Raw genomic sequence first — 57,671 nt, forward strand, 5'->3', positions numbered from 1 at the left:
GCTTTTCTGTTACCCGGCCCCGCACCGATGTTACTGGCTGCACAGATGCATGCTGACTTTGGCTGGATGATTCTGCTGGGGTTAGGGGCAGCGATTCCCAGTATGCTAATTGCCGGTCCTCTGTTCGGTAACTTTATTAGCCGGTATGTTGAGTTTTCCATACCGGAAGAGACCTCGCAGCCTGATATCGACAACGCCAAAATGCCCTCTTTTGGTTTTAGCCTGTCGTTGATCCTGTTCCCACTGGTGCAGGTGGGGATGAAAACCATTGGCGCCCGCTTCACTCCTGAAGGTTCGGAACTGTATCAATGGCTGGAATTTATCGGCCATCCGTTTACCGCGATTCTGCTGGCATGTCTGGTCGCCATTTATGGCCTGGGCTGGCGGCAGGGCATGGATAAAGAGAAAGTGATGGCGATCTGCGGCAGTGCACTGCAACCTGCAGGCATTATTCTATTGGTGATTGGCGCTGGCGGCGTATTTAAACAGGTGCTGGTTGATTCGGGCGTGGGGCCAGCGCTCGGTCACGCGCTAATCGGCGCGGGATTACCGATTGCACTGGCGTGCTTTATTCTCTCCGCAGCGGTACGTGTAATTCAGGGATCGGCAACGGTTGCCTGCCTGACTACTGTCGGTCTGGTAATGCCCGTGATTGAGTCGTTGCACTATTCAGGTGCGCAGATGGCCGCGTTGTCGATCTGTATTGCTGGCGGCTCTATCGTGTTGAGCCACGTTAATGATGCTGGCTTCTGGCTGTTTGGTCGTTTCACGGGGGCGACTGAGGCGCAAACGTTAAAAACCTGGACGCTGATGGAGACGCTGCTGGGCACTGTGGGTGCGCTGGTGGGGATGGGGGCATTTACGCTGCTGTCGTGATTTTTATCTATCGTGGCCTCACTGACGTGAGGCCACGTTTTACGTTTAAGTACCACTGACGGCAAGGCTTGCCCTCTTTATCACTTTCGCGCTGAGGCGGGACTAAATCTTCAAATAGGCGCGGATACCATCCAGGAACATCTGGGTGGCCAGCATAATTAAAATCAGCCCCATCAGGCGCTCCAGTGCATTAACACCTTTATCTCCCAGTAGTCGCAGGAAAAGGCCAGATAGCAGCAGTATAATAACCGTTGCACCCCAGGCAATGAGCAGTGCGCCAACCAAATGCCCCATTTGCTGTGGATGCTGATGCGAGAGCAGCATCAGTGTTGCCAGCAGTGAGGGACCGGCAACCAGCGGGATAGCCAGTGGTACCAGAAACGGTTCTTCGCCGGCAGATAATCCGGTGCTATTACTCTCTTGCGAAGGGAAAATCATCTTGATGGCAATCAGGAACAGGATGATACCGCCAGAGATGGAAACTGTCTCCGTACGCAGGTTGAGGAACGCCAGAATCCTTTCGCCAGCGAACAGAAACAGCAGCATGATAACCAGCGCGATCAACATCTCACGCATGAGCACCACTCGCCGACGTCTGGGCTCAAGGTGTTTTAGAACCGACATAAAAATCGGTAAGTTGCCCAGTGGATCCATAATTAACAGCAATAATACTGTTGCCGAGATCATTTCAGTCATCGTTGGCGTTCTCTTCTTCTTTCCCGTGTGCTTCCCGCAGTTCGAACGTTGCCGCCGTGCTGCAATTCGTATTCTTTAAGGTATATAAGTGAGACTGCTAAAAAGTTACTCACTATTGATTTAATTCACTTGCCAGTTTTGCTGCATTTTGTAATGTGGTAGCACCAGGTAAATCTAATCGTAATCTTTATAACCTGCATCCTTGAGGTTGCATCTGCGTTGGTGACGCTCATTTATCCGAATCACTTACCTTACAGGTAAGCTTGACGGAATGGACACCCTCGCCACTCAATAGTGCAGTTCTGGTTGGTCGAAGTCGGGTCGAGCCCGGTTCGGGTGTCTCTTTTGTTGAAGGACGGACGCTATTGCCACCGCCAGTTTGTTATCAGCCATTCGAAGCAACGGAGCGTACTGAAATACGTGAAGATTGCAAGCACTGTGCGCGGTCAAACTGGCAAGTAAAATAGCCCGTAACATAGGTTGAAAATGAAATCTGTAGGACTGGTTGGCTGGCGTGGCATGGTCGGGTCAGTATTAATGCAGCGCATGAGCGAAGAGCGCGATTTTGATGCCATTCGCCCGGTATTTTTCTCGACATCTCAGCACGGCCAGGCCGGGCCAGCGTTTGGCGGCCAGTCTGCCGGCACGCTGCAGGACGCTTCGGATATTGACGCATTAAAAGCGCTGGACATCATCATTACCTGCCAGGGCGGGGATTACACGCAAGAAATTTATCCGAAATTGCGCGCAAGTGGCTGGCAGGGATACTGGATCGACGCCGCCTCTTCATTGCGTATGGAAGAGGACGCCATCATCATCCTCGACCCGGTAAACCAGCATGTGATCCGTCAGGGGCTAGATAAAGGCATCAAAACCTTTGTCGGCGGCAACTGTACCGTGAGCCTGATGTTAATGTCACTGGGCGGTTTGTTTGCCAATAACCTGGTTGAATGGGCGTCAGTGGCGACGTATCAGGCGGCTTCTGGCGGTGGTGCGCGCCATATGCGTGAGCTGTTGATCCAGATGGGAATGTTGCACGATAACGTGGCGACCGCGTTGCAAAACCCGGCGTCAGCCATTCTGGATATTGAACGTAAAGTCACGGAAATGAGTCGTTCAGGCGTGTTGCCGACCGATAACTTTGGTGTGCCGCTGGCGGGCAGTTTAATTCCGTGGATCGATAAACAGCTGGATAACGGCCAGAGTCGTGAAGAGTGGAAAGGCCAGGCTGAAACGAACAAAATTCTGCAAACGTCCCGGACAATACCGGTGGATGGATTATGCGTTCGTGTGGGAGCGCTACGCTGCCACAGCCAGGCATTCACGCTGAAGTTGAAACAGGATGTGCCACTGACAGAAATTGAGCAGATGCTTGCCTCCCATAATGAATGGGTGAGAGTGGTGCCGAACGATCGCGAGCTGACAATGCGTGAGCTGACGCCTGCCGCGGTAACAGGTACATTGAACACGCCAGTTGGGCGTTTGCGTAAGCTCAACATGGGACCTGAGTATCTCTCTGCCTTTACCGTGGGCGATCAGCTGTTATGGGGGGCCGCAGAGCCGCTGCGTCGCATGCTGCGTTTGCTGATAGATTAATCAGCGATTTCTGATGATGAATGAGCCAGCGTTAACGCTGGCTTTATTCTGAAAAGATGAGGCAATGAGTTCAATCGCATTCGCGTGCGATAAGCGGGCAGATAATGGCGCATGTCGCTGCCTTCCTGTGATTAATACATCTTACCCCTCATCAACGAGCCTCGGACCGGTATCAAACCGCACATTATCCACTGCAGCCGGTGTCGCCTCTTGCCTGTGTTTCAGGTGAAATATCTTCCATTTTGAGCCCATAGACAGATATTTTCATTTTTTGTCCCGGCTTATGCCTTGCTTTAGCTATGCTTAAAACGACCCGTGATACTTCGGGCTGCGGGTTGGTTGGCTGCGTACTTATCTGTCCTGGCCACTGGCTCTTGTCCGTTCCCGGAGATATCCAGGCTTGCTGCTGCCCCGTAACCTGGAGTATTCGGGCTTATTTCTATTTTCCGAACTGAATGTTGCTGTGCGCGGCAAAGATATTCTGTTCCAGGATGAACGCCCTCCTTGTCCGTGTGCGAATGGCTCAATAAAAAGCAGCGCACTTCTGGTATGCACGTGTCGTCGTGCATCCCGTTTTCGCCTGCCTCAGGTCACAGGAAGAACGTCATGTCAGAGCTACCCGATCGCCAGGCGATCAATGCGGTTATTGCCGGTCATTATGCCGATCCCTTTGCGCTTCTCGGTATGCATCAAACTGAACACGGTTTAGTGGTCCGTGCGCTGTTGCCTGATGCGTCTGATGTCTGGGTGATTGAAACCCGCACTGGTCGTCAATGTGCTCAACTGAGCTGCCATGATTCACGCGGTTTTTTTAGCGGCGTTATTCCTCGTCGTAAAAATCCCTTTCGTTATCAGCTTGCTGTGACCTGGCACGGTGAGCAAAACCTGATTGATGATGCCTACCGATTTGGTCCGCTGCTGGCCGAACTGGATAGTTGGTTACTGGCTGAAGGGACACATTTGCGCCCGTACGAAACGATGGGCGCACACGCGGATGTGTTGGATGGGGTGATTGGAACCCGCTTTTCTCTGTGGGCACCGAATGCACAGCGTGTGTCGGTGGTCGGCGAGTTTAATTATTGGGATGGGCGCCGTCATCCGATGCGCTTTCGACGTGAAAGCGGTGTATGGGAACTGTTTGTGCCTGCTGCGCGCCATGGCCAGCTCTATAAATTTGAAATCATTGATGCATTTGGACAATTGCGGCTTAAAGCCGATCCCTATGCCTTTGAAGCGCAGATGCGACCTGAAACCGCCTCGATGATTTGCGGCATCCCTGAAAAAGTGGAGATGGCGGCGGAGCGTAAAGCGGCAAATGCCTTTGATGCACCCATTTCAATCTATGAAGTTCACTTGGGCTCCTGGCGCCGCCATACCGATGATAACTATTGGCTCAGCTATCACGAACTGGCGGAGCAACTGATCCCCTACGTTAAAGAGATGGGTTTTACGCATATCGAACTGCTGCCGATTAATGAGCATCCTTTTGACGGTAGCTGGGGTTATCAGCCATTGGGGATGTATGCGCCAACGCGTCGTTTTGGACCGCGTGATGATTTTCGCCAGTTTATTGCGGTTGCCCATGCTGCCGGGATCAACGTTCTGCTGGACTGGGTCCCCGGACATTTCCCTGCAGATGACTTCGGCCTGGCAACGTTCGATGGGACCGAACTGTACGAGCACGGCGACCCGCGTGAAGGTTTTCATCAGGACTGGAATACCCTGATCTATAACTATGGCCGCCGTGAAGTGAGTAATTATCTGGCTGGTAATGCGCTTTACTGGATGGAGCGCTTTGGTATCGATGGGTTGCGCGTCGATGCGGTGGCGTCAATGATCTACCGTGACTACAGCCGTAAAGAGGGAGAATGGATCCCCAATTCTTACGGTGGGCGGGAAAATCTTGAGGCGATTTCATTCCTGCAATATACCAACCGCACCCTGGGGCGTGCTGCTGCGGGCAGCATTACCGTTGCAGAGGAGTCCACTGATTATCCTGGCGTCACACGTCCTCCGGAAACGGGCGGGCTGGGCTTCTGGTTTAAATGGAACCTCGGCTGGATGCATGACACGCTCGACTACATGGCGCTCGATCCGGTGCACCGGAAATACCATCATAATCTGCTTACCTTTGGCATGTTGTATAACTATACCGAGAATTTTGTGCTGCCGCTGTCACACGATGAGGTGGTACATGGCAAGCGGTCAATCCTCGATCGTATGCCGGGCGATGCCTGGCAGAAGTTTGCAAATTTACGCGCTTATTACGGTTGGATGTGGGCATTTCCCGGCAAAAAGTTGCTATTTATGGGCAATGAGTTTGCGCAGGGAAAAGAGTGGAATCACGATATCAGCCTCGACTGGCACCTGCTGGAGGGTGAGGATAACTGGCATCATGGCGTACAACGGCTGGTGCGCGATCTCAATCTCACCTACCGCCATTATGCGCCTATGCATCAGCTTGATTTCGATCCCGCCGGTTTTGAATGGCTGGTGGTGGATGATAGCGAGAATTCAGTTTTTGTTTTTGTAAGACGCGATTGTGACGGTAACGAAATTATCGTTGCGACCAATTTTACCCCGGTTCCTCGACATGATTACCGTTTCGGCATTAACCAGCCCGGCGGCTGGCGCGAAATTTTAAATACCGATGCGGGGCATTATCACGGCAGCAATCTGACTAATGACGGGACCGTTTACAGCCAGCCGATTACCCGCCACCAGCGCGAGCACTCAATCAGTCTGACCTTGCCGCCGTTAGCGACGATCTGGTTATGCAAGGAGGCGCAATGAGCCGATTGCAACCCGGGCAGCCATTCCCGCTGGGTGCCTCTTATGACGGTAAAGGGGTCAATTTTACGCTGTTTTCGCAGCATGCTGAACGCATAGAACTTTGCCTGTTTGATAAACAGGGAAATGAGACACGGCTGGAGGTGCCTGCGCGAACGGATAATATCTGGCATGGCTACCTGCCTGCGGCAAAGCCAGGACAGCATTATGGTTATCGCGTTCACGGGCCGTGGCAGCCGCAGGTGGGGCACTATTTTAACCCGCATAAATTATTAGTTGATCCCTGCGCGCGTCACGTGGTTGGCGATATCGCTGACGACCCGCGTTATCAATGTGGCATGGCGCAAATGAACCCCGAAGATAATGCCGCGATTGCACCAAAATCCGTGGTGATTACCGATGAATTTGACTGGGAAGAGGATGTGGCACCGCGGACGCCGTGGGGTTTAACGGTGATTTACGAAGCGCATGTTCGGGGCCTAACCCAGTTACATCCGGATATCCCCAAAAATATTCGTGGCAGTTACGCTGCGCTCGGTCATCCGGTCATGATCGACTACTTCAGGCGGCTAGGAATCTCTGCGCTTGAGCTGTTGCCCGTCGCCAGTTTCGCCAGCGAACCCCGACTACAGCGGCTGGGACTGAGTAACTATTGGGGATATAACCCATTGGCGCCTTATGCGTTGCACAGTGGTTATGCTTCAGGAAGCACCTCCTCGGCGTTAAATGAGTTCCGGCAGTCGGTCAAGGCGCTGCATCGGGCGGGCATTGAAGTCATTCTGGACGTGGTGTTTAACCATACGGCGGAGCTGGAAGAAAGCGGCCCAACGTTGTCGCTACGTGGTATTGATAATCAAAGCTACTACTGGCTGAGCGAACAGGGCGAATACCAAAACTGGACCGGCTGTGGCAACACGCTCAATCTCAGTCATCCGGATGTGATGCATTGGGTGCTGGACTGCCTGCGTTATTGGGTCGACGTGTGCCATGTTGATGGTTTTCGTTTTGACCTTGCCACGGTACTTGGCCGTACTCCTGACTTCCAATCCAATGCCGCACTATTTGCGGCGATAGCGGGCGATCCGCTGCTCTCTCAGGTCAAAATGATTGCTGAGCCTTGGGATGTCGGTCCCGGAGGTTATCAGGTAGGACATTTCCCCGCGCCTTTTGCCGAATGGAACGACCATTTTCGTGATGCAGCCCGCCGCTACTGGCTGCATGGCGATCTCTCCAATGGCGATTTTGCCCGCCGCTTTGCCGGTTCAAGTGATGTTTTCCAGCGTGACGGACGTTTACCTTCGGCCAGTATCAATCTGGTGACGGCCCACGATGGTTTTACGCTTTGTGATGTCGTGAGTTTCAACCATAAACACAATGAAGCCAACGGTGAGGATAACCGCGACGGTAACAGCAATAACTTCAGCCATAACCACGGAGCCGAAGGCTTACACGCCGCACTACCGGTACTTGAAGGCCGCCGATGCAGCATACATGCGCTGCTCACCACGCTGCTGCTGGCGCAGGGAACACCGATGCTGCTGGCCGGTGATGAACACGGCCATAGTCAACATGGCAATAACAATGCCTATTGCCAGGACAATGCCCTGACCTGGCTTAACTGGCAACAGCAGGATACGGGGCTGATAAGTTTTACTGCCGCGCTTATCCATCTACGTCGCCGCATCCCGGCGCTCACCCGGGATGCCTGGTGGCAGGAGGGCGATGGTAACGTGCAATGGCTCAACGCTGGCGGCCAGCCGCTGACGCATGGTGAGTGGGAACAGGGCATACATCGATGGCAAATCCTGCTGTCGGCGCGTTGGTTAATCACGATAAACGCGACGGAAGAAGTAGGCGACATCACCTTACCCGACGGGGAGTGGCACGCCATTCCTCCTTTTGCCGGCGAGGATAATCCCATCCGGTCAATGGTCTGGCACGGTCCCGCGCATGGCGTGAGCGTATTCCAGAAGCAGATATAAGGAGTCAGAGATGGTCAAAATTGAAAGAGCCGATCGCCTGATGTTGGCACGCCAACTTCCTGCACAAACCGTTGCTCTGATCCTTGCTGGTGGACGTGGCTCACGACTTCAGGATCTCACGGCGAAACGAGCGAAACCCGCCGTACACTTTGGCGGTAAGTTCCGCATCATCGATTTTGCGCTGTCGAATTGCCTTAACTCTGGTATTCGGCGCGTTGGCGTTATCACGCAATATCAGTCGCACACGCTGGTACAGCATATCCAGCGTGGCTGGTCTTTTTTTAATGAAGAGATGAACGAGTTTGTTGATTTACTCCCTGCACAACAGCGCTTTTCGACCGAAAGCTGGTACCGCGGCACGGCGGATGCGGTGACGCAAAACCTCGATATCATTCGACGTTATAACGCGCAGTACATCGTGATCCTGGCTGGCGATCATATCTACAAGATGGATTACTCGCGTATGTTGCTTGATCACGTCTCGAACAACGCGAAATGTACCATTGCCTGTCTGCCGGTGCCGGTTGCCGAGGCGTTTGCCTTTGGTGTGATGGCGGTGGATAACGACAACCGTGTGATCGATTTTGTTGAGAAGCCCGCTAACCCTCCCACCATGCCCGGTGACGATAGCCAGGCATTGGCCAGTATGGGTATTTATATTTTCAACGCGGATTATCTTTATCAACTGTTGGAGGAGGATTTGCAGCAGCCGAACTCACAACATGATTTCGGTAAGGATCTGCTGCCGAAAATCGTCGCTAGCCAGGAGGCCTGGGCACACTCCTTTAATCTTTCCTGCGTACAAAGTGACGATACGGCCCCCCCTTACTGGCGCGATGTGGGTACGCTGGAAGCTTACTGGCGCGCTAACCTTGATTTAGCTTCGGTGACACCCGAGTTGGATATGTACGACCATGAATGGCCAATCCGTACCCATATGGAACAGTTGCCTCCTGCCAAATTTGTACAGGACCGTTCCGGTAGCCATGGCATGACGATGAACTCGCTGGTTTCCGGCGGCTGCATTATCTCCGGTTCAGTGGTGGTGCACTCGGTGCTGTTTCCGCGCGTTCGTGTTAATTCATTCTGCAATATCGATTCTTCCGTACTGCTGCCGGATGTGGTGATTGGACGTTCATGTCGTCTGCGCCGCTGCGTCATCGATCGTGCCTGTAACATTCCCGAAGGAATGGTGATTGGCGAAAACCCTGATGAAGACAGCCGTCGGTTCCATCGTTCAGAAGAGGGGATCGTACTGGTTACGCGCGCGATGCTGGCCAGGCTGGCCAGCATCGCAGGCTGACAGGCGAAAATAATATTGATACCGCAATCGACGCAGAGGAATGCGTTCGAGCCCAGTAAAGGAGCCGAGAATGCAGGTTTTACATGTCTGTTCAGAATTTTTTCCGCTGCTTAAAACCGGTGGGTTAGCTGATGTCGTTGGTGCGTTGCCGGCTGCACAAATTGCAGAAGGCACCGATGCGCGAGTGCTGTTACCGATGTTTCCCGATCTGCGCAAAGGGATTAGCAATACGGAAGTGGTCGCCGAGGTCATGACTTTTGCCGGCTTTGTCCGGCTGCATTTTGGCCAATTTAACGGTGTGGGTATTTATCTTATTGAAGCGGCAGGCCTGTACGATAGGCCCGGCAGCCCGTATCACGACGAAGCGCAATTTGCCTGGACGGATAATCATCTGCGCTTTGCGCTGCTGGGGTGGATGGGTTGTGAATTGGCGTGTGGATTAGATAGCTACTGGCGCCCGGATGTTGTGCATGCACATGACTGGCATGCCGGCTTAGCCTGCGCCTACCTGGCAGCGCGTGGCCGACCGGCAAAATCGGTATTTACCGTACATAATCTGGCTTATCAAGGGCTTTTTTCTGCCCATCATATGGAGCAGATACAGTTGCCGTGGTCATTCTTCGACATGCACGGGCTGGAGTTTTTTGGTCAAATTTCGTATCTGAAAGCCGGTCTGTATTACGCCGATCATATTACTGCGGTAAGCCCAACTTATGCACATGAGATTACCTCCCCGGAATATGGTTACGGCATGGAGGCACTGCTGGAGCAACGACTGCGCGAAGGGCGGCTGAGCGGCATCCTTAATGGCGTCGATCCGGCAATTTGGGATCCGTCCCAGGATTTATTACTGAATGCACGCTATAACCGTGATGTACTCGATGCCAAAGCGGAGAATAAGCGCCAGTTGCAGACAGCGATGGGGCTGAAAGTGGATGACAAAGTACCGGTTTTTGCCGTAGTCAGCCGTTTGACTCGTCAGAAAGGCTTGGATCTGGTGCTGGAAGCACTGCCGGGGCTACTGGAGCAGGGGGGGCAACTGGTGCTGCTGGGCGCGGGCGATGCGGTTTTACAGCAGGGATTTCTGGCGGCAGCGGCGGAGTATCCGGGCCAGGTTGGTGTACAAATCGGTTATCACGAAGCATTTTCACACCGAATTATTGGTGGAGCCGACGTCATTATGGTCCCCAGCCGTTTTGAGCCGTGCGGCCTGACGCAATTATATGGCCTGAAGTACGGGACCTTACCACTGGTGCGTCGCACGGGGGGGTTGGCGGATACGGTAAATGACAGTTCGCTGGAGAACCTCGCCGATGGCGTTGCCAGTGGGTTTACCTTTGAGGACAGTAACGCCTGGTCGCTGCTTCGCGCGATTCGGCGAGCTTTCGTATTGTGGTCCCGTCCTTCGCTATGGCGTTACGTACAGCGCCAGGCGATGGGTATGGACTTTAGCTGGCAGGTAGCTGCACAGGCCTACCGCGATCTTTATCAACGTTTGCTGTAACCAATCATTGGGATACTTGATATGAACGCACCTTTTACCTACGCCTCACCCACGCTCAGCGTTGAAGCATTGAAAAATTCGATTGCCTATAAGCTGATGTTTACGCTTGGTAAAGATCCGTCCGTTGCCAATAAACATGAGTGGTTAAATGCGACGCTACTGGCGGTACGCGATCGTATGGTTGAGCGCTGGCTGCGCTCCAATCGTGCGCAACTCTCACAGGATGTCCGGCAGGTTTACTATTTATCCATGGAGTTTCTGGTCGGGCGTACGCTCTCAAATGCGTTACTGGCGGTGGGTATTTATGATGATATCAATAGCGCGCTGGAAGAGATGGGATTGGATCTGGCTGAGTTAGTGGAGGAGGAGAGCGATCCGGGTTTGGGAAACGGTGGATTAGGTCGTTTGGCTGCTTGTTTTCTTGATTCACTGGCGACGCTTGGTTTGCCGGGGCGCGGTTATGGTATTCGTTACGATTACGGTATGTTTAAGCAAAATATTATCGACGGACGCCAGGCTGAATCGCCTGATTATTGGCTTGAATACGGAAACCCCTGGGAGTTCCAGCGCTTTAATACGCGTCATAAAGTACGTTTTGGCGGGCGTATACAGCATGAAGGCAACCGGGTACGCTGGGTAGAAACTGAAGAAGTACTGGCAACAGCCTTCGATCAAATTATTCCCGGTTACGATACCGATGCGACCAATACGCTCAGGTTATGGGGCGCACAGGCGAGTAATGAGATCAACCTGGGGAAATTTAATCAGGGCGACTATTTTGCCGCGGTTGAAGATAAAAACCATTCCGAAAATGTGTCCCGCGTGCTCTATCCCGATGATTCAACCTATTCAGGTCGTGAGCTGCGCCTGCGGCAGGAGTATTTCCTGGTGTCTGCGACGGTGCAGGATATTCTGAATCGCCACTGGAGCATGCATCAAACGTTCGAGAACCTTGCGGATAAAATTGCGATTCATCTCAATGATACGCATCCGGTGTTAGCCATCCCCGAACTGATGCGATTATTAATTGATGAGCATAAGTACGGTTGGGACGATGCTTTTGAAGTGACCTGCCAGGTATTCTCGTATACCAACCATACGCTGATGAGCGAAGCGCTGGAAACCTGGCCGGTGGATATGATTGGTAAAATTCTGCCCCGCCATCTGCAAATTATTTTTGATATTAATGATTACTTCCTGAAAACGATTCAGGATTACTACCCGGATGACTGGGAACTGCTGTCGCGTATTTCCATTATTGATGAAAATAACGGCCGGCAGGTGCGTATGGCCTGGCTGGCGGTGGTGGTGAGCCATAAAGTCAATGGCGTTTCGGAGTTACATTCGACGTTGATGGTGCAGTCGTTGTTTGCGGATTTTGCCGAATTGTTCCCGGGGCGCTTTTGTAATAAAACCAACGGTGTAACGCCGCGGCGGTGGCTGGCGTTGGCCAACCGCCCGTTGTCTACTGTGCTTGATGAGGTCATTGGACGTACCTGGCGTACCGATCTCAGCCAGCTCAGTGATATCAAACCCCATATCGATTACCCGACGTTTATTGAACAGATTGCCGAGGCTAAGCTGGAAAATAAGAAGCGGCTGGCACAGTGGGTGGCGAAAAATCTTGATGTGGTACTCGATCCTAATGCGTTATTTGATGTGCAGATTAAGCGCATTCATGAATATAAGCGTCAGTTGTTAAACGTACTGCATATTATTACGCGTTATAACCGCATCAAGGCGGATCCTGACGCTAACTGGGTACCCCGAGTGAGTATTTTCGCAGGTAAAGCCGCATCGGCCTATTATATGGCGAAACACATTATTCATTTGATCAATGACGTGGCGAAACTGATCAATAACGATCCGCAGGTGAAGAATAAGCTGAAAGTGGTGTTTATTCCCAATTATGGTGTGAGCCTGGCGCAGATCATCATTCCGGCGGCTGATCTTTCCGAGCAAATTTCCCTGGCCGGTACTGAAGCGTCCGGGACCAGCAATATGAAGTTTGCGCTTAATGGTGCCTTAACGATTGGTACGCTCGATGGCGCGAACGTTGAAATGCAGGAGCACGTCGGGAAAGAGAATATCTTTATCTTCGGGAATACGACACCGCAGGTTGAGGCCCTCAGGCGTAACGGCTACAACGCGCATCAGTATTATGAAGAAGATATGGAGTTACGGCAGGCACTCACCCAGATTGCCACCGGTATGTTCAGCCCACAGGAGCCTGGACGCTATCGTAACCTGTTTGATTCACTGGTAAACCTCGGCGATCACTATCAACTGCTGGCGGATTATCGCAGTTACGTGGATACCCAGGATAAGGTGGACGATCTTTATCGCCAGCCGGAAGAGTGGCAGCGCCGTGCGGCGCACAATATTGCCAATATGGGGTATTTCTCCTCCGATCGCACTATTCAGGAATATGCCGATGAGATATGGCATATTTCACCGGTACGACTGTAAAGGGGACAAGTTGATTACGTGGGCGCTTGGCCCTGCCCGAGCAGAAATAAGAAAAACCGCCATCCTGTGGCGGTTTTCGGTTTTTCTTGCGGATTGGCGCAATTACGATGCCAGCGAAAGCGTAGATTTTTTAACGTTAGCGGCCAGCCATTCGCGGACGCGCGTTTGTTGTTTTTCATCCAGCCACATACCTTGTTTGGTACGGCGCCAGATCGCATCATCCAGTTCACATACCCATTCGTGCTCAACCAGATAACGCAACTCGGCCTCGTAGAAGTCGTGCCCGAAATTTTCACCTAAATCTTCGAGGCTTTTCGCATCTTTAAGAATTGCCTCGCTCCGGCTACCGTAAGTGCGCGCGTAATGGCGTGCCATTTCCTCAGTGATAAAGGCATAACGGCGACGCAGGCTGTTGGCGTAGTCCTCACGCGAAGTGGCAATATCACCGCCCGTCAGCACACAGTTTTTGGTCCATGCCGGGCCAATATTGTCGTAATATTTGGTTAGCTTTTCCATCGCATGCTCAGCCAGCTTACGATAGGTCGTCAGCTTACCGCCGAACACGGAGAGTAACGGGGCTTTACCCTGATCGTCATGTACATCAAGGGTATAGTCGCGGGTAATTGCCTGAGGCGAATCTGATTCATCATCGCACAATGGACGTACGCCGGAGTAGGTCCAGACGATATCCTCACGCGCCAGGCTCTTTTTGAAGTGTTCATTGAACACGTTCAGCAGATAGTCGATTTCGCTATCTTCAATCGCGACTTTTTTCGGATCGCCGTTATATTCCACGTCGGTGGTCCCGATAATGGAAAACTCATCCATCCAGGGAATAACGAAGACGATACGGTGATCCTCGTTTTGCAGAATATAGGCTTGCTTCTGTGTATGTACGCGAGGGACAACGATATGGCTACCTTTAATCAGGCGAATGCCATAAGGGGATTTTAGCTTTAATTCTTCATCGAATATCTGTTTGACCCAGGGGCCACCCGCATTGACCAGGCCTTTAGCGCGCCAGGTCGTCGTTTTACCGCTATCAATATCTTCGGCTTCCACTATCCACAGGCCATCTTCGCGCCAGGCACGAGTGACGCGGGTACGGGTACGCACGTCGCCGCTATGTTTTATCACTTCCTGGGCATTCAGCACGACCAGTCGGGCATCATCTACCCAGCAGTCAGAATATTCGAAACCGCGCACGATTTCAGGTTTTAGTACCGAATCTGCGCCAAATCGCAATCCTTTACTCGCTGGCAGGCTGGTCCGTTTTCCCAGATGATCGTACATAAACAGACCGGTACGGATCATCCAGGCCGGGCGAAGGTGAGGACGATGCGGCAGGCGAAAGCGCATCGGAAAGGCGATATGTGGCGCCATTCTAAGCAGAACTTCACGCTCGGCTAGTGCTTCACTAACCAGACGGAACTCATAGTGTTCAAGATAGCGCAACCCGCCATGAATCAGTTTAGAACTGGCGGAAGAGGTTGCGCAGGCCAAGTCTTGTGCTTCCAGCATCAGCACAGACAGTCCGCGTCCTGCGGCATCGGCCGCAATACCGGCACCGTTGATGCCGCCGCCGATTACGATCAAGTCTTTGGTTTCCACGTCATCTCCTCCGATGTTCGGAATCGTTCATTTATGTTCGTTTTCGAGCATTATACTAATCGTAAACCAACATTGATGCCAGCGTTAACCAAACAAAAACATTTATGCGTGATGCAGATAACATTATTAACGTAAGAAATGCGGTGCAACATCGCTTTTCGCGGTGATCGCGACGGCGCCCCTGGGGGGAAAAAGAAAGCAAGCATGGTGCCGCTCTTTCCGGGGTAACACCCGACAATCCGGGTTATTTCACCTATAGCCTCTGGGTTTGTCTGGTTATTGCAGCCTGACTTCAGGTTACAATAGCGGCAAGTTCGTTTCGTTATTGACTGGAAAACACCATGGAACAATTTGAATGTATCAGCGTTCATCAGGCGCAAGAGCAATTATTACAGGGCACTGGGCGGCTGGTAGATATCCGCGACCCGCAAAGTTTTGAAGCGGCTCATGCCAGTGGCGCTTTTCACCTGACTAATGGTTCGCTTAATGCTTTTATTGAGCAAGCTGACTTTGATACGCCGGTTCTGGTGATGTGTTATCACGGTAATAGCAGTAAGGGCGCAGCCCAGTATTTACTGACTCAGGGCTTTGATCGGGTATATAGCATTGACGGTGGTTTTGAAGCCTGGCGTGCGGCTTTCCCGCAGCAGGTTGAAGCGGACGTTCGCTGATGTGGCAATATTCAAAGGGACAAGGGCGGATATCAATATGAGACGTGTTGCTCATTTTACCAACCCACGACAGGCTCAGGCGTTTGTTGATTATATGGCCACGCGCGGCGTGACGCTACGCATTGAGTACGATGAGACTTATTATCTGCTTCTTGAGGATGAAGCGAATGAGGATGTGGTCGAAAACGAACTTGAGCTGTTTGTCCGCGATCCCCTTAACCCGCGTTATCAGGCGGCGAGCTGGGCCTCAGGAAATACCTCAAGTGGTTTAAGCTATCAGCGCTCTTCTCTGCTGGTGAATATTCGTCAGCGGGCGGGTCCGTTGACAATGGCGGTGATGTTGGTCTGTATTGCCATTTTTATTCTGATGCAAATTATTGGCGATCGCAGCGTAATGGCCTGGCTTGCCTGGCCATCTGGTCAGGAACAATATTTCCAGCTGTGGCGCTGGTTCAGTCATGCTCTGTTGCATTTCTCCCTGTTACACATCCTGTTTAACCTGATGTGGTGGTGGTACTTAGGAGGCGTGGTAGAGAAACGGCTAGGCAGCGGTAAGCTGGTGGTGATTACCTTAATTTCGGCACTTCTTAGCGGCTGGATGCAGGCTAAATTTAGCGGCGTGTGGTTTGGCGGGCTTTCGGGCGTGGTCTATGCACTCATGGGATATGTATGGCTACGGGGAGAGCGCGATCCCGAAAGTGGGATTTTCCTGGAGCGTGGTCTGATGGCTTTCGCTATTCTGTGGCTGGTTATTGGCTACTTTGGCGCGTTTGGGTTATCCATCGCTAACGCCGCACATGTCATGGGGCTGATTGTTGGACTGGTGATGGCGTTTGTCGACACAAGACATCGCCATAAATAACGTTCGGAGATTTACGTGAAGCAGACGCAACGACACGACGCCATTATCGATCTGGTACGTCGTCAGGGTTATGTCAGTACCGAAGAGCTGGTTGAGCACTTTACCGTCAGCCCGCAAACGATTCGTCGCGATCTCAACGATCTTGCCGAACAGAATAAAATCCAGCGTCATCACGGTGGTGCGGCGTTGCCTTCCAGTTCAGAAAACTCCGCCTGGCAGGATCGTAAAATGATGTGGTCGGCAGAGAAGGCGCGTATCGCGCAACGCGTTGCCAGCCAGATCCCGGATGGCGCTACGCTGTTTATTGATATCGGCACTACGCCGGAAGCGGTCGCGCATGCGTTGATGAATCACAGCAATCTGCGCATTGTGACTAACAACCTCAATGTGGCGATGCTATTAATGTCAAAGCCTGATTTCCGTTTGATTCTGGCGGGAGGAGAGGTGCGCACGCGGGATGGCGGCATAATGGGTGAGGCGACGCTCGACTTCATCTCACAATTTCGCCTTGATTACGGAATTCTCGGCATCAGCGGCATTGATATGGACGGTTCACTGCTGGAGTTTGATTACCACGAAGTACGCACTAAGCGCGCAATTATCGAGAACTCGCGCTGTGTCATGCTGGTGACAGATCACTCAAAATTTGGCCGGAATGCGATGGTGAATTTGGGCAACATGGGATTAATTGATTACCTGTTTACTAATGAAGCGCCGCCGCCGAGCGTCATGCAGGTGATTGAACAGCATGAGGTACATTTAGAGCTGTGCTAAGTGACGGCACTGCGCCTTCCGGCAAAGAAGGTGCCAGTGCCTGAACCATCCCTTATGCGACGCTCATCCCCATCAGATGCAGCAGCTGTTGCGCCTGTTGTACCGCTTCCTGGCGATGAACCACGCCCAGTTTCTGGTAGAGGTTACGAATATGGGTTTTGATGGTGGTCGCGGCCACATCCAGTTCACCCGCGATCTGATCGTTACTGTAACCCGAATAAATCAGCCCCAGAACCTGCCATTCACGCTGGGTTAGCGGGCTGGTCCTGATCAGTTCCGGTACCTGTGGGTGCGTGAGCAGGCGGCTGACAAAGGTTTCATCAAAGTGAGCAAATTTATGGCGATGGTGCTGGTTAATATCACGCAGGATCCGCTGAGCGCGATGTTGCTCCAGTTCCGGTAGCGTATTCAGCTGCAATAGCTGCCGGAGTTGCTGGGCCATGGCTTCGCCTTCAATGACAAAATGACTGACAAAACCCGTTCGGTTCGCCAGTGAAAGGGCTTCAATAAGCGCTTTCTGTGCCTCACTTTTACGATCGGTTTGCCAGTAAAGCGAATTCATTAACAGTAGATTACGATTAAGATCGCTGACCAGACGCAGACGACGGGCATTATCATTCAACTCATCCAGCACCACTTCCGCTTCGTCATATTGGCCTAAGAGAATTTGTGCCCGGGCGATATTGCGCCACTGTCCCTGCAGAAAGTGGTTACCGGCATCGTCCGGCTTCGCCGTCAGACGTAACCAGTTGGAGGCGGAGACTTTATCATTGGTCATTTGCCAGTAAAGTACTCGCGGCTTATCGGTATTGGTGACCCAGTCGCTGTGATACTGACCGTTGCTGAGCAAGTTTTCGCAGCGGGTAAGATGGCGTCGCGCGTTATCCATATCTCCTCGCGCCAGCGCGCATTTGGCTAACATAGCTAAACACTGTAACTGCTGCTGTGGCTGGAAATTGGCCAGGACCTCAAGACCTTTACGTGCCGCTGCTTCGGCATCGTCGAGATGGGACCAGGACCACAGTAGCTGTGCACGAATACGTAGTAAAAATTCGTGCATCGGAAGCTGCTGCAGTCCCTCATCATTAATGAGCGCGAACGCTTTCTCCTGTATATCGAAGGCGGTTTGCAAAAAGCCTTGCGCGATCAGGATCTCGCTCTGTTGCAGCAGCGCCCACAGCGTGTAATGACAGCTATTATGGTGCCGGGCCATGCTATCCGTTTGCTGCATCATTGCCAGTGCCAGATTGAGCTCGCCCTGGCAATGCAGCACTTCGCCTTTTACCGAAGTGGCAACAATTCGGCTGTAGTAGTTTGCCAGCGGCAACACATTAAGTGCCTGAGTCGCGAGACGCTCCGCCTCTTCAGGCTTATTGGCATTGATGGCGACTTGGGCACGTAACGCATCAAACTCTGCGCTCAGGACTTCGTCGGTCGCGAAATGTTGCATGGCCATCTCCTGCTCGGCACGTGCCAGCAGAAGATTGACCTCACTGTAACGGTGTTGGCTTTGGGCCAGCCACGCCTGTAGCAGGATAAGACTCGGGTTTTCAACCAGTAACTGCCAGGGCAGCGCTTTCAATCCTTCTTCCAGCAAGGCCAGTTCGCTGTGATTAAACAGCGCCCAGCCGTGCTGCAACAGGATATCACGCAGCAGGAGAGTATCCTGTGCGGCCAATGCGTGGTGAATGGCTTCACCGGCATACCCTTGCGCCATCCAGCCTTCGGCGGCGGCACGGTGTAACTGATGCTGATCGCTTCCTAATTCCCACTGACAGCGCTGGCGAAGAAAACTGGCAAACAGTGGATGGAAGTTAAACCATTCACCGCTATCATCCATGCGTTGCAGAAAAAGGCCCTGCCGTTCGGTTTCTTCCAGACGCAGTTGACCATTTTCTTCGCCGGTTATCCGCGAAATCAGCACATCATTCATCGAACGCAGCACCGAACAGCGTAATAAAAAGTTACGCGTGGGGGCATCAACGCAATCAAGAACCTCATCGACCAGATAATCAGAAAGATGGCTGGCGTTGATACCCGCTAAACGTTGTGCCGACTGATGCGTCGGCGTATTGGACTGACGTTCCGTTAGCGCAATAAGCTGCAGCGCGGTAGCCCAGCCAGCGACTTCGTCACATAGGCGCTGGGAGTGGCAGGCATCAATCGGTCGCTGTAAACGGCAATCAAAGAAGGCTTTCGCCTCACCATGGGTAAACGCCAGCGACTGGCTGTTAATCTCCAGTAGCTGCTCTCGTACCCGCAGATTAGCAATACCCAGTGTGGGTAGGTTACGCGACAGGATAACCAACGTCAGATTATCGGGCTGGTGGCGTATAAAAAAACGCATTGCCTGATGGATGGCGTCATTGGTCAGCAGATGGTAATCATCAATAACCAAATACAGCGGAGAATGCCATTCAGAAAGTTCAACGAAAAGCTGGGCAAAGAGCGCGCTCAAATTGGCATATTGACGCTTCTGCGCCATTGCCTCGCTCCGAACACAGTGGCCGCTGGTCGCCTGCTGGATCGCTGCCATAAAGTAGGTCGCGAAGCGTTCGGGATAGTTGTCGCTTTCATCAAGTGAATACCAGCCCAGATCGTTTTTTTCCGCCGCCCATTGAGCAACCAGCGTCGTTTTACCGTAGCCAGCTGGACTATTGACCAGCGCCAATCGGTAATGGCTGATATTCGCGAGCCTTGCAAGCAAACGCTCCCGAACAATAGTGTTCTGAAGCCGCAGAGGACGGCTGAGTTTCGATGGAATTAGCATAATCCTGGCATCACTGTGTGACATAGAAAGACACAAACGGAATTATTTCGCGCTGCGTAATTAAGTACATTCTGCCAGTCCGCAGGCTAATGCAAGGTACGTGACAGACGGAAATTCATTAAGTTGCACCCCATCACACTTCCTCACGCAATTTTTAATTTTTGCTATCGAAAAAGTCGTCATATTAAGAGGTAGCAGGCACGGAAATGTACATGAGATAACGAGAAATAGTGAGCGATATTGTCGTAAATGTTATCTCGACTAAGTATCGGTCATGTCCTTTCATACTTTTTTTTGCTCATTTTCTTTAATGGGGGCGCTTTTTTGAGCATTGGCGTCTTAACTTTAAGGTGCGGGAGATCACAGTTTTTGCTACGCCCCGAGGCTCATCCCCACCAGGATCTTAAACAGGATGATGCCGGGCTCTGGGGCAGAGGTCAGCATGTGTGCATCAATTTTTCGCGAAACCATTCACTTACCTGAAGAGATTAGTATGTCGCAGCCAAAATTCAACAAAGCTCACTTTGAAGCCGCGCTCACGCGCCAGTGGCAGCATTTAGGTTTCAGCGCCGCACAAGAGATGAATCCGCATCAATGGTGGCAAGCCGTAAGTGGCGCTCTGGCCGAACTGCTGGCTGCACAACCTATAGTGAAAGCGCCTAAAAAACAGCGGCACGTAAATTATATTTCCATGGAGTTTTTAGTCGGGCGCCTGACCGGCAATAACTTACTTAATCTGGGTTGGTATCAGGGGGTGAGCGATCTGCTGGCAGATTACCAGATAAACCTGAGCGAACTGCTGGAGGAAGAGGTTGATCCTGCTTTAGGTAATGGTGGCTTGGGAAGGCTTGCTGCCTGTTTCCTGGATTCAATGGCGACGGTAGGCCAGTCAGCAATGGGCTACGGACTCAATTATCAGTATGGTCTGTTTCGTCAGTCATTCAATGACGGACATCAGCATGAAGCGCCTGACGATTGGCACCGCGCAAGCTATCCATGGTTCCGTCATAATGCCGCGCTGGACGTGGACGTTGCTATTGGCGGTAAGGTAATCAAAGACGACCAGGGTCAGCCCCACTGGCAGCCAGAATTTGTGATGCGCGGAGAGGCCTGGGATCTGCCTGTTATTGGTTATCAGAACGGCGTAGTTCAACCGCTGCGTCTCTGGCAGGCTACGCATGTGCATCCTTTCGATTTTGAACTGTTTAACGAAGGACAGTTCTTGCAGGCCGAACAGCAAGGTATTGATGCAGCCAAACTGACGAAGGTCCTCTATCCAAATGATAACCATCAGCAAGGTAAACGTCTGCGCCTGATGCAGCAATATTTCCAGTGCGCCTGTTCAGTGGGCGATATTCTACGCCGCCACCATCAAGCGGGACGGAAAATCACCGAGCTGGCTGATTATGAGGTTATTCAGCTTAATGACACCCACCCGACCATCGCGATCCCCGAGATGTTACGTATTCTGCTGGATGAACATCAATTATCGTGGAAGGAAGCCTGGGCGATCACCAGTCATGTATTTGCCTATACCAACCATACGCTGATGCCAGAGGCGCTGGAGCGTTGGGATGAGAAGCTGGTACGTGGCCTGCTACCGCGCCACTTTATGATTATCAAAGAGATTAACCGTCGCTTCAAAAAGCAGGTGGATAAACAGTGGCCAGGTGACGAAGCAGTCTGGAATAAGTTGGCTATTGTGCATGACAAGCAGGTACGGATGGCTAACCTCTGCGTGGTAAGTGGCTTCGCGGTTAATGGCGTCGCGGCTCTACACTCCGAACTGGTGGTTAAAGATCTCTTTCCTGAATATCACCTGTTGTGGCCAAACAAATTCCACAATGTCACCAATGGTATTACGCCACGTCGTTGGTTGAAGCAATGCAATCCGGCGCTAGCGTCGTTGATTGATGAGACGCTAAACGTTGAATGGGTCAATAATCTTGATGCCCTGAAAGGATTAGAAGCTTTTGCGGATGATCAGGCATTCCGCCAGCGCTATCGCCAGATTAAGCATGATAATAAACAGCGGTTGGCGAACTGGATTAAGCAACATACGGGTATTGCGGTTAATCCGGAAGCGATGTTTGATATTCAAATTAAACGCTTACATGAATATAAGCGCCAGCATCTGGGGCTACTGCACGTACTGCACTGCTATCGCCAGCTGCGTGATAATCCGCAGCAGGAAACGGTGCCGCGCGTATTTCTGTTTGGCGCGAAAGCTGCTCCGGGTTACTACCTTGCGAAAAACATTATCTACGCGATCAATAAAGTGGCGGAGAAGATCAACAACGATCCGCTGGTGGGCGATCGCTTGAAGGTGGTGTTTATTCCGGATTACCGCATCACCGCAGCAGAGATGATGATCCCTGCTGCCGATCTCTCCGAGCAGATTTCCACGGCGGGTTATGAAGCGTCAGGTACCGGCAACATGAAACTGGCACTTAACGGCGCACTCACCATCGGTACGCTGGATGGTGCCAATGTTGAAATCGCCGAGCAGGTCGGCGAGGAGAATATCTTTATATTCGGTAAGACCGTTGATGAAGTTAAGGCTCTGAAGGCGAAAGGCTACGATCCCGTTAAGCTTCGCAAAAAGGATAAGCATTTAGATACGCTGTTAAAAGAGATGGAAAAGGGCTTTTTTAGCGATGGTGATAAACATGCCTTTGACCTGTTGCTCAATAGTCTGACAAAGGGGGGCGATCCCTGGTTGGTATTAGCTGATTTTGCTGACTATTGCGCAGCACAAAAACGAGTGGAAGCACTCTGGCTGGATAAAGAGGCGTGGACCCGTGCAGCAATTCTGAATACTGCACGCACCGGAATGTTTAGTTCGGATAGGTCTATTCGGGATTATCAAAGCCGTATCTGGCAGGCAAAACGCTGAGGCCAGAGCAGGCTAAAACGCTTTCGTTATCGCTGGATTTTTTGTTAAAGAAGCCGCGTGAAGGGTGACGGGATTATCAGGATATTCAATGGATCTACATCAACTTGATAAGGCCGCGACGGCGGCCGGTATTGCCTCCAGCTATATTAATGCGGAGGGAGAGCAGCAGGCGATTGAGGAAACCACCAGACGCCGGCTGCTTGCCGCGATGGGAAAACCCACACTGGTGAGTGCCTCGCCGCTTCCGGCAGCGAAAGTATTCAGCGGCACGCGCAAGCGTCAGTTGCTGATCGGAGGAAAAGGTTGTTATCGCTGGCACCTACAAACTGAACACGGTAAACAGCATGAAGGTGAAGTTCAGGCAGGAGAAACCCTTAGTCTGCCATCAAGGCTGGCGGACGGTTATCATCAGTTAACCCTGACCCAGGGGAAGCAGCAGTGGCCATGCCGCATTATCGTAGCACCGACGCGTTGCTTCGAGCCTGCACCACTGCGTGAAGGGAAAAAACTTTGGGGCACCTGTGTACAGCTCTATACCTTGCGCTCAGAAAATAACTGGGGGATAGGTGATTTCGGCGACCTCCATACGATGCTGGATAATATCGCCGATCGTGGTGGTGCTTTTATTGGTCTGAATCCCATCCATTCGCTCTATCCTGCGAATCCGGAAAGTGCCAGCCCCTATAGCCCTTCATCACGTAGATGGCTTAACGTTATTTATATTGATGTCAGCCGCGTTCCAGATTTTCAGCAGAGCGAGGCGGCTCAACGTTGGTGGCAGCAAGACACGACGCAGCAGACACTCGCGCAAGTACGGCAGAGTGAGTGGGTTGATTACACTACCGTCAGTGAACTGAAAATGACCGCATTACGGCTGGCGTGGCAGCAGTTCTCCACGCGAGCGGAGAACGATACGACGCGCGCGCTTTTTAAGCGCTTTATTACCTTAGGCGGCGGTAGTCTGTTTTATCAGGCGGCGTATGACGCGATGCATCAGGCGATGCTAAAACAGGATCCGCAGTTCTGGGGCTGGCCGGTATGGCCGGAAGCTTATCAGCATGCCCATAACGATGCCGTACAGAAGTTTTGTCAGCAAAATCAGGATGAAGTCAATTTTTGGCTGTGGCTACAGTGGTTGGCCAACCTTCAGTTTGATGCGTGCTGGCAGCAGAGTCAGCGGCGCAATATGCCTATTGGCTTATACCGCGATCTTGCTGTCGGCGTAGCAGAGGGCGGATCCGAAGCCTGGAGCGACCGTGAGCTATACTGCCTGAAGGCTTCGATAGGCGCGCCACCAGATATATTGGGACCGCTCGGGCAGAACTGGGGGCTACCCCCGATGGACCCGCACGTTATGGCCGCTCGAGGCTATCAGCCCTTTATTGATTTACTGCGTGCCAATATGGCCAGCTGTGGCGCATTACGCATCGATCATGTGATGTCAATGTTACGGTTGTGGTGGATCCCTTACGGTGAAACGGCCGATCATGGCGCTTATGTTTATTATCCTGTAGACGATTTAATGGCGATCCTGGCACTGGAAAGTCAGCGGAATCAGTGCATGGTGATTGGTGAGGATCTGGGAACCGTACCGGTAGAGATCATTGGTAAGTTGCGTGATAGTGGCGTCTATTCATGGAAGGTGCTCTATTTCGAACAGGAGAGCGCCGATCGCTATCGTGCGCCTGATGCCTGGCAGACGCAATCAATGGCCAGTGCCACAACGCATGATTTACCAACGCTACGTGGGTTCTGGGCTTCTGGCGATTTGGCGTTGGGTGAAACCTTGGGGTTGTATCCGGATGAGGTGATATTACGCGGCCTGTACGAGAATCGCGATCGACAAAAGCAGGCTCTGTTGAATGCATTGCATCAATACCATTTCGTCCCGAAGCGCTTTGGTAAGCGGGCATCGCACTTATCCATGTCACCTCAACTAAACCGGGGAATGCATCGCTTCATTGCCGATAGCGGTTGCGCGCTTTTAGGTCTGCAGCCCGAAGACTGGCTGGACATGGCGATGCCGGTCAATATTCCGGGCACCACCGATCAGTATCCTAACTGGCGTCGTAAGCTGAGTCACACGCTGGAAGCCATGTTTGCTGATGACGGTGTAAATCGGTTGATTCGGGATATCGATCGTCGCAGAAAGAAAGCGTAAAAAAACGAAGGGCGACCTGAAGGTCGCCCGGAGTATTTAATAGTAAGAGTGCTCGCCGCGCTGATGCTCGGTCAAATCGCGCACGCCTTTCAGCTCGGGAAATGTCTGCAACAGTTCTTTCTCGATGCCTTCTTTCAGTGTCACATCCACCATAGAGCAACCGTTACAGCCGCCGCCAAATTGCAGAATAGCGTACCCTTCTTCGGTGATCTCCATCAGCGAGACTTTACCGCCGTGGCCAGCCAGTTGTGGGTTAATCTGCGACTGAAGTTGATATTCGACACGCTCAATCAGTGGCGCATCATCAGAAACTTTACGCATTTTAGCGTTAGGTGCTTTCAGCGTCAGCTGTGAACCGAGATTATCGGTAACGAAGTCGATTTCCGCGTCTTCAAGGTAAGGTGCACTCAGTTCATCAACATACGCCGAGAGTTTATCGAACTCCAGTTTAGTGTCTGTTGCTTCAACCGCGTCCGGCGGGCAGTAAGAGACGCCACATTCAGCGCCAGGCGTACCCGGGTTAATTACGAATACGCGAATTTGGGTGCCATCTTCCTGGTTTGACAGCAGTTTTGCGAAGTGTTCTTGCGCAGAGTCAGAAATACGGATCATGGCTATTGCTCAATAGTTGACTAATCTGGTTGGTTATAATACGCCCATCACTGGCGCTCTACAAGGTTCGGCACAGGCACCAAACCTGGATGCTGGCGGCCCCTTCGGCCATTAACAGGCGACTGATTTCATCGACCGTACTGCCTGTGGTGACGACATCATCGATTAATGCGATATGGCGCCCACGTAACGCGATTTCAACCCTGAAAGCGTCGTGCAAATTCTTACGTCGTGCCCGTGCGGTTAGCTGATGCTGAATGCGTGAGGGGCGAACGCGAACGAGTCCGGCAGGACGGTACTCACATCCGATCCAGTGCGACAATTTACGCGCCAGCATATCGGTTTGGTTAAACCCGCGTTGCCATGCACGACGCTGATGTAACGGCACAGCAAGAATAAGGTCGGGCCTGGGCAACTGCCGCGTACGGCGTGCATGCAACCAGCTTAGCAAAATTAGCCGCGCCAGCATCACAGAGAGTGCGGTAATACGATTAAATTTAAATCGTAGCACCAGTGGGCTCAACGGCGGTTGATAGTTGCTGACGTAAACTAATGTGTGCCACGGCGGGGGGCGGAGCAAACAGCGGCCACATTCAATATGTGATTGCCCCGCAGGTAACCCACAGCGCGGGCAACTGATTGGGCGCTGAGGTAAATGGCGATAACAGAGGCTACATATACCATGTTGATAGAGCATTAGCGGTATCTGGCATAGCCAACAACGGCCCGGCATTGGTAGCATAACAACCTCCAAATAAAAACAGGACAATAACCGATGTCGCAGCTTTACTGGCAGACTGAAGGGACAGGAAATACCGATCTTGTGCTGCTGCACGGATGGGGACTGAACGCAGAAGTATGGCATTGCATTATCGATCGGCTTCGCTCGCATTTTCGTCTCCATCTGGTGGATTTACCCGGTTATGGCCGTAGCAATGGCTGGACGGCGATGTCGTTAGATCGGATGGTAGAGGTCATTGAAGCGCACATGCCGGAACGGGCTATCTGTCTTGGGTGGTCGCTGGGCGGCTTGGTTGCCAGCCAGATGGCGCTTCGTTACCCGTCGCGCGTGCAGGGAATTATTAATGTTGCTACTTCCCCTTGTTTTACCGCACGAGAAGCATGGCCGGGTATTAAACCAGAGACGTTACTTAGCTTTCAGCGCGAGTTAAGCGGTGATTTTCAGCGTACCGTTGAGCGGTTTCTTGCTTTGCAAACGCTGGGAACCGAACGTGCACGTCAGGACGCCCGCATCTTAAAAAATGTGGTGTTGTCACTGCCTATGCCTTCGGTAGAAGTGTTGGATGGAGGGCTGGAGATTTTACGTACTGTGGATTTGCGTGAGCCGATGACGGCGTTAACGCTGCCGCATTTGCGCATTTATGGCTACCTGGACGGTTTGGTACCGCGGAAAGTCGCGACACTTCTGGATAAACAGTGGCCGGAAAGCCAATCGGTAGTGTTAGAAAAAGCTGCACATGCGCCCTTTATTTCGCATCCTGAACTGTTCTGTGAACAGTTAATTGAATTTAAAAAATATTTTCAGTGACAGGCCGTTGTCTTCTGCTGCCGCCATCGATATGGCGGTGTTATTAACATCCTGAAATAGAATTGGAGATTTTGAAAATCTCAGTAATACTTGATGGCGTGAGCAAGGCCGCTTATATCCTGAATAACTTGAGTTGCAGAGTGACCAGTACACCTGCGACCTGAAGTATAGCGGGGCGATTCTCGTTATTTTAATGCCCAGGGAGCATGGGTAGATTTCTTTCTCTCGGCACCTTCTCTGGTTTGCGGCTGCACACATCCAACACAATCCTAAGGAGAGATATTGTATGAATGTTTTGAAAACAGTTGCTGCAACGTTAGTCGTGGGTTCTGTTTCTTTTGGTGCGCTGGCTGCGGAAGAGGTTACCAAAGAACAGGTTGATACTATGAAACTGGAGAAGGTCGCGACCGTGACTACCACGGCTGAAACGACGTCACCGATGGATGCGAAGCAAAAGCTCTCTCAACTGGCTGATGAAAAAGGCGGGAAATACTTCCTGGTCATCGCGGGTCGCGAGCATGGAAGAATCAGCGCAACGGCTGATGTTTATAAAGATCCTGCCCAGTAACACGAGTGATATATATGCTGTATTGTCATCCGTCGACCAGTGCAGGAGCACAGCGAGGATAGCACAGTAGCAGGCATGCCAGAGCAGGCGTGCCTGTGTTCAATGTTGCCCCTTCTATGCACCGTATGGCGGGATAGCGTCAGTATGCCTTACGCACGTGTGAATATGGGCGTCCGTTAACCGTGATTACATTGTTTCGAACACCCCTTACACTGCCCCTCTGAAAGGGTATTTATCGGGATGAGCATCGGTTTTACTTTGATTTTTCTTAACGTCCCGACCACCACAATATTGAAGATGATCACCAGTGAGATCGCGATAAGACTGGTTTTGGGATGTTGCTGGAAGGTCGCTGCTTGGTAAAACAGTGTCGCCAGTGAGTAGGCCAGGTTAAGTCCCCACAGAATGGAAAAAAGCATCCACCGCCGGCTACTTTCACGGGCGATAGCGCCCATCACCGAGACGCAAGGAACATACAACAGGACAAATAGCAGATAGCTGAAGGCCGCGGCGTCATTGGCAAATTTTCGACTCATCATCCCCATTGCCCCCGAAGCCATCTCACCGTCGCCCTTACTGGCTTCAATCGGATTTGCTAACACGCTGAGACTGAATGTCGCCTTCAGGCCTTGCCATGTTTCATCCAGCGCATCGACTAATTCACCACGCAGACTGAACTGACTGGCATCAAACGCGTTATCGTTAATGGCTTCAGCGGTATAGAGCGTATTTAACGTCCCAACCACCACCTCTTTCGCCATTGCCCCGGTAACGAGTCCCACGGTGGCCTGCCAGTTATCATTATGCACGCCAAAAGGTGCAAGCAGCGGTGTGATTGCCCGGCTGACGGTCGCCAGCGCCGAGTCATTAATATGGCTGACGGGCTGGCCACTAAATGAAAAACTGTTCAGGGCGCCAATGAGCATGCTGGCGATAACGATCACTTTACCGGCGCGCAGTACAAAACCCTTCAGGCGTTGCCAGGTTTGCAATAGCAGGCTTTTCAGATGCGGTACGTGATACACCGGCAGTTCCATCACAAAGGGGCTGGCTTCACCACGCATCAGTGTATGCTTCAGCAGCAATCCGGTCAGAATTGCCATAACAATGCCAATGATATAAAGGCTGAACACCACCAGTGCGCCTTTTTGTCCAAAGAACGCAGCGGCAAAGACGGCAAAAATCGCCAGGCGTGCACCGCAGGACATAAAGGGCGCCATCATTACGGTAATCAGGCGTTCACGCGGTGCGTCCAGCGTACGTGCGCCCATTACGGAGGGCACATTACAGCCAAAGCCAACAATCAGTGGTACAAAGGATTTTCCGGGTAGTCCCAGCGCCTGCATGAGCCTGTCCATGACAAACGCCGCACGCGCCATATAACCGGAGTCTTCCATAAAGGAGAGAAACAGGTACATCATACCGATCTGGGGGACCAGCGGCAGTACGGTATTAATACCGCCGCCGATCCCTTGAGCCAGAAACACCGTTAGCCACTCAGGGAAATGCAGCGCCCAGCCCACCCATTGCAGACCGTGAATAAACAGTGCGGCGGAACCGATATCAAACAGCGGCTGTAGTGCACCGCCAATATTGATCGCCAGCAGAAACATCAGGTACATCATCAGCAGAAAGATAGGCAAGCCCAGCCAGCGATTGAGAATGATGCGATCGAGGCGTTGCGATAGACGATTCGGTGTAGCCAACTTGCAGTTGCTTACCGCCGCGCTAATTTCTTCAATTACGTGGTAGCGTGCAGCAACAATTGTTAGTGCCGCCTCTTGCGTTAGCTGCTGTTGCAGTGGGAGCAATAGATCCCGCGCGATATGACCGGCCTGTGAAGCACTATAGATATCACCTTCCAGCATCTGCAATGCGAGCCAGCGCCGTTGCGCCGCTGAACGCTGTGCTGGCATAGCGTCAGCCAACACGGTAGTCGATTGTATAATCTCCGGTGGATAGGGAATGCTCAATGCGGGCGCAGCGAGCGTGAAGCTATCGATGGCCTGTTTAAGCGCCTCAATACCCTGGCCACGGGTTGAGACCAGCGGAATAACCGGGCAGCCGAGCTGCAGTGCCAGCGCATCCACATCAATCTCTATTTGCTGGCTTTCAGCAATATCCAGCATGTTTAGCGCCACGATACAGGGGACGCCAAACTCCCGCAGTTGCAGGGTAAGGTAGAGATTCCGCTCCAGATTGCTGGCATCCACCACGTTAATCAGCAAATCTGCATCGTTGCTGAGAATATAGTGACAGGCAATCTGTTCATCTAATGAGCCGTGCTGAGAAAGGGTGATAAGCGAATAGGTTCCGGGCAGATCAACCAGCCGTACGCGGTACTCGCGAGTAGTGAACTGGCCCTCTTTACGCTCAACGGTGACGCCTGCCCAGTTACCAACGCGTTGACGGGCCCCCGTCAACTGATTAAACAGTGTGGTTTTACCTGCGTTTGGGTTGCCAATCAGGCCAATGGAACAGTTTTTCATGCTTTCTCCTGCTCACCCAACGGTTCGAGCTGCAGCAGCGCTAAATCTTTTTTACGTAGCATCAAACTGACGCGGCGTGTTTCGATTTGCAACGGATCGCCGAGTGGCGCAATGCGCACGACATTAAAGACCGAACCTGGTAGCAGGCCGAGTGAAAGGAGTTTTTGCCGATAGGCTGCACCGACGGAAGCAGTAAACCCAATGATTTTATAGCGCTGTTTGGCAAGAAGTTGCATGAGTGAGCACCTCGTAAAACGATACCGCAATTTTAATGAGAATTATTATCGTTAACTTTGACATAAAACAATAACCGGAAGGATAGCCGGTGAGGACCTTATCGGGCAGTTAGCAAAGGTTACCGTTATGCGAGAGGTTCACGAGATATATCGCTGCAATTTCAGGAAAAGGCTTACTGTCTTCAGATTTTATCTCTGTTATATCCCTCATGCTTGCCGGTGCGCTGTAGCACCCGTCGTGATAAGCATCGCGCTAACAAAAACAGAAAAAACGTACTGGCTAAGTCACCCTCTCCGTTGCAAAAATGTTTGACAGACAAGGAATGCCGACGCTATGAACACAATGACACACCAACTCCCTCAAGGGATTGCGCTGACTCTTCATCAACCTGACCACCAGACGGCAGCCCTGCCGGTTATCGTGTTATGTCACGGTTTTTGTGGTATTCAGGATATTTTATTGCCCGCTTTCGCGCGCCATTTTACCGGTGCCGGTTTCTGCACCGTCACGTTTGATTACCGGGGATTCGGCGCCAGTGAGGGCGAGAGAGGCCGCCTGGTGCCCGCGATGCAGATCGAGGATATTCTCACCGTAGTCGATTGGGTTAAAGCTCGGCCGGAAGTGGATAAAAAACGTATAGGGCTATGGGGAACTTCATTTGGTGGTTGTCATGTTTTTGGTGCGGCGGCAAAAAGCGCGGATATAAAATGTATCGTCAGCCAGTTGGCCTTTGCTGACGGTGAAGAAATTGTCACCGGGAAGATGTCTGATGAAGAAAAAAGTGGCTTTCTGCTTACACTGGACAAAATGGCCGCAAAGCAGCAGACAACGGGCAAGGAGATGTTTGTCAGCGTGACTCGCGTATTAAGCGATGAGGAGTCAAAGGCCTTCTTCGAAGAGAACCGGGTTCGCTATCCGGCGATGGATAGTAAAATTCCATTCCTGACGGTGAGAGAAACCTTGCAGTACAAACCTGCAGAGAATGCCCGCCAGGTCAGTTGTCCAACGCTGGTCGTGGTGGCTGGTGACGATAAGGTTAATCCGCCCGAGCAGGGTGTGGCGTTATTCGATGCCGTCAAAGCGAATGATAAACATCTGCACATAGAGAAGGGCGCTCACCACTATGAGATGTACAGCGGCGAACATTTTGAGCGTGTAGTAAAAATCCAGACGGAGTGGTTTACACGCCATCTGTAATCGGCGCGCCATAACGGGGAGAACGTTCTCCCCGTCAGGCTTTAAAGCGCATGCGTTGCGTTAGCGCTTTTTACCGAAGGCCGCGGCCAGCGCATCGCCCATTGCACTGTTACCCGCGTTTGATGCGGCAGGACGTGGACGTGCTTTACCCTGGGCCGGGCGTTCAGTATGACGAACTGCTGCCGGCTTACCGCCTCCGCTGCGTGACGCATTCTCACCCGGATTTTCATCCAGCCGCATGGTCAGCGCGATGCGCTTACGCTGCAAGTCAACTTCCATCACCTTCACTTTGACGATATCGCCTGCCTTGACCACTTTATGTGGGTCATCGACGAATTTGTCTGACAGTGATGAGATGTGAACCAGGCCATCCTGATGGACGCCAATATCGACAAAAGCGCCAAAGTTGGTGACGTTGGTGACAGAGCCTTCCAGTATCATGCCCGGCAGCAGGTCGTTCATGGTATCAATGCCGTCGGCAAACTGTGCCGTTTTGAACTCAGGACGCGGATCGCGGCCCGGTTTCTCCAGCTCTTTAATGATATCGGTCACAGTCGGCACGCCAAAACGTTCATCGGTGAAGTCGACCGCTTTCAGGTTGCGCAGTTCGGATGGATTTCCCATCAGATCGCTTAGCGCCTGCCGCGTCGCGGAGAGAATACGCTCGACAACCGGGTAGGCTTCCGGGTGCACGGTTGAGGCATCCAGGGGGTTATTGCCGTGGTTGATACGCAAGAAGCCAGCACACTGTTCGAAGGCTTTCGGACCCAGGCGGCTCACTTTCAGCAGCTGCTGTCGGTCCTGAAAGCGGCCATTCTCATCGCGCCAACTGACAATATTTTGCGCCATCATCTTAGTCAAACCAGCGACGCGCATCAGCAATGCCACAGAGGCGGTATTCAGATCCACGCCAACGCCGTTTACGCAATCCTCGACGACCGCATCCAGCTTTTTCGCCAGCTGATTTTGGCTGACGTCGTGCTGATACTGGCCAACCCCGATAGATTTTGGATCGATCTTCACCAGTTCGGCCAGCGGATCCTGCAGGCGACGAGCGATAGAGACTGCACCGCGCAGTGAAACATCAAGATCGGGGAACTCCAGCGCAGCCAGTTCTGACGCCGAATAGACAGATGCCCCTGCCTCGCTGACGATCACTTTCTGGCCCTGAACTTGCGGGAACTGTTTCTGCACCTCAAGGTAAAAACGCTCGGTTTCACGTGAGGCGGTGCCATTGCCGATAGCAACCAGTTCGACCTGATGTTTAGTGCAGAGTGCAGCGACCGCTGCGGCGGCTTTTGCTGCCTGGCCGGTATGCGGGTAAATCGTATCAGTAGCCACCAGTTTACCGGTGGCATCCACCACGGCGACTTTGACACCGGTACGCAAGCCAGGATCAAGCCCCATAGTGGCACGCATCCCCGCAGGTGCGGCCATCAGCAGATCGTGCAGGTTACGGGCGAAAACGTTGATCGCCTCATCTTCTGCGCGTTCACGCACGCTGCCCATTAATTCCGTTTCGAGGTGCAGCAGCACCTTAATACGCCAGGTCCAGCTCACCACCGCTTTACGCCAGCTATCTGCCGGAGCATTGTTCAGGCGCAATTGCAGATGATCGATGATGATCTGCTCGCCGTGACTTTCACGCGGCGGCTCATCAAATTGGGGATCGGCGTTCAGCGCCAGTTGCAGCACGCCTTCATTGCGGCCCCGGAACATCGCCAGGGCACGGTGTGAGGGAACGGTTGCCAGGGCTTCATGATGATCGAAGTAATCGCGGAACTTCGCGCCTTCTTCCTCTTTCCCTTCAATGACACGGGACACCAGATGCGCGTTTTTCCACAGGTAATCGCGTACCTTCGCCAGCAGCGCGGCATCTTCGGCAAAACGTTCCATCAGGATGTAGCGGGCGCCATCGAGCGCGGCTTTCACATCCGCAACGCCTTTGTCAGCGTCAACGTATCCGGCTGCCAGGGTTTCGGGATCGTGTGAGGGCTGTTGCCACAACGTGTCTGCCAGCGGCTCCAGGCCGGCTTCGATAGCGATCTGGCCGCGCGTGCGGCGCTTAGGTTTATAGGGGAGATAGAGATCTTCAAGTTCGGTTTTACTCATCGTACCGTTAATGGCGGCAGCGAGTTCATCGGTGAGTTTCCCCTGTTCGCCAATGGATTTCAGAATCGATTGACGTCGTTCTTCCAGCTCACGCAGGTAGCCAAGGCGTGTTTCCAGCAGGCGTAGCTGCGTGTCATCCAAACCCCCGGTCACTTCCTTACGATAACGTGCGATAAACGGCACGGTATTTCCTTCATCCAACAGACGGACGGCGGCTTCAACTTGTTCGGCCCGCGCCTGAAGTTCACTCGCAATAATGCGGCTCAGCGAATCATTCATCATCGGTTCACTATCTTGCTATGCAGGGTTGAGAAATAGGGGATAGTTATACGGATTGAGGGGATAAATTGCCAGCGGAGCTGGGCGCTTTGAGGGATATTCCGAAAGTGTCGCTGTCCTGGGTCAAGAATATTGAGGCTCCAGTTGAGGATTTTATACCCGACAGGCCTGCAATGACGCGAAACAGGGCTTGGTATCCTGCGCGCTTAGCATAAAAGCTTCGTCATGAGCACTCTTTTATTGATGTTCACGCTGCTACCGGCAGTGTAAGTAAAGTGCCAGAAATCGGCATCTGCTGATAATTTAAAACGTTACTTATATGCAGGACTAGATTTTCCATTTTTTTATCTTAGCCAACAGAGACGAATCCTGTTTTAGCATCTGTGATATCGCTGGATTTTTATAGTGTTTAGCTACATCTCGCGCGGTCTCGCCTTGTCGATTCTTTATATTCAAATTGATATCGGGATGCCTGAGCAGCAGTTCAATGCCCTTGCTGTTACCTGATTTGGCACAGATGTGTAGTGCAGTATTTCCTTTGTGATTATCCTGCAAATTGACGTCAATGTTTGGATATTTCAGTAGCATTTCCATCGCTTTCATATCCGGCTGATATACCGTGACTTGATGCTGATTATGAACGAAGGGCATGGGGCGATATCGGCTGGTCATATGTAAGGGTGATAGCCCTTCTGCGTTCTTAAGATTAGGGTTGAGGCGGGTGTCGCTGAGTAAACTCTGGGCTAAATGACGTCTCGGGGGCTGATCGCGCAGCAAGAGATGCAGCGGAGCATTGCCCGCCTGATCGGTTTTATTGACATCAATGTTGGGTGACGTGAGCAGTATATTGACCATTTTCTCATCATCATACTGAATAGCGCGTCCAAGTGGCGGCAGCTGCAGCTGGTGGCCATTTATTTGGGTGTTATTGATATCCACGCCAGTATGCTGAATCAGAATGGGGACTATCTCATACTTCCTGCTTTCGATAGCAGAATTGAGCATGCTGGTCCCCTCACTGTGTAGCAGATTTGGATCCGCACTCAGGGCTTTGTTAAGCATGATAGGAAATAAGGATGATTGATGGTGCAGCAGACCCTGGGTCAGGTTCTCAAGTGTGGGTACCGCGCCAGGATAGGACGCCAGCATGTTGACGATGTTCTCTCGCGAGCTTGAGATCGCACATGCCCAGGCATTATGCATCCGATGTTGGAAAGACGTCGGTTGGTTGATCAAATTCGGATGAATGCGACTGGAAAGAATAAAGCGTATGGTGGTTTCATCGCGTTCATAAACCGCTTTTAATAACTGTTGCTGTTTGTGGGCGTCGGGGAAAGAGCTAAAGGTGTAAAGAGCATGTGTGCGATGGTGCTTACCTGTTGCTGACATCGCGGCCAGTGATTTTGCGTCATCTTTCAGATTTGATAACACGCCGTGCATCAGTTCGTTCGGTAGTTGGCTGTATTTTTGAACTTGCATTCTGCCTCGCTTAGATCGGACGGTGATAACAAATAAAACCATACTACATATATGGGTTATTAAAATAAGTGGGCACTAAGCGGATTCGGTTCCTGAAATAGCGTAAATTATTGCCACTTGAGGCTGAACCGAAGGGATAAACTCGATGAACAGGGGGGATATGCGGGCTATGGATAACGCATATAATCTGGAGGTGACGTGCCGTTGATTTGGATTGTTTACCACGTCCGTGATTAAGTGCACTGCAATCATTTTTAGGAATGAAATGCTATAACTCATATCTTTTGGTTGTTAGACATTAAAAAGTGTTAACCCTATTCTTTGTCATGTTTTGTAAGTTTTTGAGAAAATTTCGAAGAGGGACTTCCTTTGGCAAGGCTATTCAATGGTTTACCCGCCCAGACTTTGCGTTACTCCACACTGTTAAAAACCGCGATTTTTAGCGGAGCTGTGCTCTTTTCCTCACTTTCCGCTGCGGAAGACGTATTAAAAGATGGCATCACGCCTGCCACCGATGCCAGCCAGATTCCGGCCGCGGCGAAGCTGCGCAAAGACACGGTAATAGCAGGAATATCTGAACCCCAGGGGATTTTTAACCCTTACTTTTTTGTCAACGGATGGGATGAAAACGTCACCAACGTTATTTTCTCGCGTCTGATCGACTGGGACAGCCAGGGAAAACTGGTGCCCGGACTGGCTGAGAGTTGGAAGGTCACCCCGGATGGAAAAACCTACATCATTAAGCTGCGCCCAAATTTAACCTTTAGCGATGGTTCACCGCTGACGGCAGAAGACGTCGCCTTTACGCTGACGGTGCTCTATGACCCACAATATGACGGTGATACCGATATTAGCCTCGCCAACATCGCGGGTGGATCGGACTATAAAGCCGGTAAAGCGGATAGCGTCAGTGGCCTGAAAGTGATCGATCCATTAACGTTGCAGGTGACCACTACGCAGCCTGGCGCGACCACGTTGCAGAAAATTGGCGGCCCTGTGCTGTCGAAAGCGTATTACGGTAAGGGCTATCAGCGCGGTAAACTAGACTACCTGCGTACACTCCACGGTAAGCCGCTGGGTAATGGGCCGTACGTTTATGATAAATATATCCCGGGCCAGGAAATTCGCTTCCATGCGAACACACATTTCTATCGGGGCACACCGGCGACGCCGCGTTTTATTTATCGGGTGACCAATCCGTCGACCAATTTCCAGCTGTTCCAGACCGGTGATACCGATTACGACGCCTTTACCTCACGTCCGGACGATATCGAACAGCTTAAGCTGCTGGGCTTTGCCAATATCAATCTGTATGGCTCAAGCGACTACAGCCGGGTTGAATTCAACCTGAAGCGTCCGGTGCTGCAGGATGTTAAGGTTCGTCAGGCGCTGATTTACGGTCTGGATCGCCAAAAGCTGATCGATGTGGTTTATCAGGGCTATGGCAGCGTGGCGGTGGAACCTATCGCCCCCATCTCCTGGGCTTACAATACGCAAAACGTCAATCCGTACCATTACGATCAGGCGCAGGCGAAAAAATTGCTGGATGAAGCGGGCTGGAAAGTGGGGCCGGATGGTATTCGCGTTAAAGACGGAAAGCGTCTGGAACTGAGCCTGTTGGTGAGTAAAAAAGTGCTGAATGACGCATTGATCCCGATTGCCAAAGAGAACTATCAGCAAATCGGTATCCTGCTGAAACCCCAAGTTATTGATTTTAATGCGTTGATGTCACAGCGTAAAGCGGGCAATTACGATTTGGCCTCTTTCAGTACCAGCACGTTAAACGATCCACATGATGGCGTCTGGGACTATTACAGCACAGAAGCAGACGTACAGGGTTATCATAACGCAGAGGTGGATAAACTCATCAATGCCGGTAACGCAACGCTGGATATTGAAAAACGTAAGCCGATTTATCATCAGCTGTATCAGATACTGGCTGACGATCCACCGGCGATCCTGTTAGGTTACCGTAAAATCCTTTCCGCCAGCAGCGCCCGCGTGACCGGCTTTAAACCGGATATTTATAACGGACTGACTGGTAGTTTGCCGGATGTGAAAATCGTCAAGTAATTCAAATTGATGATGTGAATGACCCAACACAGCCACCGCATGGTTATCCGTGCGGTGGCTGTGAGCGTGAGAAAGCTATGAGAAATTTCATTCTGCGGCGTTTGCTGCAAACCATACCGATGCTGTTCCTCGCCTCACTGATTATCTTCATGCTGTTTGCCAAAACGCCCGGTGACTTTATTGATGGAAATATCACGCTGACCGCGCAGCGAGCGGCTGAATTAAAGGCGCTATACGGCCTCGATCAGCCACTATTAAGCCGTTATCTGCACTGGCTGGGGCAACTGCTGCGTGGCGATTTAGGTTTTTCGCTGCAGTACCAAATTCCCGTGAGCCAGTTACTGAATCAGTATATCTGGAACTCTTTTTTGTTAGCGCTGGTGGCACTGGTGTTTTACTGGGGTATTGCGCTGACGATAGGCGTCGTGACCGCGCTAAAGCCGGGATCGCTGTTTGATCATCTGGTCAGCGTTATCATCTTTGCCGCAATGTCCTTCCCCACTTTTTTTCTCTGTTTGCTGCTGATCAAATGGTTTGCCGTTGACCTGCACTGGCTACCGGTTGGCGGCATGACCAATATCGGCAGTGACGTCACCGGTTGGGCGTGGGTGACCCAGGTTGCCGCCCATCTGGTACTGCCGGTGCTGGCGCTGGTGATGCTGCAGGCGGGCAGCCTGACGCGCTATTTTCGTGCCAGCATGCTGGATGTGGTGAAGATGGACTTCATCCGCACCGCGCGCGCCAAAGGGCTGCGTGAGGGAACGGTCATCATGAAGCATGCGCTGCGTAATGCGCTGTTGCCGATTATCACCTTGCTGGGTTTTGAATTGCCGGGACTGTTCTCCGGGGCGCTGATCACCGAAAAAGTGTTTAACTGGCCGGGTGCCGGGCATATCCATATCGATTCACTGGCGGCGCGCGATTATCCGGTACTGATGGGCTTTACGCTGTTTCTGGCAGTGCTGACAATTTTAGGTAACCTGATCGCCGATGTGCTGTACGCCTGGGCCGATCCACGTATTCGGGTGAGGGCATAATGTTCGGTTCACTGTTTTCCACGCGACGCCTGCGTAAGGCGGAGATCCCGGTGTTATCGCAGGTGACGCCTTCGCCTTTGCGTCAGGCCTGGCGTGCGCTGCGGCGCAACCGGCTGGCAATGTTCTGTATGATTCTGTTGGTGGTCATGGCGCTGTGGTGCGTGCTGGGGCCGCTGTGGTCGCCGTGGGGTGACGATGCTACCGATGCCCTGATGATTAACAAGCCGCCGAGTGCGCAGCACTGGCTGGGAACAGATTTTCTTGGCCGTGATGTCTATACGCGCCTGCTGATGGCCGGGCGTATTTCGCTGATTGTTGGCCTGCTGACCATGCTGCTTTCCGTCACACTCGGCTATCTGCTGGGCGCGATATCCGGCTACGTTGGCGGTCTGACCGATAAGCTGATTATGCGTTTTGCTGACCTGGTGATGACAATACCGAGCCTGCCATTACTGATTGTGATGGGCGCAATGCTCTCTGAACTGGATTTCTCGCCTGATTCCCGCGTTTACATGGTGGTGGTGATGCTTAGCCTGCTGGAGTGGCCGAAGCTGGCACGGCTGGTACGCGGACAAATTCTCTCACTGCGGGAGCGTGATTTTATGCTGGCGACGCGCGTGCTGGGCCTGTCGGCACGGCGGCGGTTGTTGGGGCATCTGTTACCGAACACCATCCCGGTTCTGGTGGTGATGGCGACGATGGCGGTAGCCAACGCGATTCTGAGCGAATCGGCGTTAAGTTATCTGGGGTTGGGCGTGGTTCCGCCGACGCCATCGTGGGGAAATATGATGGATGCGGCGAACAGCCTGATTGATTTTCAGCGCCGCCCCTGGCTGTGGATGCCGCCGGGTGTGGCTATTTTTATTACCGTGATTGCGATTAACGTGCTGGGTGATGGCCTGCGTGATGCGCTGGATCCGCGTATGACAAGGAGTAAGCGATGACGGAACCGTTGATTCAGTTTGACCGGCTGTCCGTTTCATTTGCCGGCGAACAGCAGCGAGTGCGTGCTGTTCAGGATGTCTCGTTTGCAATACGCGCCGGGCAAACCGTGGGCATTGTCGGTGAGTCGGGCTGTGGGAAAAGCGTCACGGCGATGTCGCTAATGGGACTGCTGCCTCCGCAGGCGGCACGCATTGATGGCGGCGAGATCCGCTTCCAGGGTAACGATCTGCTGAAGCTTAAGACCTCAAAAATGGCCGACCTGCGCGGCAGCCAGCTGGCGATGATTTTTCAGGAACCGATGTCGGCACTCAATCCGGTATTAACCATTGGTGAACAACTGGTTGAGCCGCTAATTCGCCATCGCGGAGAGTCACCGAAGCAGGCCTGGCAACATGCCACGCAACGGATTACCGAAGTTGGGCTGGCGCGTGCAGAGAGCCTGATGCGCAGCTATCCGCACCAGCTTTCCGGTGGCATGCTTCAACGTATTATGATTGCGATGGCGTTGAGCTGCCGGCCCCAGTTGTTGATTGCCGATGAACCCACCACCGCGCTGGACGTGACGGTGCAGGCGCAGATCCTACGGCTCCTGCGCGATCAGGCGCGCCAGCATCAGATGGCGCTGCTGCTGATCACCCATGATCTGGGGGTTATTGCCCAGATGGCGGAGTACGTGGTGGTAATGTATGCCGGCAGAATTGTTGAGCAAGGTGCAACCGCGGAGGTACTGCATCATCCACTTCATCCTTACACGCGCGGGTTGATTGCTTCGCGTCCGGTGCCGGGTGAACGCCGTCGTCGGCTCTATTCGATTCCCGGCCAAGTCCCGGATTTGGCTGAATTGCCGCCATGGTGCGCGTTTTTTGATCGTTGTGAGCGGGCAACGGAACGCTGTCGGCAGGGGATACCTGTGCTGAGCGGCGAAGTTCACCAGGCCGCCTGTTTTTACAGCGGTATCGATCTGCCCGCACAGGGCAGAGCAGCAGGGTAATGGCGATGAAGACAGAGAACGTAATTGAAGTAACCGACCTGAAAAAATACTTCCCGCTAAGTGACGGTCTGTTCGGGCAGCAGACCGGTGAACTGCGGGCAGTGGACGGCGTAAGTTTTACGATCCGTAAAGGCACTATTTTTGGCCTCGTCGGTGAGTCGGGGAGCGGTAAAACCACCGTCGGGCGTACCCTGCTGGGGCTTTATGAGAAAACCTCTGGCAGCGTGAAGTTCCGTGGTCAGGACCTCGATCACCTGGATGCGAAAGCGTTAAAGGCGCTGAGGCCGAAAATTCAGTTGGTGTTTCAGGATCCCTACAGTTCGCTCAACCCACGCCTGCGCGTCGGGGATGCCATTGGTGAAGCGATGCTGGAACATCGGCTCTGCACGCGGGCTGAGCTGCGGAATAAAGTGAATGAGGTGATGAAGATCTGTGGGCTGTCACCGCAGCACTATAATCGTTTTCCTCATGAGTTTTCCGGTGGTCAGCGCCAGCGTATTGGTATTGCACGTGCGCTGATTCTACAACCGGATTTTATCGTGGCCGATGAACCGATCTCTGCGCTGGACGTCTCCATTCAGGCGCAGATTATTAATCTCTTCTCCGACCTTCGTGACGAACGCGGCGTGACTTTTCTGTTTATCTCACACGATCTCGGCGTGGTGGAACATCTGTGTGATGACATTGCTGTGATGTACCTCGGTCAACTGGTGGAAACGGCGAGTCGTGATGCGCTGTTCCGTCAGCCGCTACATCCTTATACTCAGGCGTTGCTGGCGGCAGTGCCAACGCTTGATCCCGCCAGTGAACCGGTGGTGAGCGTGCAGGGCGAAATCCCCGACCCGAGCCGGCCACCTGCCGGGTGCCGCTTCTCCAGCCGCTGTCCGCTGGCGACGGCGCGTTGCCGCAGTGAGGTGCCGTTGCTGCGCGAGAAAGAAAGCGGACATTGGGTTGCCTGCCATTTGGTGTAAAGAGCATTTAGCGGATTTGATATTGCCTGCGGTTCGGCCATATAGCGGGGTTGCTGTGGCCGAATCGCGAGTTATTCTGGCTGATAGCGGATAGCCGTAACAAACCAGGTTTTATCCCCGGTTGGCGTGCTAACCACGACGTCATCATCGACCTGCTTCTTTAACAGCGCCCGCGCCATCGGTGAATCTATCGAGATATAATCCTTCTTATCACCGTAAATCTCTTCATGACCAACAATTCTGAATTTCCGCGTATCACCTTGTTCATTTTCGATCTCAACCCAAGCGCCGAAGAAAACACGCCCTTCCTGCTGAGGGGAATAGTCCACAATCTGGAGCTGCGGCATCAACTTCCGCAGAAAATGAACCCGGCGGTCAATCTGACGTAAAATGCGCTTATTATAGGTATAATCAGCGTTCTCGGAGCGATCGCCCAGGCTGGCTGCCCACGACACGATTTTGGTAATCTCAGGGCGTTTAACGTTCCATAAATGGTCGTGTTCTTCCTGAAGTCTGGTGTAGCCTTCGCGTGTTATTATTCTGGTTGGCATAATCCCCCCCTTCATCTCTGACGTTGTCTCTGCGTTGGCTGCGTTCACTCACCCGAATCACTTACCGGTGTAAGCTCATCGGGACTCGCAAAACGCCCGCTATTTTGATTTGGCGTAAATGATAAATGGTGTGTGATCCTGCTACGGGTGTCAATGCAGGCAACCGGCGGCGTGTTGTGCAGTGGCCGCCGATTGTAATCAAGGTTTAAGGATTAAACGTCAGGGATTCGCGGGTGATTTCGGCAATTGAACGTGCGCCCGTTAGCGTCATGGCGACGCGCATCTCTTTTTCAAACAGGTTAAGCAGGTTAGTGACGCCCGCTTCCCCGGCGGTGGCCAGCGCGTAGAGAAAAGCGCGACCCAGTAACACCGTATCGGCACCCAGCGCGATCATCCGCACCACATCCAGCCCGCTGCGGATGCCGCCGTCCGCCAGAATAGCAATATCCCCTTTGACCGCATCGGCAATAGCGGGCAGTGCACGCGCAGAAGATAACACACCGTCAAGCTGGCGACCGCCATGGTTGGAAACGACAATACCGTCGGCACCGAAACGTACTGCGTCACGGGCATCTTCCGGATCGAGAATGCCTTTAATAATCATCGGGCCTTTCCAGAACTCACGGATCCACTCCAAATCTTGCCAGGAAATCGAAGGATCAAAATTATTCGCCAGCCAGCCGATATAATCTTCAAGGTTGGTGGGCTCGCCGCGATAGGTGGAGATATTGCCTAAGTCATGCGGCCTGCCGTTTATCCCAACATCCCAGGCCCACTGCGGATGCGTTAAGGATTGCAGATAGCGACGCATCGCTGCATTGGGGCCGCTCATACCGGAATGCGCATCGCGATAGCGCGCACCGGGTACGGGCATGTCCACGGTAAACACCAGTGTTGTACAACCGGCTGCCTGCGCACGCTCCAGGGCATTACGCATAAAGCCCCGATCGCGCAGCACATACAACTGAAACCACATCGGGCGTTTCATCGCGGGAGCGACTTCTTCTATCGGGCAAACGGATACCGTTGATAGCGTAAACGGGATCCCTTTTTTATCCGCCGCACGGGCCGCCTGAACCTCTCCGCGCCGTGCGTACATGCCGCACAAGCCCACCGGAGCCAGCGCGACGGGCATCGCCAACGTTTCGCCAAATAGCTGTGTTTCGAGGCTAAGTGACGACATATTGCGTAAAATACGCTGGCGCAGCGCGATTGAGGCCAGATCCTCACTGTTACGCCTCAGCGTATATTCGTCGTATGCCCCGCCATCGGCGTAATGAAACAGGAAAGGGGGGATTTTAGCCTTTGCCGCGGCCCGATAATCTTTTGCAGAAGAGATGATCACAATGTTGCCTCATGCAGGTGAGTTGTCACGGTTGGGAATACGCAGGCTACGAGCACGCCGGGCCTCTTTTTCATGAAGGTTGTGCAAGGTCTGCGCGACAAACGTTAAATGATGGACAGTGCAGTCCCGCGCCTTTTCAGCATCGCCGAGCATAATAGCCTGATAGATGTCACGGTGCTGTTGCGCGAGTTGTTCAAAAATGACCGGTAGCGTGTACATGCGCTGCCGACTCTGCATGACCGAGGACTGCAACAGGTCAAACAGGCCACGCATAGCCTGGAGCAGGACCAGATTGTGCGATGCTTCGGCAATCGCCAGATGAAAACGGACATCTGAATGCGCCGCGAGATCGGGATCATCATGATCGCTGATACGCTGCATGGCGTCATAACAAACGGTCAGATGAGCTTTGTCCTCGGCTGTGGCACGGCTGGCTGCGTGCCATGCCGTGCTGGATTCGATGGCGATGCGGGCTTCCAGTACGTCGTAACGGTAACCGGGATCGTCTGCCAGCAGGCGGCTGAGCGGCATGACCAGGCGCGCTTCCGACCAACTGGGTTCTTCGTGTCGGAGAAAAGTGCCACCGCCGCGACGGCTGACCAAAATCCCCTGACTATTCAGTTTCTGTATTGCCTCTCGCAAAGAAGATCGCGATACGCCCATGATTTGCGCTAACTGGCGTTCGGCGGGTAAGCGGGCGCCGGGCGTGAGACGATGCTCGCTGATAAATGCCAGCAGACGCTCAGTCAATGAATCTGCAGGATGGATATCACCTGGTAAGGCGTGAGTATCATTCATGGTCAAACATAAACCTGTAAGGTGGCGCTGAAGTCAGCGTAAGATTGAGAAAACTGGATTCGGGCATGTGGCGATCATATTTGGTCAGACCAAAATAACTGTCTGGTCAGCAAATTGTTTCTTTTATCGTGACCTTAAGCAACACTCACGTTACATTTCGTTATTATAGCGTAGGATGGATCACAGATTACGTCATTTGGTAGGACCAATTGAGGTTGGCAGACATAGCTGAGAAAGTCTGAAGGTGGCGCATTATTCGTCTGTCGGAGAGGATTAAACGTAGCAACGCACAGTATTGAAGCTATATAAGCTGCTGTTTAATATGCTTTGTAACAATTTCGGCTACAATGTAAACCATAAATAACTGTCACACTACAGCAACTTTTTTTAAAAATAACTGCTCAGGCAATAGCGCCTTTGGGAGTTTCGAAATGCAAGAAAATTACAAAATTCTGGTGGTCGATGATGATATGCGTTTGCGGGCATTACTGGAGCGCTATCTGACCGAACAGGGCTTTCAGGTGCGTAGCGTAGCCAATGCGGAACAGATGGATCGTCTGTTGACCCGTGAATCTTTCCATTTGATGGTGCTGGATTTGATGCTGCCAGGTGAAGATGGCTTGTCTATTTGCCGGCGTTTGCGCAGCCAAAGCAACCCCATGCCGATCATTATGGTCACGGCGAAAGGCGAAGAGGTCGATCGGATCGTGGGTCTGGAGATTGGCGCGGACGATTACATTCCTAAGCCCTTCAACCCGCGTGAACTGTTAGCGCGTATCCGTGCAGTACTGCGTCGTCAGGCCAATGAGTTACCGGGCGCGCCGTCCCAGGAAGAGGCGGTGATCGCCTTTGGTAAATTTAAGCTGAACCTGGGTACGCGTGAGATGTTTCGCGAAGATGAGCCTATGCCGCTGACCAGCGGTGAATTTGCCGTGCTGAAAGCGCTGGTCAGTCATCCGCGCGAACCGTTATCACGTGATAAGCTGATGAACCTGGCGCGTGGCCGTGAATATAGCGCGATGGAACGCTCTATCGACGTGCAGATCTCGCGTCTGCGTCGTATGGTTGAAGAGGATCCTGCTCACCCGCGTTATATTCAGACCGTATGGGGCCTTGGCTACGTCTTTGTGCCGGACGGCAGTAAAGCATGAGGCGATTCCGCTTCTCTCCGCGCAGTTCGTTTGCCCGAACGCTGTTATTGATCGTGACCTTGCTGTTTGTCAGCCTGGTGACGACGTATTTAGTGGTGCTTAACTTCGCCATTCTTCCCAGTCTGCAGCAGTTCAATAAGGTGCTGGCATACGAAGTGCGTATGCTTATGACCGATCGGCTGCAACTGGACGATGGAACGCAGCTTGAAGTGCCACCGGCCTTTCGACGTGAAATTTATCGTGAACTGGGCATTTCGCTGTATACCAATGCGGCGGCGGAAGAGAGCGGATTACGCTGGGCGCAACATTATAAGTTCCTGAGTGAACAGATGGCTCAGCAGCTAGGTGGGCCGACTGATGTTCGCGTTGAAGTGAATAAAAACTCCCCGGTTGTCTGGCTTAAAACCTGGCTTTCCCCCGATATCTGGGTACGCGTGCCGTTAACCGAAATCCACCAAGGGGATTTTTCACCGTTATTCCGCTACACGCTGGCCATCATGCTGCTGGCTATCGGTGGTGCGTGGCTGTTTATTCGTATCCAGAACCGGCCACTGGTTGAGCTTGAACATGCGGCGTTGCAGGTGGGTAAGGGGATTATTCCCCCACCATTGCGTGAGTATGGCGCGTCTGAGGTGCGTTCCGTGACGCGCGCGTTTAACCAGATGGCATCCGGCGTCAAGTTACTGGCTGACGATCGCACGTTACTTATGGCCGGCGTTAGTCATGATTTACGTACGCCACTGACGCGTATACGCCTGGCGACTGAGATGATGGCGGAAGAAGATGGTTATCTGGCCGAGTCAATTAACAAAGATATTGAAGAGTGTAATGCGATAATTGAGCAATTTATTGACTACCTGCGTACCGGACAGGAGATGCAGACGGAGATAACCGATCTTAATACGGTGCTAGGTGAGGTCGTAGCCGCAGAAAGTGGTTACGAGCGTGAAATTGAAAATGCGGTCATGCCCGCAGGGCTATTAGTGGATATTGACCCGCTTTCGATTAAGCGAGCAGTTGCGAACATGGTGGTCAATGCTGCCCGTTACGGCAATGGCTGGATTAAAGTCAGCAGCGGCAGTGAATTGCAGCGCGCCTGGTTCCAGGTCGAAGATGATGGTCCCGGTATCAAGCCCGAGCAATTAAAGCATCTGTTCCAGCCGTTTGTGCGCGGCGATAGCGCGCGCAGTACCAGCGGTACCGGGTTAGGGCTGGCGATTGTGCAGCGTATTATTGATGCGCATCAGGGCTCGCTGGATATCGGCGTCAGTGAACGCGGTGGGCTGCGGATCCGTGCATATTTGCCACTGGCTGAGAGTAAAGCGGTGGCGCTAGCTGCGAGTCATAGCCCGACGTGAGTTAACTCAGGTGGCAGCTTCAGTAATGGTTGGCTGCACCTTACTGTGGTGATCTGACCATTTGTGGCATAAAACGGGAAAGGCGGGATTTCCCCTGAATCGATTCCTCAGGGGAGATCCCGCACATGAATGGATTAAAGCTGTGGACCGGCTTTAATCAACGCTTCCCCGGCTGGCGTATCGGTATACTTATCAAAGTTTTTGATAAAACGCTGGGCCAGATCTTTGGCTTTTTCTTCCCACTGCGCGGCCTCTGCATAGGTATTGCGCGGATCAAGAATTCCACTGTCAATGCCCGGCAGCGCGACCGGTACTTCCAGATTAAAAATCGGCAAGGTCTGTGTTTCGACTTCGCCCAGTTCCCCGCTTAAAATCGCATTGATAATCGCACGGGTATCTTTAATTGAGATACGCTTGCCGCTGCCGTTCCAGCCAGTATTGACCAGCCAGGCTTCAGCGCCAGCTGCTTCCATACGTTTTACCAATACTTCGGCATATTGGGTTGGATGCAGCGTTAAGAATGCGGCACCAAAGCAGGCTGAGAAGGTGGGCGTAGGCTCAGTTACACCGCGTTCCGTGCCCGCCAGTTTTGCCGTAAAACCGGAGAGGAAATGGTACTGCGTTTGATCGGCAGACAGGCGCGATATCGGCGGTAATACGCCAAAAGCATCTGCGGTAAGGAAAATGACTTTTTTCGCATGGCCGGCTTTTGAAACCGGCTTAACGATGTTATCGATATGATTAATCGGGTAGGAGACGCGGGTGTTCTCCGTTTTACTGCCATCATCGAAATCAATGCTGCCGTCGCTGCGTATCACCACATTTTCCAGTAATGCATCGCGCCGGATGGCATGGTAGATTTCGGGTTCAGCCTGCTCGGAAAGTTTGATGGTTTTCGCGTAACAGCCGCCTTCAAAGTTGAAAACACCATCATCATCCCAGCCGTGCTCATCATCACCAATGAGCTGACGTTTTGGATCGGTCGAAAGCGTGGTTTTTCCGGTGCCTGACAGACCAAAGAATACGGCAACATCGCCTTTTTCACCCACGTTCGCTGAGCAGTGCATGGAAGCGATGCCCTTTAACGGCAGCAGGTAGTTCATAATGGCGAACAAACCTTTTTTCATTTCCCCGCCATACCAGGTTCCGCCAATCAGCTGTATCTGTTCTGTCAGGTTAAACGCCACAAAGTTCTCTGAGTGTAATCCCTGTTTCTGCCAGTCAGGATTGGTACATTTGGCGCCGTTCATCACCACAAAATCCGGTGTGAAGTTGGCTAAGCCTGCCTCGTCGGGTTGGATGAACATATTTTTGACGAAGTGTGCCTGCCAGGCGACTTCGGTGATAAAGCGGACGTTCAGGCGCGTATCCGGATTGGCACCGCACCAGGCATCGACCACGAAAAGTCGTTTACCTGAAAGTTGCCGGGTGACCAGCGTTTTGAGTTCACTCCACGTTTCCTGTGAGAGCGGTTGGTTATCGTTTTTACCTTTACCTTGATCGCTCCACCAGAGTGTGTCGCGCGTGGTGGTATCTCGCACGATGTATTTATCTTTTGGTGAGCGGCCAGTAAAAATGCCGGTATCAACCGCAATCGCGCCGGATTGGGTTTGTATGCCGCGTTCATAGCCCTGCAAGCCGGGCTGGGTTTCTTCCTGAAAGAGGGTGTCATAATCGGGATTATAAATAATCTCAACCGTATCGGTGATGCCATAAGCGACGAGGTCCTGCGTGGTCAGGCCGTTAGCGCGCATATTACTGCTCCTTTATCGGTTTCTGTACGACTGCATTAAGTGGGGGGCATTATCGCTTTAGTGACGACCCGCCGGGCTGACTATCAGGCAGGACGATCACGATCGCGCGAAGTGTACACCCGTCACCTGACAGCGAAAGAACGGAGCGGCAGAAATGAGAGCCGAAACGATTTTCAGATGAAATTCAGTGAAATCTTAGAGAGGAAGTGTCGGTAAGCTGCTTATTTTGCGGGATAAAATATCAAAGTGGCGAGGTTTGCTACAGGTTTTTCAGCACGTACGGGATAACACCGGACCGGTGCGGTATCGGTCCGGCATATAGGTCAATGTATTTGCTCATCACCCGCAGCTGAGTCATTACGGATTGCGGCAATATCTACGGCGTCGTAGACATAGTTACTGCCACAGTAGTCACAATGCATATCGATCTTGCCCTCTTCAGCCAGGATCTCATCAACTTCAGACTGAGGCAGGCTCTTGAGTACGTCGCCACAGCGTTCGCGTGAGCAAGTGCACTTGAACTGTACATCTTGTGGGTCGTACACGGTAACCTCTTCCTGATGATACAGGCGCCACAAAACCTCGTTAGCTGGTAGGCCAATCAGTTCTTCGGTTTTAATGGTTTCAGTCAGCGTTGCCAGGTGGTTAAAATCATCCGCATTGGTATCCTGAGCGGGTAATACCTGTAGCAAGATGCCGCCAGCGCCGGGTTTTCCTTCATGTTCACCTGTACGCAGGAACAAGCGTGTTGGCAGCTGTTCTGAACGCATAAAATAATCTTCCAAACACTCGGCTAGCGTCTCGCCTTCAAGACCGACAACGCCCTGATAGCGCTCACCCTGAGTGGGTGAAATCGTGATAACCAGATAGCCATTACCGACCATCTCTTTCAAGGTGCTGCCTGGTGCGATGTCGCCTTGCATCCGCGCCACACCACGCATTTCCTGGCGGTTGTTGCCGTTAATGACGGCGAGATTCAACGCGCCATCACCCTGTAGCTGGACGGTAATATCGCCATCGAATTTCAGGGTGGCAGTTAGCAGGCTGGTCGCAACCAGTAACTCACCCAGCAGTTGTTGTACCGGTTGTGGATAGCCATGCCCTGCAGTAATTTCTTGCCAGGTTTGAGATACGGTTACTAATTCGCCGCGAACGGCATGATTTTCGAACAGATAACGATGCATTTTATCTTGATGGGACATAAGCTTCTCTCATAATGGCGATCTATTCTTCGCCTGAATGTTTAAATTTCATCAGGTCGCGACGCTCCTTTTTCTCGGGGCGGCGATCGGGATGAGGCATCGTCAACGCATTCATCTTCCGTGCCAGCGCGACTTTTTCGCGTTTTTCGATACTTTGCGCAGTCTCAATATAAAGCTGCTGTGCTTCGCTTGCCGGACGACGCTGATCGATGACGGCCTGAATAATTACCGTCCGTTCGTCATTTCCCTGACGTAGGGTGAGTTCAGCATTCGGTTCAACCAGCTTTCCGGGTTTACTACGCTGGCCGTTGTAGTGAACTTTGCCACCTTCAATCATTTCACGTGCTATCGCGCGAGTTTTATAAAAGCGGGCCGCCCATAACCATTTATCAAGCCGCACGCCTCCAGTCGTTTTCTCTGTCATTGCTGCTCCTGATTATCGCCTGACGATCTGTCGCGCTCTTCAGGCTATGGCCATTTGGACATTGTTGCCCGATGCTTGTTGCACTCGCATTGCGTTAATTGTCAGGGGCCAGTGTGTACAGGCGTGCTCAATGTTGAGTTGTGCCATGTGGCCTGCCACAGGCGCTGATTGTATGCGAATATCAACATGTATGGGTGGAAAGCAATAAATCAAGGTACGGTCAGAAGTAACCCGTTAAGGTATTATCGGGCAGAGTGATGTCTCTGTAGCATGGCGCCAATTTCCTGTCGGTTACGAGGCAGCCACCAGGGCGCCGCCTTCGCATCAGAAAAACCATCGATAGCGTAGCACAGATATGCCTGGGCCTGGGTCAGAACCGAGTGTGGACCGCTTGAATCGTCGTTAAAGCGTGAGTAAAACAGCTATCGTAATAGCGCTGGATCTCCATGATACGCTTGCGGTTACGATGGATACGTTTCAGCGCCAGTGCACCGTTAATTATCAAACTGATGCTTACCAGCAGTAGCAATAAGCTGGTGCCAAGGTAGCGCCATAGGGTAATGGCATCGGGCTCGCTGTGTAGGGCAATATGTTGGGTACCGTTGGCATCGGTAGTGATACTGGTAATGATGCCGCTTGCCTGGAATGGCGTATGTAATAATGTCGCGGAAAGGCGCCGAAGTTCTTGCCACTGCTCCAATGAGTCATAATCAAACAGTGAGATGGCGGGAGGTTGTTGGTTAACCAACTGTCGGCCTTCATCGCTGATAAGCAAAAAACCACCCGGAGGGGGGCTATTCAGTGCTTCCGCTGCGCGATGCGTTTCGCGGTAGAAAAAAGAGGAGGTTGCGGTATTGACCAGATTTTCCAGTGCTTCGGCGCTGACCGGACGTAACAAAACGTTCATTCCGTTTAAAGCACCGGAATTGGCACGGTGGACCAGCGTTTCCCAATCCCGAGCGTTCCCCAGGTTTACCAGTGCATTTTTGAGGCGGACACAGTCTTGTGTCTGACTGCAAATATCCTGGGTTTTTATGACTAAATCAGAGAAGTCATCCAGCAAAATCATGCCTGATTTCTGAATGGCGGTCGCTAACTGCGGGTTCAGTTTAGGATCGGTATTATTTTGAGGGTGGAGTTGCTGGTTAGTTGCGGTCAATAAAGCTGCCGCTTTATCGATAATATCGGATTGCGGCTGTGGTAACGGCGATGCGTTATTCCAGTAAATAGCTGAACAGTCGAATGGCATAAACGCATAAGCACGGTTGCTTTGATAATTTGACGGTACGGAGCACATGCCGACTCCACTAACTTGAAGGCTATCACCAACGCGTAGTGGGGTTTTTTCCAGTACGTCCACCGAGGTAACGTGTACGCTTTCAGTTCCTTTAATCCAGGCCATGCTGAGTTTAAGCGGCATGCTGAGTGGGATCCAACTGATCAGTAGCGCTAATACCAGTAGCGAACCACCTGCCAGTACCACATTCTTTTTCCAGCGTGGAATGGGGAAATTGCGGACTTCGTCCTGCAGTGATAAAAAACGTCCCTGCCGGACGACATGACGATTCAGATAAATATCAATATCAGTGGTTTGCCCTAAATCATAGGCCACGTAAGGTTGCCAGTGTGCGGGATAAATCAGATCGATAATACCCAAAGAAATATTGCTCGTCTGGCCCTGGTTAGATTCGCCAAACAGCCCCCAACGCTTAGGGGCACCGCGCAGACAGTGTATATCACGCAGCACTTTCTCTTTCGGCTGACGAAAAAGAAACCAGTTGCTGATCACAATCATGGCAATACCGACGATAATTAACCAGGGCATCAGTAGCGCGGGCGACAACAGGCTGATAAAAAACAGTAACAATGCGGCGCAGATAACTACGGCTTCACGCGTGCCATCGGGACGCGTAACGGTATATTCCTCAATGGTTTCTTTGCGAACATGGAGTAGCTCAATGTTTTCTCCCTCTTCTTTACGGATCGAGGCGTTCGGAGTGAGAGGACGTACCATTGGAGGCAGTGTCGGTTGTTCAAAGGCATAGCCGGTGAGTGAGTGGCCATTCAGCGAGATCACCAATGGGATAGTCTGTGTTTTAATCAGCTCAACGTAGTTCTCTTCGGCGATGTACTGCTCCCATAAAGGGGGCAGGTGGACTTCCACGGCGTCAAGATAGTAGCGCCATTTTTGGGGTTCATCGGTTGAGAGCCCGTAACGGGTAATCGCCCGGGTAACGGGGTAAACATTGTTGCTTTGCGACGTTAGCGTGAGCTTTACTGGAGAGGCGCTGGTACCAGAAGGTAAGGTGCTGGTGGTGTTTTTGGCGAGTGCGTCGACGTAACGTTCAACGGCGGTACGCTCTTCGTTGGTCAACTTACGATGCGGCGGATTGATAAACGGCAGTGGTTTCGCCAACGGCGGGCGATGCCGCATAGCGTACCAAAAGAAACAACCCGCTACGATCGAGCAGGCGAGCATGACAGCCAGTATGATAATGATTGTACTCATGCTTCGCTTATTCCAGTCAAAGTACTTCCGTCACTGTGCGGCTAACTCCAAATTACATTGTATCGTTCTGTTAATTTCGGCGAAACACGGAAGAACAGGTAACCCAACTGGTGGCAAAAATTACGCGAAAAATCATAAATTTAGCATGATAGTATAAGAATCCTTCTCCAAATCTTACAAGATAGATTGATGATTCAGTATCGGTATTATCTGATTTCATCCTGCCATTCTTTGCCTGTTTTATAAAATGTTTCTTTAGCGTTAACAGGGATTTGTTATAAGAAAAGCATTAAAAATACGCAATGATTGGATTCCTGTAGCGGCTATTGCACAATGCAGTTAAGCAACGGTCTGCACTTCGCCTGCGGGCGACCAGACATACCCTTTAAGGCACTATCCTGGGGCCATTATGACCAGACAATTACAGAAACCAAAAATACTTAATGTCGAAACTGTGGCACGTTCAAATTTGTTCACGGTGGAAGCGGTCGATCTGGCCTTCAGTAATGGCGCGCGGCGCGTTTATGAGCGTATGCGTCCTTCGGATCGTGAAGCGGTAATGATAGTCCCCATTATCGATAACCATGTCATCCTCATTCAGGAATACGCAGTAGGGCTGGAATCGTATGAGCTGGGTTTTCCGAAAGGATTAATCGATCCCGGAGAAACCGTTTTTGAAGCCGCCAATCGTGAGCTGAAAGAAGAGGTTGGGTTCGGCGCGACGCAGCTCGAAGCATTGACCAAGTTAACCATGGCACCGTCCTATTTTTCCAGCAAGATGAATATTGTCGTGGCTGAAGGGCTGTACCCTGAACAACTGGAGGGGGATGAGCCTGAGCCACTGCCGCAACTGCGCTGGTCAGTGGATAACTTACTATCATTGCTGGAACAGCCTGATTTTCGCGAGGCGCGTAACGTGAGCGCACTGTTTTTGGTACGCGAATGGTTAGTAAAGCAGGGTAGGCTGAACTACTAAGTATCCCCCGCACTGAATGATGGATGATGGCACCGGGCTGATGGCGATATCTCGGTGTGGCAGAGAGTGTAAGGGATCAAACCTGAAAACCGCCTCCGATATAGGGTAAAATCTGATATCGGAGGCGTGGGTTTAGAACAACTCGTGGCTTTCGCCGTTGTCCATCAATGTGGTTCCCACATCATGCACCGAATACTCCGTTGGCTGAGTGCCATCGATAAAGTACTCCTGCCGAGTATTACCACCACCATTAGCCAGTTTGCCTGTCGCGCGGTCGATATTTATCGAGACGACGCCCTCTGGTGGGGTCAATGGTTGTATCGGCACACCATCAAGAGCGGCCTGCATAAACTCATCCCACGCTGGCTGAGCGCTCTTCGCTCCCCCTTCGTAGCCGGAGATCTGATCTTTAATCGCGCCAGAGGCTGTTGTGCGTCCCAGATCACGGCGGTGATCGTCGAAACCGATCCAGACTGAGGTAACAACGCCGGGCCCGTAGCCGGAGAACCATGCATCTTTCGAGCTATTCGTCGTACCGGTTTTACCGCCAATGTCGTTGCGCTTCAGATCGCGTCCTGCACGCCAGCCAGTCCCCATCCAGCCCGGTTCGCCGAAAATGTTTGAGTTCAGCGCGCTTTTAATCAGGAATGAGAGCGGCGTGTTAATCACATGAGGCGCATACTGTTGTTCACCCTTCTGCTGAGTGTCTCCCTGCGGAACCTGTTCCAGCTGCGGTTGCGGTACTGCAACGTTACGCCCGTCTTGCGAGACTGCAACATTTTCAATACTGTCTTCGCTGAGTGCGACCGCTTTTTGCGTATCGCCATAAATGACCGGCAAATGGCATTCCGTGCAGGCAATTTTCGGTTTTTCTTCAAATACCGTCTCGCCCTGCTCGTTTTCGATCTTACTAATAAAGTAAGGATCGACAAGGAAGCCGCCATTCGCCATCACGGCATAACCGCGCACCAACTGCATCGGGGTAAAAGAGGCTGAGCCGAGCGCTAATGATTCGGTATGCACGATGTTTTGTGCAGGAAAGCCAAAACGCTGTAAATATTCTGCGGCGTAATCGACACCCATCGCACGCATTGCGCGCACCATGACAACGTTCTTCGACTCGCCCAAACCCTGGCGCAGACGAATAGGACCATCATAGCGTGCCGGCGAGTTTTTTGGACGCCAGTCAGAGCCTGCGCCTGCGTCCCAGCGTGAAATCGGTACGTCATTCAGGATGGACGCGAGGGTTAAGCCACGATCCATTGCGGCGGTATACAGGAACGGTTTGATATTAGACCCAACCTGACGTAACGCCTGAGTTACGCGGTTAAACTTGCTTTGGTTAAAGTCAAAGCCGCCAACCAGTGCACGCACCGCCCCATCTTTAGGGTCCAGTGAGATCAGCGCGGAGTTAACATCCGGAACCTGTGCCAGCCACCAGTCATTATCAACACTGCGCACCCAAACTTGCTGCCCGGTTTGTACTACCTGCGTGATGCTGCGTGGCGTGGCACCTTGTAAAGTGTCGGATTTATACGGACGTGCCCACCGCATCCCGCCCATGCCTAGTGAAACCGTACTGCCATCACGCAACAGCGCGGTAGCTTCATCACTATTGGTGGAGGTAATTACCGCTGGAATCAGCGGGCCATATACCGGGAGAGCATTCAGTGCCTTGAGGATTGCCGTTTTATCCCACGCAGCTTCACCCGCTTTCCACAAAACATTGGCAGGTCCGCGATAGCCATGGCGCATATCGTAGGCCAGAACATTATCGCGCACCGAGCTTTGTGCGGCGGTTTGCAGCTTTTGCGTTACGGTTGTATAGACTTTAAAACCGTCAGTGTAGGCATTTTCGCCGTAACGCTTAATCATCTCCTGCCGTACCATTTCTGTCAGATAGGGGGCGGAGAAGGTAATTTTGGGACCATGGTAGGTCGCAACCAGTGGTTCATTACGCGCTTCATTATACTGCGCCTGAGTGATGTAACGCTGATCCAACAGGCGTGCCAGCACCACATTCCGTCGCGATTGCGCACGGTCATGTGAGTATATTGGGTTGAAGGTCGAGGGCGCTTTAGGCAAACCGGCAATCACCGCCATTTCGCTGAGCGTGAGTTGATCGACGTTCTTACCAAAATAAACCTGTGCGGCCGCGCCAACGCCGTACGCGCGATAACCGAGATAGATTTTATTCAGATAGAGCTCAAGGATCTCATCTTTGGTCAGCAATTGCTCGATGCGCACCGCCAGAAACGCTTCCTTAATTTTACGCATTAGCGTGCGCTCAGGACTGAGGAAAAAATTTCTCGCCAGCTGCTGTGTAATAGTACTTGCCCCTTGTGAGGCCCGCCCTGAAACCAGCGCAATACTCGCCGCACGGAAAATACCAATAGGGTCGACGCCATGATGCTCATAGAAGCGACTATCTTCTGTAGCAATAAACGCTTTCACCATTTCTGGCGGAATTTGTTGTAGCTTCAACGGAATACGGCGTTTTTCACCATATTGGGCGATCAGCTCATTATCCGCGCTGTAAACCTGCATCGGCGTTTGTAGCCGAATGTCTTTCAGCGTATTCACATCGGGTAGCTGGGGCTCAATGTACTTGTACAAGCCATATACCGAACCGGCTCCCAGCAAAATGCAACACACTGCAAGGATCAAAAAATACTTTACGAACTTCACCTGAGATTTCCCATTTAATGTCGTTTGGGCAGTTTATAAACAATCGCGCGGTAGTATAAAGGCAAGCATGACGCTTTGATACGTCCTTTTTCACCAACTGACGATATGGAGATCGCGCGAAAATGGCTTTTCAGACATGGCAAATAGGGCTGGATATACAGAACGGCAAGCTTTGTGCTCTGGGTATTCAGCGCCGTCGTAACGGCTGGCAGTTACGCCACTGGTGGCAACATGCGTTGCCGCAAGATACGTTAAGGAACGGCATGCTGCAACGTCCGGCAGAACTCATCTCCGTTCTGCAGCAATGGCGTAAGCAGCTGCCGCGTCATATTTCGCTGCGCGTTGGGTTCCCCCCTCAGTTAGTACTCCAGCGTTTTATCGAGTTACCCCGCCAACCTTTACGCGAACCGGAGCGTAACAGTTATGTGGCTGCAGCGGCGCGGCGATTTTTCCCAATTGAGCTGGAAGCTCTGGCGTTGGATTACCGTGAAGCCGTGCAACCCGTGGGGCAAATCTGCGTAACGGCTGCCCGGAGAGAGGCGCTGGATTTCTGGCTCGATAGTCTGGGGCAAGCAGGTTTGTTACCGCAAATACTGGAACTGACGCCGGCAGCGTTATACTCGCTTTCACAGGCCTTGGCACTGGATCCGATGGCGACACTGGTGCATCGTCTTGCCGATCACTGGTTGTGGTTCGCCCCGGAAAATAAACAGCAACCCTGGGGCTGGTGTAATTTTGATGAGGCTGAAAGTTACGGCATGCTATGCCAGCGTTATCTCGGCACGCCTTCGCCAGCTTATTACAGCTCTACTGAGCCTGATCCCTTACCAGATAATACCCGTCATTTGCTCCCACTGGATGCTTTACAGCTTATGCAGCCTCCCTTACCGCATTGTACTGGCGCATTTGCGCTGGCTGCTGGCCTGGCGTTAAGACCAGAGGATGTTTGATGATCTGGGTTAATTTTCTACCGTGGCGGCAGCGACGGCGTCAGCGAGCGTTATATCAATGGCTGATGCGAGCACTGACTCCATTACTGTTCGGGATAAGTTTGTCGATCGCTATCGGTTGGCAACTGAGCGAAGAAAACTACCGCTGGCGTGAGCGTATTGCACGCCAGGAGGAGGCGATTACACAGGCCGGGGTGCTATCAGCATACCTTGCACAATCACTGCAAGAGCAGAGGCAATTGCAGGTGGTACAACAGAAGCGCCTGCAACAACGCCAGCGCAATCGCGGTTGGCATCAATTCTCGCAGCAGTTGGCACAGTTGATGCCGGAGACGCTCTGGCTGACCACGATTAAAAAACGTGAGGAGGGCGTGCGCATTGTTGGGTTTTGCCAGCAACTGGCGGATGTGCGTGAGTTTCGTCAGCAGTTAGGTACGTTATCGCTATTTCAGCAGGTCGAAAACC

41 protein-coding genes and 1 pseudogene (2 of these 42 only partly in view) are annotated in these 57,671 nt (G+C 52.2%); 25 read left to right on the forward strand and 17 right to left on the reverse strand.

Annotation, left to right across the window (positions count from 1 at the left end):
• Positions 1-876, forward strand: the 3' portion of a protein-coding gene (gene gntU, locus J1C60_RS01250; RefSeq protein ID WP_128177024.1) for a gluconate transporter. 465 nt of this gene lie to the left of the window's left edge; only the last 876 of its 1,341 coding nucleotides appear in the window; its start codon lies beyond the left edge, outside the window; the stop codon is at positions 874-876.
• 102 nt (positions 877-978) lie between these two features.
• On the opposite strand, the gene J1C60_RS01255 is transcribed toward gntU, so the two are convergent.
• On the reverse strand, positions 979-1,572 hold the full coding sequence (locus J1C60_RS01255) for a YhgN family NAAT transporter (RefSeq protein WP_128177026.1): 594 nt from the start codon (positions 1,570-1,572) through the stop codon (positions 979-981).
• Between the two features lie 486 nt (positions 1,573-2,058).
• On the opposite strand from J1C60_RS01255, the gene asd reads away from it, so the two are divergent.
• The 6 genes from asd (at position 2,059) to glgP (ending at position 13,216) form a co-directional block, all read left to right on the forward strand.
• Complete coding sequence (gene asd / locus J1C60_RS01260) at positions 2,059-3,168, forward strand: aspartate-semialdehyde dehydrogenase (protein WP_128177028.1); 1,110 nt, start codon at positions 2,059-2,061, stop codon at positions 3,166-3,168.
• Between the two features lie 606 nt (positions 3,169-3,774).
• Entirely contained in the window at positions 3,775-5,961 is a 2,187-nt protein-coding gene (gene glgB, locus J1C60_RS01265) for a 1,4-alpha-glucan branching enzyme (protein ID WP_128177029.1), read from the forward strand.
• Positions 5,958-7,940 (forward strand): glycogen debranching protein GlgX, encoded by a 1,983-nt coding sequence (glgX, locus tag J1C60_RS01270; RefSeq protein WP_128177031.1) that lies wholly within the window; start codon positions 5,958-5,960, stop codon positions 7,938-7,940. Before glgB ends, glgX begins: the two co-directional genes overlap by 4 nt.
• Before the next feature lie 10 nt (positions 7,941-7,950).
• Entirely contained in the window at positions 7,951-9,243 is a 1,293-nt protein-coding gene (gene glgC, locus J1C60_RS01275) for a glucose-1-phosphate adenylyltransferase (RefSeq protein WP_128177033.1), read from the forward strand.
• 70 nt (positions 9,244-9,313) lie between these two features.
• The gene (gene glgA, locus J1C60_RS01280) at positions 9,314-10,747 is read left to right on the forward strand and encodes a glycogen synthase GlgA (RefSeq protein ID WP_128177035.1); all 1,434 of its coding nucleotides are present in this window, start codon (positions 9,314-9,316) and stop codon (positions 10,745-10,747) included.
• Positions 10,748-10,768: 21 nt separating this feature from the next.
• A complete protein-coding gene (gene glgP / locus J1C60_RS01285) occupies positions 10,769-13,216 on the forward strand; it encodes a glycogen phosphorylase (RefSeq protein WP_128177037.1) in 2,448 nt (815 codons plus the stop codon).
• A gap of 102 nt (positions 13,217-13,318) precedes the next feature.
• Here glgP and glpD read toward each other — a convergent pair whose 3' ends face one another.
• A complete protein-coding gene (glpD, locus tag J1C60_RS01290; protein ID WP_128177039.1) occupies positions 13,319-14,827 on the reverse strand; it encodes a glycerol-3-phosphate dehydrogenase in 1,509 nt (502 codons plus the stop codon).
• A gap of 341 nt (positions 14,828-15,168) precedes the next feature.
• Here glpD and glpE point away from each other — a divergent pair, with 341 nt between their 5' ends.
• Genes glpE through J1C60_RS01305 form a run of 3 tightly spaced genes read left to right on the forward strand, consistent with a single transcriptional unit; the run spans position 15,169 to position 17,134 of the window.
• Positions 15,169-15,498 carry a thiosulfate sulfurtransferase GlpE gene (gene glpE / locus J1C60_RS01295; RefSeq protein WP_128177041.1) on the forward strand — a complete coding sequence of 110 codons (330 nt, stop codon included), beginning with the start codon at positions 15,169-15,171 and terminating at the stop codon, positions 15,496-15,498.
• Between the two features lie 37 nt (positions 15,499-15,535).
• Positions 15,536-16,360, forward strand: coding sequence for a rhomboid family intramembrane serine protease GlpG (gene glpG, locus J1C60_RS01300; RefSeq protein WP_128177043.1), 825 nt, complete (start codon positions 15,536-15,538; stop codon positions 16,358-16,360).
• Between the two features lie 15 nt (positions 16,361-16,375).
• Complete coding sequence (locus J1C60_RS01305; protein ID WP_128177045.1) at positions 16,376-17,134, forward strand: DeoR/GlpR family transcriptional regulator; 759 nt, start codon at positions 16,376-16,378, stop codon at positions 17,132-17,134.
• Between the two features lie 52 nt (positions 17,135-17,186).
• Here the strand turns inward: J1C60_RS01305 and malT are convergent, their stop codons facing one another.
• A complete protein-coding gene (gene malT, locus J1C60_RS01310; protein ID WP_128177046.1) occupies positions 17,187-19,904 on the reverse strand; it encodes an HTH-type transcriptional regulator MalT in 2,718 nt (905 codons plus the stop codon).
• Positions 19,905-20,397: 493 nt separating this feature from the next.
• Here malT and malP point away from each other — a divergent pair, with 493 nt between their 5' ends.
• Together malP and malQ are read left to right on the forward strand one after the other, a co-directional pair.
• The gene (gene malP / locus J1C60_RS01315; protein WP_128177048.1) at positions 20,398-22,800 is read left to right on the forward strand and encodes a maltodextrin phosphorylase; all 2,403 of its coding nucleotides are present in this window, start codon (positions 20,398-20,400) and stop codon (positions 22,798-22,800) included.
• Positions 22,801-22,888: 88 nt separating this feature from the next.
• The gene (malQ, locus tag J1C60_RS01320) at positions 22,889-24,961 is read left to right on the forward strand and encodes a 4-alpha-glucanotransferase (RefSeq protein ID WP_128177050.1); all 2,073 of its coding nucleotides are present in this window, start codon (positions 22,889-22,891) and stop codon (positions 24,959-24,961) included.
• Positions 24,962-24,997: 36 nt separating this feature from the next.
• Here the strand turns inward: malQ and nfuA are convergent, their stop codons facing one another.
• Together nfuA and gntX are read right to left on the reverse strand one after the other, a co-directional pair.
• Positions 24,998-25,573, reverse strand: coding sequence for a Fe-S biogenesis protein NfuA (gene nfuA, locus J1C60_RS01325; protein WP_128177052.1), 576 nt, complete (start codon positions 25,571-25,573; stop codon positions 24,998-25,000).
• A 58-nt stretch (positions 25,574-25,631) separates the two neighbouring features.
• Positions 25,632-26,315: a DNA utilization protein GntX gene (gntX, locus tag J1C60_RS01330; RefSeq protein WP_128177053.1), complete on the reverse strand. Its 684-nt coding sequence runs from the start codon at positions 26,313-26,315 to the stop codon at positions 25,632-25,634.
• A gap of 33 nt (positions 26,316-26,348) precedes the next feature.
• On the opposite strand from gntX, the gene bioH reads away from it, so the two are divergent.
• Both bioH and J1C60_RS01340 read left to right on the forward strand, forming a co-directional pair.
• A complete protein-coding gene (gene bioH / locus J1C60_RS01335) occupies positions 26,349-27,122 on the forward strand; it encodes a pimeloyl-ACP methyl ester esterase BioH (protein WP_128177055.1) in 774 nt (257 codons plus the stop codon).
• Between the two features lie 286 nt (positions 27,123-27,408).
• Positions 27,409-27,690, forward strand: coding sequence for a YdgH/BhsA/McbA family protein (locus J1C60_RS01340; protein WP_128177057.1), 282 nt, complete (start codon positions 27,409-27,411; stop codon positions 27,688-27,690).
• A gap of 257 nt (positions 27,691-27,947) precedes the next feature.
• Here the strand turns inward: J1C60_RS01340 and feoB are convergent.
• Positions 27,948-30,179 (reverse strand): annotated as a pseudogene (gene feoB, locus J1C60_RS01345) (Fe(2+) transporter permease subunit FeoB); the annotation flags it as partial.
• On the reverse strand, positions 30,176-30,415 hold the full coding sequence (feoA, locus tag J1C60_RS01350; RefSeq protein ID WP_128177061.1) for a ferrous iron transporter A: 240 nt from the start codon (positions 30,413-30,415) through the stop codon (positions 30,176-30,178). The gene feoA and the pseudogene feoB, both read right to left, overlap by 4 nt.
• A 334-nt stretch (positions 30,416-30,749) precedes the next feature.
• On the opposite strand from feoA, the gene uilS reads away from it, so the two are divergent.
• Positions 30,750-31,613: a UilS family quorum-quenching N-acyl-homoserine lactonase gene (gene uilS / locus J1C60_RS01355; protein WP_128177063.1), complete on the forward strand. Its 864-nt coding sequence runs from the start codon at positions 30,750-30,752 to the stop codon at positions 31,611-31,613.
• A 60-nt stretch (positions 31,614-31,673) separates the two neighbouring features.
• Here uilS and J1C60_RS01360 read toward each other — a convergent pair whose 3' ends face one another.
• Together J1C60_RS01360 and J1C60_RS01365 are read right to left on the reverse strand one after the other, a co-directional pair.
• Positions 31,674-34,007, reverse strand: coding sequence for a Tex family protein (locus J1C60_RS01360; RefSeq protein WP_128177065.1), 2,334 nt, complete (start codon positions 34,005-34,007; stop codon positions 31,674-31,676).
• Between the two features lie 324 nt (positions 34,008-34,331).
• Positions 34,332-35,483: an ankyrin repeat domain-containing protein gene (locus J1C60_RS01365; RefSeq protein ID WP_154324416.1), complete on the reverse strand. Its 1,152-nt coding sequence runs from the start codon at positions 35,481-35,483 to the stop codon at positions 34,332-34,334.
• A 369-nt stretch (positions 35,484-35,852) separates the two neighbouring features.
• On the opposite strand from J1C60_RS01365, the gene J1C60_RS01370 reads away from it, so the two are divergent.
• From J1C60_RS01370 to J1C60_RS01390, 5 genes are all read left to right on the forward strand, one after another.
• Entirely contained in the window at positions 35,853-37,556 is a 1,704-nt protein-coding gene (locus J1C60_RS01370) for an ABC transporter substrate-binding protein (protein ID WP_128177069.1), read from the forward strand.
• A gap of 77 nt (positions 37,557-37,633) precedes the next feature.
• Positions 37,634-38,593, forward strand: coding sequence for an ABC transporter permease (locus J1C60_RS01375; protein WP_128177071.1), 960 nt, complete (start codon positions 37,634-37,636; stop codon positions 38,591-38,593).
• Positions 38,593-39,537 carry an oligopeptide ABC transporter permease gene (gene opp4C / locus J1C60_RS01380; protein WP_164877282.1) on the forward strand — a complete coding sequence of 315 codons (945 nt, stop codon included), beginning with the start codon at positions 38,593-38,595 and terminating at the stop codon, positions 39,535-39,537. Before J1C60_RS01375 ends, opp4C begins: the two co-directional genes overlap by 1 nt.
• Complete coding sequence (locus J1C60_RS01385) at positions 39,534-40,529, forward strand: ABC transporter ATP-binding protein (protein WP_128177075.1); 996 nt, start codon at positions 39,534-39,536, stop codon at positions 40,527-40,529. Before opp4C ends, J1C60_RS01385 begins: the two co-directional genes overlap by 4 nt.
• A 5-nt stretch (positions 40,530-40,534) precedes the next feature.
• Positions 40,535-41,500, forward strand: coding sequence for an ABC transporter ATP-binding protein (locus J1C60_RS01390; RefSeq protein WP_128177235.1), 966 nt, complete (start codon positions 40,535-40,537; stop codon positions 41,498-41,500).
• A 71-nt stretch (positions 41,501-41,571) separates the two neighbouring features.
• Here the strand turns inward: J1C60_RS01390 and greB are convergent, their stop codons facing one another.
• The 3 genes from greB to lldR all read right to left on the reverse strand — a co-directional run bounded on the left by greB (position 41,572) and on the right by lldR (position 44,194).
• Complete coding sequence (gene greB, locus J1C60_RS01395; RefSeq protein WP_128177077.1) at positions 41,572-42,051, reverse strand: transcription elongation factor GreB; 480 nt, start codon at positions 42,049-42,051, stop codon at positions 41,572-41,574.
• A gap of 205 nt (positions 42,052-42,256) precedes the next feature.
• Entirely contained in the window at positions 42,257-43,396 is a 1,140-nt protein-coding gene (gene lldD, locus J1C60_RS01400) for an FMN-dependent L-lactate dehydrogenase LldD (protein WP_128177079.1), read from the reverse strand.
• A 9-nt stretch (positions 43,397-43,405) separates the two neighbouring features.
• Positions 43,406-44,194 carry a transcriptional regulator LldR gene (gene lldR, locus J1C60_RS01405; protein ID WP_128177081.1) on the reverse strand — a complete coding sequence of 263 codons (789 nt, stop codon included), beginning with the start codon at positions 44,192-44,194 and terminating at the stop codon, positions 43,406-43,408.
• Between the two features lie 431 nt (positions 44,195-44,625).
• On the opposite strand from lldR, the gene ompR reads away from it, so the two are divergent.
• A complete protein-coding gene (gene ompR / locus J1C60_RS01410; RefSeq protein WP_001157751.1) occupies positions 44,626-45,345 on the forward strand; it encodes an osmolarity response regulator transcription factor OmpR in 720 nt (239 codons plus the stop codon).
• The gene (envZ, locus tag J1C60_RS01415) at positions 45,342-46,703 is read left to right on the forward strand and encodes a two-component system sensor histidine kinase EnvZ (protein WP_128177083.1); all 1,362 of its coding nucleotides are present in this window, start codon (positions 45,342-45,344) and stop codon (positions 46,701-46,703) included. The genes ompR and envZ overlap by 4 nt, the downstream gene beginning before the upstream one ends.
• Positions 46,704-46,837: 134 nt before the next feature.
• Here envZ and pckA read toward each other — a convergent pair whose 3' ends face one another.
• From pckA to J1C60_RS01435, 4 genes are all read right to left on the reverse strand, one after another.
• Positions 46,838-48,457 (reverse strand): phosphoenolpyruvate carboxykinase (ATP), encoded by a 1,620-nt coding sequence (gene pckA, locus J1C60_RS01420; protein WP_128177085.1) that lies wholly within the window; start codon positions 48,455-48,457, stop codon positions 46,838-46,840.
• A gap of 323 nt (positions 48,458-48,780) precedes the next feature.
• Positions 48,781-49,659, reverse strand: a complete 879-nt coding sequence (hslO, locus tag J1C60_RS01425) for an Hsp33 family molecular chaperone HslO (protein WP_128177087.1) — start codon at positions 49,657-49,659, stop codon at positions 48,781-48,783.
• 22 nt (positions 49,660-49,681) lie between these two features.
• On the reverse strand, positions 49,682-50,083 hold the full coding sequence (gene hslR, locus J1C60_RS01430; protein WP_128177088.1) for a ribosome-associated heat shock protein Hsp15: 402 nt from the start codon (positions 50,081-50,083) through the stop codon (positions 49,682-49,684).
• Positions 50,084-50,453: 370 nt separating this feature from the next.
• Positions 50,454-52,592, reverse strand: coding sequence for an intracellular growth attenuator family protein (locus J1C60_RS01435; protein ID WP_128177090.1), 2,139 nt, complete (start codon positions 52,590-52,592; stop codon positions 50,454-50,456).
• 409 nt (positions 52,593-53,001) lie between these two features.
• On the opposite strand from J1C60_RS01435, the gene nudE reads away from it, so the two are divergent.
• Positions 53,002-53,568 (forward strand): ADP compounds hydrolase NudE, encoded by a 567-nt coding sequence (gene nudE / locus J1C60_RS01440; RefSeq protein WP_128177092.1) that lies wholly within the window; start codon positions 53,002-53,004, stop codon positions 53,566-53,568.
• 132 nt (positions 53,569-53,700) lie between these two features.
• Here the strand turns inward: nudE and mrcA are convergent, their stop codons facing one another.
• The gene (mrcA, locus tag J1C60_RS01445) at positions 53,701-56,256 is read right to left on the reverse strand and encodes a peptidoglycan glycosyltransferase/peptidoglycan DD-transpeptidase MrcA (RefSeq protein WP_128177094.1); all 2,556 of its coding nucleotides are present in this window, start codon (positions 56,254-56,256) and stop codon (positions 53,701-53,703) included.
• A 122-nt stretch (positions 56,257-56,378) separates the two neighbouring features.
• Here mrcA and pilM point away from each other — a divergent pair, with 122 nt between their 5' ends.
• Together pilM and J1C60_RS01455 are read left to right on the forward strand one after the other, a co-directional pair.
• Positions 56,379-57,206, forward strand: coding sequence for a type IV pilus biogenesis protein PilM (pilM, locus tag J1C60_RS01450; protein WP_128177096.1), 828 nt, complete (start codon positions 56,379-56,381; stop codon positions 57,204-57,206).
• Positions 57,206-57,671 carry the 5' portion of a PilN domain-containing protein gene (locus tag J1C60_RS01455; RefSeq protein WP_128177098.1) on the forward strand. 71 nt of this gene lie beyond the right edge of the window, so only the first 466 of its 537 coding nucleotides appear in the window; its start codon is at positions 57,206-57,208; its stop codon lies beyond the right edge, outside the window. The genes pilM and J1C60_RS01455 overlap by 1 nt, the downstream gene beginning before the upstream one ends.

Source organism: [Pantoea] beijingensis (assembly GCF_022647505.1).
Classification (GTDB): domain Bacteria; phylum Pseudomonadota; class Gammaproteobacteria; order Enterobacterales; family Enterobacteriaceae; genus Erwinia; species Erwinia beijingensis.

Bases quoted from the DNA above. Each gene is read 5' to 3' on its own strand.
- J1C60_RS01255 (WP_128177026.1), bottom strand. From the start codon at position 1,572: ATGACTGAAATGATCTCGGCAACAGTATTATTGCTGTTAATTATGGAT.
- asd (WP_128177028.1), top strand. From the start codon at position 2,059: ATGAAATCTGTAGGACTGGTTGGCTGGCGTGGCATGGTCGGGTCAGTA.
- glgB (WP_128177029.1), top strand. From the start codon at position 3,775: ATGTCAGAGCTACCCGATCGCCAGGCGATCAATGCGGTTATTGCCGGT.
- glgX (WP_128177031.1), top strand. From the start codon at position 5,958: ATGAGCCGATTGCAACCCGGGCAGCCATTCCCGCTGGGTGCCTCTTAT.
- glgC (WP_128177033.1), top strand. From the start codon at position 7,951: ATGGTCAAAATTGAAAGAGCCGATCGCCTGATGTTGGCACGCCAACTT.
- glgA (WP_128177035.1), top strand. From the start codon at position 9,314: ATGCAGGTTTTACATGTCTGTTCAGAATTTTTTCCGCTGCTTAAAACC.
- glgP (WP_128177037.1), top strand. From the start codon at position 10,769: ATGAACGCACCTTTTACCTACGCCTCACCCACGCTCAGCGTTGAAGCA.
- glpE (WP_128177041.1), top strand. From the start codon at position 15,169: ATGGAACAATTTGAATGTATCAGCGTTCATCAGGCGCAAGAGCAATTA.
- glpG (WP_128177043.1), top strand. From the start codon at position 15,536: ATGAGACGTGTTGCTCATTTTACCAACCCACGACAGGCTCAGGCGTTT.
- malT (WP_128177046.1), bottom strand. From the start codon at position 19,904: ATGCTAATTCCATCGAAACTCAGCCGTCCTCTGCGGCTTCAGAACACT.
- malP (WP_128177048.1), top strand. From the start codon at position 20,398: ATGTCGCAGCCAAAATTCAACAAAGCTCACTTTGAAGCCGCGCTCACG.
- malQ (WP_128177050.1), top strand. From the start codon at position 22,889: ATGGATCTACATCAACTTGATAAGGCCGCGACGGCGGCCGGTATTGCC.
- nfuA (WP_128177052.1), bottom strand. From the start codon at position 25,573: ATGATCCGTATTTCTGACTCTGCGCAAGAACACTTCGCAAAACTGCTG.
- gntX (WP_128177053.1), bottom strand. From the start codon at position 26,315: ATGCTACCAATGCCGGGCCGTTGTTGGCTATGCCAGATACCGCTAATG.
- bioH (WP_128177055.1), top strand. From the start codon at position 26,349: ATGTCGCAGCTTTACTGGCAGACTGAAGGGACAGGAAATACCGATCTT.
- J1C60_RS01340 (WP_128177057.1), top strand. From the start codon at position 27,409: ATGAATGTTTTGAAAACAGTTGCTGCAACGTTAGTCGTGGGTTCTGTT.
- feoA (WP_128177061.1), bottom strand. From the start codon at position 30,415: ATGCAACTTCTTGCCAAACAGCGCTATAAAATCATTGGGTTTACTGCT.
- uilS (WP_128177063.1), top strand. From the start codon at position 30,750: ATGAACACAATGACACACCAACTCCCTCAAGGGATTGCGCTGACTCTT.
- J1C60_RS01360 (WP_128177065.1), bottom strand. From the start codon at position 34,007: ATGATGAATGATTCGCTGAGCCGCATTATTGCGAGTGAACTTCAGGCG.
- J1C60_RS01365 (WP_154324416.1), bottom strand. From the start codon at position 35,483: ATGCAAGTTCAAAAATACAGCCAACTACCGAACGAACTGATGCACGGC.
- J1C60_RS01375 (WP_128177071.1), top strand. From the start codon at position 37,634: ATGAGAAATTTCATTCTGCGGCGTTTGCTGCAAACCATACCGATGCTG.
- opp4C (WP_164877282.1), top strand. From the start codon at position 38,593: ATGTTCGGTTCACTGTTTTCCACGCGACGCCTGCGTAAGGCGGAGATC.
- J1C60_RS01385 (WP_128177075.1), top strand. From the start codon at position 39,534: ATGACGGAACCGTTGATTCAGTTTGACCGGCTGTCCGTTTCATTTGCC.
- J1C60_RS01390 (WP_128177235.1), top strand. From the start codon at position 40,535: ATGAAGACAGAGAACGTAATTGAAGTAACCGACCTGAAAAAATACTTC.
- greB (WP_128177077.1), bottom strand. From the start codon at position 42,051: ATGCCAACCAGAATAATAACACGCGAAGGCTACACCAGACTTCAGGAA.
- lldR (WP_128177081.1), bottom strand. From the start codon at position 44,194: ATGAATGATACTCACGCCTTACCAGGTGATATCCATCCTGCAGATTCA.
- ompR (WP_001157751.1), top strand. From the start codon at position 44,626: ATGCAAGAAAATTACAAAATTCTGGTGGTCGATGATGATATGCGTTTG.
- envZ (WP_128177083.1), top strand. From the start codon at position 45,342: ATGAGGCGATTCCGCTTCTCTCCGCGCAGTTCGTTTGCCCGAACGCTG.
- pckA (WP_128177085.1), bottom strand. From the start codon at position 48,457: ATGCGCGCTAACGGCCTGACCACGCAGGACCTCGTCGCTTATGGCATC.
- hslO (WP_128177087.1), bottom strand. From the start codon at position 49,659: ATGTCCCATCAAGATAAAATGCATCGTTATCTGTTCGAAAATCATGCC.
- hslR (WP_128177088.1), bottom strand. From the start codon at position 50,083: ATGACAGAGAAAACGACTGGAGGCGTGCGGCTTGATAAATGGTTATGG.
- J1C60_RS01435 (WP_128177090.1), bottom strand. From the start codon at position 52,592: ATGAGTACAATCATTATCATACTGGCTGTCATGCTCGCCTGCTCGATC.
- nudE (WP_128177092.1), top strand. From the start codon at position 53,002: ATGACCAGACAATTACAGAAACCAAAAATACTTAATGTCGAAACTGTG.
- pilM (WP_128177096.1), top strand. From the start codon at position 56,379: ATGGCTTTTCAGACATGGCAAATAGGGCTGGATATACAGAACGGCAAG.